Annotated in this window: 43 protein-coding genes, 1 other RNA gene, 1 pseudogene and 1 CRISPR repeat array (2 of these 46 only partly in view); of the genes and pseudogenes, 9 read left to right on the top strand and 36 right to left on the bottom strand. The window is 35.5% G+C overall.

Translation table 11 applies throughout. The features are described from left to right. Window positions 1–2,058 carry the 5' portion of a DNA polymerase III subunit alpha gene (locus tag A6J68_RS06225; RefSeq protein WP_000457951.1) on the bottom strand. 1,047 nt of this gene lie to the left of the window's left edge, so the window shows 2,058 of its 3,105 coding nt (coding positions 1–2,058); it begins with the start codon at window positions 2,056–2,058; its stop codon lies off the left edge, out of view. Window positions 2,059–2,202: 144 nt separating this feature from the next. Here A6J68_RS06225 and A6J68_RS06220 point away from each other — a divergent pair, with 144 nt between their 5' ends. From A6J68_RS06220 to A6J68_RS06210, 3 genes are read left to right on the top strand one after another with little or no spacing between them, the layout of a single operon-like run. Beyond that, the gene (locus A6J68_RS06220) at window positions 2,203–2,571 is read left to right on the top strand and encodes a GntR family transcriptional regulator (RefSeq protein ID WP_000312256.1); all 369 of its coding nucleotides are present in this window, start codon (window positions 2,203–2,205) and stop codon (window positions 2,569–2,571) included. After that, on the top strand, window positions 2,572–3,270 hold the full coding sequence (locus A6J68_RS06215; RefSeq protein ID WP_000192677.1) for an ABC transporter ATP-binding protein: 699 nt from the start codon (window positions 2,572–2,574) through the stop codon (window positions 3,268–3,270). It begins immediately after the preceding gene. Window positions 3,271–3,281: 11 nt separating this feature from the next. Continuing rightward, a complete protein-coding gene (locus tag A6J68_RS06210; RefSeq protein ID WP_000467138.1) occupies window positions 3,282–4,064 on the top strand; it encodes a hypothetical protein in 783 nt (260 codons plus the stop codon). 36 nt (window positions 4,065–4,100) lie between these two features. Here A6J68_RS06210 and A6J68_RS06205 read toward each other — a convergent pair whose 3' ends face one another. Next, window positions 4,101–4,712 (bottom strand): TVP38/TMEM64 family protein, encoded by a 612-nt coding sequence (locus tag A6J68_RS06205; RefSeq protein WP_001056394.1) that lies wholly within the window; start codon window positions 4,710–4,712, stop codon window positions 4,101–4,103. Window positions 4,713–4,804: 92 nt separating this feature from the next. Here A6J68_RS06205 and ssrA point away from each other — a divergent pair. Together ssrA and A6J68_RS06195 are read left to right on the top strand one after the other, a co-directional pair. After that, window positions 4,805–5,154: a transfer-messenger RNA gene (gene ssrA, locus A6J68_RS06200) on the top strand. 268 nt (window positions 5,155–5,422) lie between these two features. Continuing rightward, the gene (locus A6J68_RS06195) at window positions 5,423–6,061 is read left to right on the top strand and encodes a CatB-related O-acetyltransferase (RefSeq protein WP_000146567.1); all 639 of its coding nucleotides are present in this window, start codon (window positions 5,423–5,425) and stop codon (window positions 6,059–6,061) included. Between the two features lie 117 nt (window positions 6,062–6,178). Here the strand turns inward: A6J68_RS06195 and A6J68_RS06190 are convergent, their stop codons facing one another. The 23 genes from A6J68_RS06190 to cdaA form a co-directional block, all read right to left on the bottom strand. After that, on the bottom strand, window positions 6,179–7,282 hold the full coding sequence (locus A6J68_RS06190; protein WP_000065314.1) for a DUF2974 domain-containing protein: 1,104 nt from the start codon (window positions 7,280–7,282) through the stop codon (window positions 6,179–6,181). After that, on the bottom strand, window positions 7,282–10,074 hold the full coding sequence (locus tag A6J68_RS06185; protein ID WP_105253169.1) for a cation-translocating P-type ATPase: 2,793 nt from the start codon (window positions 10,072–10,074) through the stop codon (window positions 7,282–7,284). The genes A6J68_RS06190 and A6J68_RS06185 overlap by 1 nt, the downstream gene beginning before the upstream one ends. A gap of 148 nt (window positions 10,075–10,222) precedes the next feature. After that, window positions 10,223–10,660 carry a peptide-methionine (R)-S-oxide reductase MsrB gene (gene msrB / locus A6J68_RS06180; protein ID WP_000665411.1) on the bottom strand — a complete coding sequence of 146 codons (438 nt, stop codon included), beginning with the start codon at window positions 10,658–10,660 and terminating at the stop codon, window positions 10,223–10,225. Then, on the bottom strand, window positions 10,660–11,124 hold the full coding sequence (locus A6J68_RS06175; RefSeq protein WP_000621139.1) for a GNAT family N-acetyltransferase: 465 nt from the start codon (window positions 11,122–11,124) through the stop codon (window positions 10,660–10,662). The genes msrB and A6J68_RS06175 overlap by 1 nt, the downstream gene beginning before the upstream one ends. 8 nt (window positions 11,125–11,132) lie before the next feature. Next, a complete protein-coding gene (locus tag A6J68_RS06170; protein ID WP_000180008.1) occupies window positions 11,133–11,792 on the bottom strand; it encodes an HD domain-containing protein in 660 nt (219 codons plus the stop codon). A gap of 99 nt (window positions 11,793–11,891) precedes the next feature. Continuing rightward, complete coding sequence (locus A6J68_RS06165; RefSeq protein ID WP_000678305.1) at window positions 11,892–14,525, bottom strand: pneumococcal-type histidine triad protein; 2,634 nt, start codon at window positions 14,523–14,525, stop codon at window positions 11,892–11,894. A gap of 245 nt (window positions 14,526–14,770) precedes the next feature. Continuing rightward, window positions 14,771–16,603 carry a translation elongation factor 4 gene (gene lepA / locus A6J68_RS06160; RefSeq protein WP_001019130.1) on the bottom strand — a complete coding sequence of 611 codons (1,833 nt, stop codon included), beginning with the start codon at window positions 16,601–16,603 and terminating at the stop codon, window positions 14,771–14,773. Window positions 16,604–16,738: 135 nt separating this feature from the next. Further along, complete coding sequence (ndk, locus tag A6J68_RS06155; RefSeq protein WP_000438312.1) at window positions 16,739–17,155, bottom strand: nucleoside-diphosphate kinase; 417 nt, start codon at window positions 17,153–17,155, stop codon at window positions 16,739–16,741. A 140-nt stretch (window positions 17,156–17,295) separates the two neighbouring features. After that, on the bottom strand, window positions 17,296–17,433 hold the full coding sequence (locus A6J68_RS11505) for a hypothetical protein (protein ID WP_000238430.1): 138 nt from the start codon (window positions 17,431–17,433) through the stop codon (window positions 17,296–17,298). A gap of 31 nt (window positions 17,434–17,464) precedes the next feature. Further along, window positions 17,465–17,725: a hypothetical protein gene (locus A6J68_RS11755; protein WP_000900563.1), complete on the bottom strand. Its 261-nt coding sequence runs from the start codon at window positions 17,723–17,725 to the stop codon at window positions 17,465–17,467. Window positions 17,726–17,777: 52 nt separating this feature from the next. Beyond that, window positions 17,778–18,539: direct repeats of the CRISPR family, unit length 36 nt; unit sequence GTTTTGGAACCATTCGAAACAGCACAGCTCTAAAAC. Between the two features lie 100 nt (window positions 18,540–18,639). Further along, window positions 18,640–19,305, bottom strand: a complete 666-nt coding sequence (gene csn2 / locus A6J68_RS06150) for a type II-A CRISPR-associated protein Csn2 (protein ID WP_000590710.1) — start codon at window positions 19,303–19,305, stop codon at window positions 18,640–18,642. Continuing rightward, a complete protein-coding gene (gene cas2 / locus A6J68_RS06145) occupies window positions 19,292–19,633 on the bottom strand; it encodes a CRISPR-associated endonuclease Cas2 (protein ID WP_000122196.1) in 342 nt (113 codons plus the stop codon). The genes csn2 and cas2 overlap by 14 nt, the downstream gene beginning before the upstream one ends. Further along, window positions 19,630–20,499: a type II CRISPR-associated endonuclease Cas1 gene (gene cas1, locus A6J68_RS06140; RefSeq protein ID WP_000929494.1), complete on the bottom strand. Its 870-nt coding sequence runs from the start codon at window positions 20,497–20,499 to the stop codon at window positions 19,630–19,632. The genes cas2 and cas1 overlap by 4 nt, the downstream gene beginning before the upstream one ends. A gap of 1 nt (window position 20,500) precedes the next feature. After that, entirely contained in the window at window positions 20,501–24,613 is a 4,113-nt protein-coding gene (gene cas9 / locus A6J68_RS06135) for a type II CRISPR RNA-guided endonuclease Cas9 (RefSeq protein WP_001040107.1), read from the bottom strand. Between the two features lie 279 nt (window positions 24,614–24,892). Next, the gene (locus tag A6J68_RS06130; protein ID WP_000653357.1) at window positions 24,893–25,549 is read right to left on the bottom strand and encodes a TIGR01906 family membrane protein; all 657 of its coding nucleotides are present in this window, start codon (window positions 25,547–25,549) and stop codon (window positions 24,893–24,895) included. Further along, window positions 25,539–26,309: a TIGR01457 family HAD-type hydrolase gene (locus A6J68_RS06125; RefSeq protein WP_000323544.1), complete on the bottom strand. Its 771-nt coding sequence runs from the start codon at window positions 26,307–26,309 to the stop codon at window positions 25,539–25,541. The genes A6J68_RS06130 and A6J68_RS06125 overlap by 11 nt, the downstream gene beginning before the upstream one ends. Next, window positions 26,310–27,047: an acyl-ACP thioesterase domain-containing protein gene (locus A6J68_RS06120; RefSeq protein WP_000523795.1), complete on the bottom strand. Its 738-nt coding sequence runs from the start codon at window positions 27,045–27,047 to the stop codon at window positions 26,310–26,312. Between the two features lie 3 nt (window positions 27,048–27,050). Beyond that, window positions 27,051–28,181 (bottom strand): radical SAM family heme chaperone HemW, encoded by a 1,131-nt coding sequence (gene hemW / locus A6J68_RS06115; RefSeq protein ID WP_000914665.1) that lies wholly within the window; start codon window positions 28,179–28,181, stop codon window positions 27,051–27,053. Between the two features lie 92 nt (window positions 28,182–28,273). Beyond that, window positions 28,274–28,654 carry a TIGR02328 family protein gene (locus A6J68_RS06110; protein WP_001241816.1) on the bottom strand — a complete coding sequence of 127 codons (381 nt, stop codon included), beginning with the start codon at window positions 28,652–28,654 and terminating at the stop codon, window positions 28,274–28,276. A 24-nt stretch (window positions 28,655–28,678) separates the two neighbouring features. Beyond that, a complete protein-coding gene (locus A6J68_RS06105) occupies window positions 28,679–29,050 on the bottom strand; it encodes a YbgA family protein (protein ID WP_000159234.1) in 372 nt (123 codons plus the stop codon). A gap of 122 nt (window positions 29,051–29,172) precedes the next feature. Further along, a complete protein-coding gene (gene glmM, locus A6J68_RS06100) occupies window positions 29,173–30,525 on the bottom strand; it encodes a phosphoglucosamine mutase (RefSeq protein ID WP_000521432.1) in 1,353 nt (450 codons plus the stop codon). A gap of 53 nt (window positions 30,526–30,578) precedes the next feature. Beyond that, a complete protein-coding gene (locus A6J68_RS06095; protein WP_000713236.1) occupies window positions 30,579–31,538 on the bottom strand; it encodes a YbbR-like domain-containing protein in 960 nt (319 codons plus the stop codon). A 2-nt stretch (window positions 31,539–31,540) separates the two neighbouring features. After that, window positions 31,541–32,392, bottom strand: a complete 852-nt coding sequence (cdaA, locus tag A6J68_RS06090) for a diadenylate cyclase CdaA (protein WP_000350949.1) — start codon at window positions 32,390–32,392, stop codon at window positions 31,541–31,543. A gap of 139 nt (window positions 32,393–32,531) precedes the next feature. On the opposite strand from cdaA, the gene murT reads away from it, so the two are divergent. Both murT and gatD read left to right on the top strand, forming a co-directional pair. Beyond that, complete coding sequence (murT, locus tag A6J68_RS06085; protein WP_000700875.1) at window positions 32,532–33,875, top strand: lipid II isoglutaminyl synthase subunit MurT; 1,344 nt, start codon at window positions 32,532–32,534, stop codon at window positions 33,873–33,875. Continuing rightward, a complete protein-coding gene (gatD, locus tag A6J68_RS06080) occupies window positions 33,875–34,660 on the top strand; it encodes a lipid II isoglutaminyl synthase subunit GatD (protein WP_000222749.1) in 786 nt (261 codons plus the stop codon). Before murT ends, gatD begins: the two co-directional genes overlap by 1 nt. 65 nt (window positions 34,661–34,725) lie before the next feature. On the opposite strand, the pseudogene ltrA reads toward gatD, so the two are convergent. The 7 genes and pseudogenes from ltrA to A6J68_RS06040 form a co-directional block, all read right to left on the bottom strand. Beyond that, window positions 34,726–36,002: pseudogene (ltrA, locus tag A6J68_RS06075) on the bottom strand (group II intron reverse transcriptase/maturase). A 580-nt stretch (window positions 36,003–36,582) separates the two neighbouring features. After that, window positions 36,583–37,572, bottom strand: a complete 990-nt coding sequence (locus A6J68_RS06065; protein ID WP_000875298.1) for a lipoate--protein ligase — start codon at window positions 37,570–37,572, stop codon at window positions 36,583–36,585. Window positions 37,573–37,669: 97 nt separating this feature from the next. Then, on the bottom strand, window positions 37,670–39,427 hold the full coding sequence (gene lpdA, locus A6J68_RS06060) for a dihydrolipoyl dehydrogenase (RefSeq protein WP_000863368.1): 1,758 nt from the start codon (window positions 39,425–39,427) through the stop codon (window positions 37,670–37,672). Window positions 39,428–39,486: 59 nt separating this feature from the next. Continuing rightward, the gene (locus tag A6J68_RS06055; RefSeq protein WP_000257562.1) at window positions 39,487–40,875 is read right to left on the bottom strand and encodes a dihydrolipoamide acetyltransferase; all 1,389 of its coding nucleotides are present in this window, start codon (window positions 40,873–40,875) and stop codon (window positions 39,487–39,489) included. 126 nt (window positions 40,876–41,001) lie between these two features. Continuing rightward, window positions 41,002–42,000 carry an alpha-ketoacid dehydrogenase subunit beta gene (locus tag A6J68_RS06050; RefSeq protein ID WP_000005088.1) on the bottom strand — a complete coding sequence of 333 codons (999 nt, stop codon included), beginning with the start codon at window positions 41,998–42,000 and terminating at the stop codon, window positions 41,002–41,004. Window positions 42,001–42,074: 74 nt separating this feature from the next. Continuing rightward, window positions 42,075–43,043 (bottom strand): thiamine pyrophosphate-dependent dehydrogenase E1 component subunit alpha, encoded by a 969-nt coding sequence (locus A6J68_RS06045; protein WP_000258166.1) that lies wholly within the window; start codon window positions 43,041–43,043, stop codon window positions 42,075–42,077. A gap of 149 nt (window positions 43,044–43,192) precedes the next feature. Then, window positions 43,193–45,103, bottom strand: coding sequence for an ABC-F family ATP-binding cassette domain-containing protein (locus tag A6J68_RS06040; RefSeq protein WP_000584915.1), 1,911 nt, complete (start codon window positions 45,101–45,103; stop codon window positions 43,193–43,195). Window positions 45,104–45,230: 127 nt separating this feature from the next. Here A6J68_RS06040 and mnmE point away from each other — a divergent pair, with 127 nt between their 5' ends. Next, window positions 45,231–46,607, top strand: a complete 1,377-nt coding sequence (mnmE, locus tag A6J68_RS06035) for a tRNA uridine-5-carboxymethylaminomethyl(34) synthesis GTPase MnmE (protein WP_000028887.1) — start codon at window positions 45,231–45,233, stop codon at window positions 46,605–46,607. 31 nt (window positions 46,608–46,638) lie between these two features. Here mnmE and A6J68_RS06030 read toward each other — a convergent pair whose 3' ends face one another. Genes A6J68_RS06030 through rexB form a run of 3 tightly spaced genes read right to left on the bottom strand, consistent with a single transcriptional unit; the run spans window position 46,639 to window position 54,415 of the window. After that, on the bottom strand, window positions 46,639–47,556 hold the full coding sequence (locus A6J68_RS06030) for a magnesium transporter CorA family protein (RefSeq protein WP_000634649.1): 918 nt from the start codon (window positions 47,554–47,556) through the stop codon (window positions 46,639–46,641). 12 nt (window positions 47,557–47,568) lie between these two features. Continuing rightward, window positions 47,569–51,192, bottom strand: coding sequence for a helicase-exonuclease AddAB subunit AddA (gene addA / locus A6J68_RS06025; RefSeq protein ID WP_000143239.1), 3,624 nt, complete (start codon window positions 51,190–51,192; stop codon window positions 47,569–47,571). Further along, entirely contained in the window at window positions 51,182–54,415 is a 3,234-nt protein-coding gene (gene rexB / locus A6J68_RS06020) for an ATP-dependent nuclease subunit B (protein ID WP_000772305.1), read from the bottom strand. Before rexB ends, addA begins: the two co-directional genes overlap by 11 nt. A 177-nt stretch (window positions 54,416–54,592) precedes the next feature. On the opposite strand from rexB, the gene A6J68_RS06015 reads away from it, so the two are divergent. Beyond that, complete coding sequence (locus A6J68_RS06015; RefSeq protein ID WP_000686762.1) at window positions 54,593–55,495, top strand: neutral zinc metallopeptidase; 903 nt, start codon at window positions 54,593–54,595, stop codon at window positions 55,493–55,495. A gap of 68 nt (window positions 55,496–55,563) precedes the next feature. Here A6J68_RS06015 and pheT read toward each other — a convergent pair whose 3' ends face one another. After that, window positions 55,564–57,671, bottom strand: the 3' portion of a protein-coding gene (gene pheT / locus A6J68_RS06010) for a phenylalanine--tRNA ligase subunit beta (RefSeq protein ID WP_000961583.1). The gene runs 298 nt beyond the window's last position; only the last 2,108 of its 2,406 coding nucleotides appear in the window; its start codon lies off the right edge, out of view; the stop codon is at window positions 55,564–55,566.

The raw sequence follows: 57,671 nt of genomic DNA, 5'->3' as shown, positions 1-57,671 counted from the left end.
AAAGGCATGGCTGCGATTAAACCCATAACCTGCAAATTTAGCCATGCGTTCAAATATAAGTCGAGCATCTTCTTGACGATGTCCCTTAGATACTGCACCCTCTAAGAAGGATTGAGACATCTTTTGCATCTCCTTAGAATTTTTCTTAGACATAGCACGTCTGAGCAAATCAGACTTGCCTAGCGTAAAACCTGCGTAGGTCTGGGCAATCTGCATAACCTGTTCTTGATAGAGCATTATGCCATAGGTAGGTTGTAAAATTGGAGCTATGACAGGATCTACTAAATCGATTTTTTCTTTACCAAAACGACGGTTTATAAAATTCTCAGTATAATCACTTGCACCAGGCCTATTCAAGCTGGTAGTAGCTACCACATCTTCAAAACACTCTGGCCTAATACGTCGCAACAAATTAATAGCTCCACTTTGCTCAAATTGAAAAATCCCCTTTGTTTGACCAGCCGCAAATAGTTTTAGAGTCTCTTTATCTTCTAAATCAATAGCTTCTAATTGTATAGAGATACCGTAGTCCTTATCGACTTTCTCCTTCATTTTCTGAACAAATGTCAAATTTCGAAGACCTAGAAAGTCCATTTTTAGAAGACCATTAGCCTCAACAGAACTAGCATCATATTGCGTTATCATCATATCCTCACCGTTTTTTAAAGGAATATGATCTGTTAACAAATCGTCACTCATTACTACCCCAGCGGCATGAATAGAAGTCTGTCTAGGATTTCCTTCAATACGCTTAGCAATATCATAGGCTTTTTGGTATTCAATTTTACTATCTATTATTTGTCTGAAAGCTAAGTTGCGGTTATAAACACTGGTCAAATTATCTCTGAAATGAATTTTTTTAGTTATGTTTGTTAACTCATACTCTGATGCACCAAAGCGTTTAAAAACATCTCGAATAGCCTGTTTCGCACCAAAAGTTGAGAAGGTTACAATCTGTGCAGAATGCATTGAACCATATCGATTACGTACATAGCGCAAGAATTCTCCACGATAAATATCCGGAAGATCAATATCAATATCTGGCATCGAATAACGCTCTTCATTTAAAAAACGTTCAAAAATTAAATTATGTTTGACAGGATCGATACCGGTAATATTTAAAGCATATGAGACTAAACTTCCCGCTGCTGAACCACGTCCCATTCCCATATAGTAGCCCTTACTACGACCAAATCTTAATAAATCCCACACAATAAGGAAATAGTCATCAAAGCCCATTTTGTGAATGATTGTTAATTCTTTTTCGAGACGCTCTTGATAAGCATCGCTCCATAAACCTTTACTTTTTAAGTTATTTTGAGTTAAGGTTCTTAATTCTTCTCCAGCAGGAATTTCTCTATTAAAAATAGGTAACTTAAAGTCAGAATCAAAGTGATAAACAACATTCTCTACCAAAGATTCTAGGTTAGCTAAAGCTTCAGGAAAACGTTTCTTGAATGCTAGAGTCATTTCTTGACAAGGTTTTAATTCTTGATTTTTGCTCGCATATTGTGCATCTTTTAACAGGACATTATCTCTTATAGCATGAAGCATCTGTAATGTCTCAATATCATTTTTTTGAAAATATCGAACAGTATCTATGGCTATAATAGGTTTGGTATATGGAATCTGCGGAGAGGTCAAATTAACACCAATAACATAATCAAAGGGTAAATTGAGCTGATCAAGAGCATCTTGATAGGGAAGAATCAATTGCACCCCTTCAAGATGTTCTGTCAATAAATTTAGAGACATCTTCTCAGACATTTGAGCCGTTGACAACTTCAAGAGATTCTTATAACCAACTGTATTTATCGCAATACAGTAAACTTCTATTGATCTATTTTCAACCACTATATCAAAGCTAAATCCAACTATTGGTCTTAGGTTTGCCTTTTGCGCCTCTTGAATAAAATGATATGCTGCATAAAGATTACTGTGGTCCAAGATACCAATAGTTTGATATCCTAATGATTTCGATTTAGAGACATATGTCTTTAAATCAACCAAGCTATCCATAAAAGAATAAACGGTTCTTGTATCAAGTTGTGCAAACATAGTAGCCCCTTTTTACGATTTTTTACTATTATACTATGAAACAATAAACGATTAAAGTCTCAATGATAATTCCTTGACATTTCAAATATTTTTTTGTACTATTTTTATAGTACAAAAAGTACAAGATTATGAAAGGAGTTATCTATGGCTTGGGAATTCAATGAAAAATCACCTATTTATTCACAAATTGCTGAACATATAAAGATGCAAATTGTTAGTCAAGAAATAAAAAGTGGTGACCAATTGCCTACCGTGAGAGAGTTAGCTCAAGAAGCTGGTGTTAACCCAAATACCATGCAACGTGCCTTCACTGAATTGGAACGTGAAGGAATGGTATTCTCACAACGTACTTCCGGACGCTTTGTTACAGAAGACAACTTACTAATTGGTAAAATTCGTCAACAAGTTGCAAAAGCAGAGTTAGCAACTTTTGTCAACAACATGAAAAAAATAGGATATAAATTAGATGAAATTACGGTTGCTCTCGATCATTTTATAAAGGAGATTAATTAAATGACACAGTTATTACAACTTCATCATGTTACAAAGAAATATCACAAACATATTGCTGTTAATGATGTGACTGTAAGCATTCCAACAGGAAAGATTATAGGTTTATTAGGTCCAAATGGTAGCGGAAAAACAACAATCATCAAAATGATAAATGGATTACTTCAGCCAGATAAGGGAGATATTGTTATCGATGGTTACAGACCGTCTGTTGAAACCAAAAAAATTATTTCATATCTCCCTGATACTTCATATTTACAAGAAAATATGAAAATCAAAGACGTCGTTACATTATTTGAAGATTTCTATAACGATTTTAATTCAAAGGTAGCTTATCAACTATTTGAGGATCTTAACCTAAATCCTAAGGAACGTCTAAAAAACCTATCAAAAGGGAACAAGGAGAAAGTTCAACTAATACTTGTTATGAGTCGTAAAGCTAGGCTCTACATCCTTGATGAACCTATTGGTGGTGTAGACCCTGCAGCGCGTGACTACATTTTAAAAACAATCATTAGCAACTACTCTAATGATGCTTCTGTTTTAATTTCGACTCACTTAATTTCTGACATTGAACCTATCCTTGATGAAGTTATCTTCCTTAAAGAAGGAGAAATTGACCTACAAGGCAATGCTGATGACTTAAGAGAAGAGCACAACTGTTCGATTGATGCTCTCTTTCGTGAAAGATTCAAGAAATAAAGGAGATTGATATGTTTGGAAAATTATTAAAATATGAATTAAAATCAGTTGGTAAGTGGTATCTAACACTCAACGCTGCGGTTTTATTAGTATCTATTATTTTAGGACTGGTATTAAAGGCACTTGGCGGCAATTTTTCTACTGATACTAATAGTACTAGCGCCCAAATATTCACTATAATACTCGTTTTATTGTTAGCGATGGTTATTTCAGGATCTCTGTTATCCACCCTTGCTATTATTATCAAACGTTTTTATAGCAATATCTTCGGCCGTCAAGGATATCTAACCTTAACGCTCCCAGTAACTACGAATCAGATTATTTGTTCAAAGCTACTAGCTTCGCTTCTTTGGAGTATTTTTAATATTTTTATTGTCATTATTGGAATCATATTGGTCATATTACCTTTAGTAGGTATTGGTCAGTTCGTTGTCGCTTTTCCAGAAATCTATAAAATTATTTCATCTTCGAACGCTCCACTTTTTATCGCCTATTTCTTTCTATCGTACGTTGCAGGGACATTACTGATTTATCTCTCTATCGCTGTAGGGCAATTATTTACAAACAAACGTGTATTGATGGGAATTGTTTCTTATTTTGGAATATCACTCTTAATTACTTTCTTAACATTAATAATAGATAGTATTTTTCATATTGATTTATTCAACTCTCATGCAAATGCAACATTCTCTCAACCTGTATTGCTCTACAATATACTTGTTAGCATTGTTGAAATTGCTATATTCTATATGTTGACACACTCTATTATTAAGTACAAACTTAATATACAATAAAAAGATTGGAGATATATCTCCAACCTTTTTTTATTTTTAATTCAAAAAATTTTTCAAAATATCACCGCCATAAATCCACAAATAGCTATAACCGATGATAGAAATAGGTTTCGTTATCATAATGATTGTCACAAAGCGCTTAATAGACATATTAGATAGACCGGTAATCATCACCATGATGTCCGCTGGTGAAATGGGAGATGCCATACAAAAGATAAAAAACTTTTCATATCCGGATGTTTCTAGCTTAGACTCATATTTATCAAATGTCTTCTGATCCATAAATAGCAAAACGAATTTTCGTCCATAAAATTTGACTAACCAAAAAAGGATGACACTTCCGATGATAATCCCAATATAGTTATAAATAAAGCCTAAGGTAGGACCAAAAATTAAGAAACCTGCTACTGTTGTAACACCTCCAGGAATTACTGGAAAAACAATCTGTACAATTTGAGCCACAATAAAAATCATTGGACCCCAAAATTCATACTTGTGTACTAGGTCTTTTAATTCATTGCTATCATTCAAAATACCAAGTTTGTACAAATAAACAACTAAGACAAGGGTCGCTATTAACGCTAAGACACCCAAAGCCTTAATGACCTTCTGCCAAAAGCGGTAACGTTTTGATAATTTCATATTCATGCTTTAATCATAACACAACTGTTAAATTTTTGCTATTTTAAATAGTATTTGTTATACTATATTGGTAAGTTTTTATGCTTTATTCTACTTTTGGGGTCGTTACGGATTCGACAGGCATTATGAGGTATATTTTGCGACTCATCGGCAGATGTAAAATGCCAGTTAAATATAACTGCAAAAAATACAAATTCTTACGCATTAGCTGCCTAAAAAACAGCCTGCGTGATCTTCACAAGATTGTTTGCGTTTTGCTAGAAGGTCTTATTTATCAGCAAACTACGTTTGGCTACTGTCTAGTTAGTTAAAAAGAGATTTATAGACTCGCTATGTGAGGGCTTGAGTTATGTGTCATCACCTAGTTAAATCAATACATAACCTATAGTTGTAGACAAATATATTAGCAGATGTTTGGACGTGGGTTCGACTCCCACCGGCTCCATATCATTTTATCATAACTTACTATACATACTTAAAACCTTGTTATTACAAGGTTTTTATTTTGTTTCTTTGCTCATACATTGCCCCTATCTTAGGAAAAAAATACTTGGAACAGACTCTAACATTGAATTAGGCCACCTCATTAGCTCACTCTTTGTCAATATCCGAGAATAAGTTCTTTATCATTCTAATTTATAGAATTTATTAAAAAAGATAAGGTTTTTAGAGGAAAAAATGTTATAATCTATTTAGCCTACGATTGGAGGCTAGTTATGGCTAGTATTTTAAAAAAACATTTAGAGAAACGTTTAGAGCTTAAAAATGATCCTATGAGGACAGATATGAGTACTGGTGCCAGTTACCCTAAATATGGATTCTCGGTAGGAAAGTACACATATGGATATCAACAATTCTTTTACGAAGGCGTTAACTTAAAAGAAATTGGAGCATTTTGCTCAATAGCCCAGAACGTTACTATTACTGGTATGAATCATCCAACCGATCACATTACCACTAACCCTTTTATTTACTATAAGTCAAGGGGATTTATAAATGAGGATAGGGCGGACTTAATAGATGAAAAGAAAAATGGAAAAGTTATTATTGGCAACGATGTCTGGATAGGAACTAATGTCACTATACTTCCATCTGTTACAATAGGTAATGGAGCAATTATTGAAGCAGGTTCAGTTATTACCAAAGACATTCCTGACTATGCTGTTGTCGCTGGAACACCTGCTAAAATTATCAAATATCGCTTTTCAGAGGAAGAAATAACATTATTAAATGCATCTCAGTGGTGGAATTGGTCAGATGAAGCTATTAAGGAACATATTAGCGAATTTTCAGATAAGAGGGAATTCTTCAATACTCTAAAAAGTATTTCTGAAAACAAAAATCATAAACTCTAGAATGACTTCATCAAATAGCACACTAAAATACTACTCAGCATAATATGAGTAGTATTTTAGTATGCTATTTTGCTAGTTTATTTAGCACATGTTTAGACTAATGCAATTCTAGGAAAGCTACTTAGTCTCTCTGCTATTATCATGATAAGCTCCCCAAAATATGGTTACTAATAATTTTAAAGATTTGTTAAATAACCTTTTTTTATCATCATCTAGTTCTCTAAAGCTATGAAAAGCTTTCATCATTTTTGCTCTGGAAGCCAAGTTGAAGTCATCCAAACTAGATACGCCACTTGATAGGAAGCTATCAAATAATAAATCAAAAAATAATTTTCTTTCTTGACTTTTTAATTCAGCCATCCACTGTTGAAATGTCTTTTCAAAACAAATACTTTTTAGCGATAGTCCTGCTCCAGTCTTTAAAATAGCTGGTTCTTGAATTTCCCAAGTTGTAACATCGTGTTGCAGAATTCCACGCGCATTGCTACTAATAATTAGCGGCTCTATATCACTATAAAGCATCATACCAACAATAGATTCTTCTGGTAGTAAGCGAATGCACTTTTGTTTAGTAGTTTTATACTCTGTAGTAGGTAACAAAGTTTTTTGTAGTCCTGGGGAGTCAATAAGCCAAATCAAATCAATTTTTGCTTTTAAATCTGGCTTTGTAAACATTGCAGCGTACAAGGCTAAATTACCACCCTTAGAATGACCTGAGAGAACTACTTTATCAAAATAAGGCAGTATTGTATTTAAGTATTTAATCGCTGAACGATGAGCCGATATTTCTCTCATATACGTCAATTTAAAATCTTCTTTCCAACCAATAAGGTTGGCATCAGTACCACGAAATACAACCTGATGATAATCAATATTAGGAATAGTAAAAACCATAGCTGCAAATTGTTTTTCAAATTCTAAACTAATCTCAGCTTGATAATAAGATAAAGTTAAGTTTTTAAAACGTTTCGAGGTCATCATTAACTGACATAAATCATGTCGTTGTGACGTGAACATAAAGCTATATGATTTAGCCATAGTTTGAAGGTACTCATGATATAACTCACAGACTAAAACTGACTTCATTTCTGTAGTGTTTATAAGTTTTTCAAAAGAAATATAGCCAAATTCATTTAAACAAAGAATGTCAACATCGTTTAATGCTAATTCATCAAAAGTTAAGTTTGAATTATTTTTTAAATAAGTTATTATATTTGACATCACCGTTTATTCTTTCTACTGCTGAATAATTTCCGAACTTCATCTAAACCTATCATGATAAACGGGCAGCTTATTAAATAGAGCCAATGTGATAAACCTAGGCTTGCTGTGTTGAATAAGTTATGGAATAGTGGCACGTATACTAAGACTAAAAATGCTAAAATCTCCATTATTATACCAAAATTAATTAATTTATTACCAAAAATAGATAGTGTTTTAATAGATTGATAGCTCGTTCTGCTATTCATAACCATACCTATCTGGCTAAAGATAATAGCTCCAAGTGTCATAGTTGTCGCTTCTCTGTACGGTATGCCGTTTGCGACGAAAAAAGTAAAATTACCATAACGTAAGTAATGATCCCAGAAAAAACCACCCATAGCTAATACGGATTCAATAGTGCCGTACCAAAGGAAAGATTTTATAAGTAGCCCTTTGTCCAATAAGCGATCTGTTAGCCGTCTTGGAGGACGATTCATAACATCTGTTTCTGGTGGTTCCACGCCTAGACCTAAAGCGGGAAGCATATCGGTTCCCAAATCAACAGCAAGTATTTGCATTACAGTCAATGGTAAAGGAATAAAACCTTTAGAAAAAAGGAAGAATGCCGACGGAACCGCCTCAGGAGTATTACTATTAAAAATATACGTCAAGAATTTCTTAATGTTTTGATAAACAGCCCGCCCTTCTTCCACGGCATGTACAATAGAAGCAAAATGATCATCTGTCAGAATCATATCAGCTGATTCTTTAGCAACATCAGTACCGGTAACACCCATGGCTACACCAATATCGGATTTTTTTAGCGCAGGCGCATCATTGACCCCGTCTCCTGTAACTGCTACTACTTCACCCATCTCCTGTAATATCGTTACTACTCGATATTTTTGTTCTGGTGCTACACGAGCAAAAACGACTTCACCTGACAATTCTTTTTTCAATTGGCTATCCGTCATTTCTGATAACTCTAAACCTGAAATTACTTTAGCATCATCGTTACGAATAATACCAATATTTTTAGCGATACTCAGTGCCGTTAATCCGTAATCTCCAGTCACCATAATAATACGAATGCTTGCTGCATGACATTTATCAATAGCTTCACGAACGCCTTCACGAGGTGGATCACTCATTGCTATCAACCCTATAAACACCATGTGTTGTTCCAAATTTTCTTGCGTCCATTGTTCTTTTGAAAAGCCTTCAATATCGCAGTATGAAACAGCTAAGACGCGAAGTCCATCTTTAGCAAATGTATCATTAGCCAACTGTATTTTATTACGTTCTTCCTTATTTAAGGGGATAACTTTGCCATCAGATAAGACATAATCTGATAAATCAAGTATTTCTTTCGGCGCACCTTTTGTGATTGAAATTTTTTTATCCTTTTCATCGCCTCCTAAGCTATGAATAGTTGTCATGCGTTTTCTAACCGAATCAAAAGGTAACTCTTTCAAACGTGGTGCAAACTTACGATTTTCTTGTATGTTTATCCCTGATTTTTCCAATAAAACATTCAAACAAGCTTCTGTCGGATCTCCAAGTACAGTATAAGTTGAACGATCATCATTTGGTGGTAATACTTGAGCGTTGCTACAGAGATGAGCAAAACGAATAAGTTTTTCTAAGTCTCCTCTATCACTATTACCAAAGCAAATATTGTCACCTTCAAAAAGAATCTGTCCTTCTGGAGCATAACCCAGTCCTGTCACTTGGTAACTCTTTCCATTTTGCCACAAATGATTGACGGTCATTTCATTTTGCGTTAATGTACCAGTCTTATCAGAACAGATAACTGAGGTTGCTCCAAGAGTCTCAACTGAAGAAAGTTTTTTGACAAGTGCGTGTTCTTTAGCCATTCGTTGGACTGCCATAGCTAGAGAAAGTGTAACGGTAGGTAGTAAACCTTCTGGGATAAATGCAACGATCATCCCCAAGGCAAAGATAAATGATTTTGACACTGGCTCCTTAACAAAAAAAGTCGCTGCTAAGAAAAAGATAATTCCTACAGTAATTGAAATGATAGAAATCTGTTTGGTCAACCGATCAAGTTCTCTTTGAAGAGGGCTTTTTTCTGATTTCATCCCTTGTGTTAAATCAGCGATTTGACCAAATTGGGTTTGCATTCCAATTGCCGTAACAACCATTGTTGCGCTACCACTGGAGACTGTCGTTCCTGCGAAAACCATATTATCACATTCAATCAATGTTTTAGACTGGTAGTTTTCAACATTGTTATCTTTATAAATAGGATTTGATTCCCCTGTCAAAGCTGATTGGTTTACTTGCAAATCTGTTGTTTTAATCAAGCGACCATCTGCTGAAATACAATCTCCTTCTTCAATAAGAACAATATCTCCTGGGACTAGTTGCTCTGATAATACCTTTTCTTCTGAGCTTTTTCTAAGAACACGTGAATAAGATGGTAACATTTTCTTGAGAGCTTGTGTTGCTTGGCTTGCACGGTATTCCTGAATGAAACTAAAAATACCATTAATCACATTAACCATCCAAATGGCAAGACCTAGCTCTAAGCTATTAGAAACAATAGCCACAAATCCTCCAACCCATAATAGTATTGCCATAAGACTAGTAAAATTTTTCAGAAACAATAAAATAATTGATTCTTGCTTTACTTCAGATAACAGGTTTAAACCATATTTTTTCTGACGTACAGCAACCTCTTCATCTGATAAACCACCTTGAGTTGTCCCTAATTCTTCGAAAACCTCTTCTAATTCCTCTTTAGCAAAACGTGTGTTTGTATCTGAAACATTATTTGTAGAAGCCATATTCTAGTCTCCTTCTCTAAAACGTTTTCATTTTTGATACCTATATTATACTCTTTTTTCAGAAAATAAACTGATGAAGAATACACCTGCCACCAATTCTTTTTACCATACATAAAAAACGACTTAAGATATACCCTTAAGTCGTCTCTTATTCATCAAAAAGTGATAAGTAGTCCCCATAGCCTCTCTTTGCCATCTGGTCATAAGGAATAAAATCTAAGGCAGCTGAATTGATACAATAGCGTAAGCCACCTGCATCAACCGGTCCATCATTAAATACATGCCCTAAATGAGAGTCAGCTTGACGACTCCTAACCTCAATACGATGCATTCCATGAGAGTGATCTTGATGATTTGTCACCATTCGATTCTCAATTGGTTTTGAAAATGCTGGCCAACCACAACCAGATTGAAATTTATCTAAAGAAGAGAATAAAACCTCTCCACTGACGATATCTACATATATCCCCTCTTCAAAAAAATCATCATACTTCCCAGTAAAAGCATGTTCCGTAGCTGAATTTTGGGTTACTTGATAAGCTGTATGTCCGATACGCTGACGTAATTCTTCTTGTGTTTCTTTCATTATAGTATCTCCTCCATTTGAGTTTGTTGAGGTTTAAAACCTAATTTTTCATAAAAAGAGACCGCTCTCTGATTATCATTCCAAACATTTAAAGTTATATTATAACACCCATGTTTCTTAGCATATTGTCTTGCAAAATCCATCAACTTTTGTCCAATTTGCTGACCTCTTACTTCCTCATCAATGCACAAATCATCTATATAGAGAGTTTTAAAGGACTTTCGAGGTAAGTCACGTTTTTCTTGTAATTGAAGAAACAAGTGGGCAACAACTTTACCCTCGTCTGATTCATAAACAAAGATAGGCCTTGATTCGTCCATCAGCATTTCTTTCAATTGTTCTTTAGAAAACTTACTTCCTCTTGTATGAAAAATATCTGGGCGAACCCCATGATGTAACACTAAAATTTGTTTCAATAGCTCTGCAATAGCAGGCAAATCTTTTTCTTTCGCTCTACGAATCATATCTACTCCTAACCTTTACCATTCCATTCAGCATAAAATTCGGCTAAATATAGTTCTAAAAAATCATGACGTTTTTGAGCAAGCATTTTCCCTTGTTTTGTATTCATAAGGTCTTTTAACTTTAATAATTTTTCGTAAAAATGCATGATAGCTGTATCCTGACCATTACGATACTCTTCTAAAGTGAGGTTTTCTCGTGGTTTTAAGTTAGGGTCATGAATTAAACGTCCTTTACTCCCTGAATAAGCCATCGTTCTTGCAATACCAATAGCCCCCATAGCATCTAGGCGATCTGCATCTTGAACAATTTGACCTTCCAATGTTTTCATAGTCAATCCAGTTCCTGCTTTGAATGAAATATTTTCAAGAATATCAAGGATATGTTCTACTTCTGCTATGGCAAGATCTTGACTATATAACCATTGAGTCAATTCATACGACGCTTGCTTACTATCTTGGCAGATTTTGTCATCAATAATATCATGCAAAAGTGCAGCCATTTGACAAATAAAGGTATTAGCACCTTCTTTGTGTGCTAATTCTACTGCAAGATTTCTTACTCTAACAATATGAAACCAGTCATGGCCACTTGGATCATTTTTTAATTTATGGTAAACCATATTTTCAGTTGCATTTAAAATCACATCTTCTCTTTTAACCATAGTCATATTATAGCTAATTTTCTAAAAAAATAAATGATTTAGCATATAAATGCAAAATCCTCCAAGAAATTCTTGAAGGATTTTATATATTAGCTCCGTAAAAGATTAATGGTGATGATGACCTACATGTGCATGATCTGTTTCTTCATGGTCATGATGTTCATCATGTGTTTTAGGGTTTTCTTTTTTACTATCAGCATTCGCTTGAGCAGATTTTTCAGTGTTTTTTTGGTGATTAGTATTATCTGAAACTTGTTTGTCCTCTTTAGAAGCCATAGCTGCTTTTTCAGCAAGACTACCATTTCCAACCATTGAACCTTCTACAACTGCTGGAAAATTCTTAGCTACTGCTTCAGGAATATTTTTTTCATTCAATTTCAATTGTGATGTTGGAACATTGTTATGGCTAAAATCAAGATTTGTAACTGTTTTGTTAGGTGTTTTAATATCTAAAGATTTAAGTTTATTTCTAGAAACACTTAAGGTCTCAAGTGAAGTATAATTATTAACACCTTCAAGTGATGTTAACTGATTATTAGTCACATTCAAGAATTTTAACGAACCTTGTTTATTTTTCAATACTAGTGACTTAATTTGGTTCCCTTCAGCTTCTACTTTAACAATTTCATCGCTCTCTTCAATACCATCTAATGATGATAATTTCGCATTATTAATTGTTAAATTAGATACCTTAGGATTTTGCTTTAAGAAACTTAGATTGCTTGTATTCGTCTCATTTAAAAGAAGCGTCTCAAGACTAGTTGTTTTTAGAGTCGATAAGTCTGCGGATTTATTGTTTGATAAATCTAGAACTTTCAAATCTTTTTTACCAGAAAGTGCACTTAAATTCTTCACATTATTATGATCAAGGTGCAATTCTTGGAGTTTTGTCAAGTTTGATAACGGTGTCAAGTCAGAGATATTGTTATGACTCAAAACTAAGAATTGAAGGTTTGGTAATTCAGCCAATGGTTTTAGCGAAGTAATGCCATTATTAGCTGCAGCAATAAGACTTAATTGTTTATATTTTGTAAGGAAAGATAAATCCTTAATACCGTTTTGTGAAATATCCAATCCTTCTAATAGTGGCATCTTATCAAGGAAAGAATAATCTGTAATACCAGTATTTGTCATCCAAAGCTGTTTAAGTTTTTTGAATTGCAAAACTGGCGTCATATCATTAATCGGAGTAAACCCAATTCCTAGAACTTCAATATTAGGCATCAATGATAGACCAAAACGCTGGAATGGATTGGTTCTTTGTCCAATGTTAATCTTAGTAACAGTTGCAAGCCACTGACGCATTTTTTCAGGATTAGTTTCATTTGATGGGAATGGTGTTGGAGCATCTGCATGCAGAATATCCTGAATAATCTCATCATCAAAACCAATTTGTTTTAGAGTTGCCATACCAACTTTATCTTTTGCATGAGAGTGATCGTGGTGTCCATCTGGGATAGGCTTCCCAATTTCGATATCCTTACTTGCTATAGTGTGTGAGTGGTCATCATGTGGATACTTAAAGATGATACTTCCATCCTCTGACGTTAATACTTCAATTTGATTAGGATTTAAACCAAGCTTCTCTGCTAAATAAATTAATTTCTTTTGATTTTCATCAGATAATTTATTTGATTTAGTGTGCTCGTGTTCTTCATGCTTATGGTCGGACTCATCATGGTGATGACCTTTGTGATGATCTTCGTCATCATGATGTGGATTTGGAATTGGCTTACTTAGATCAATATCTTTGGCCATAATAACATGTGTATGATCATCATGTGGGTATTCAAATCCAATTTCACCATTTAGTGTTTTAAGGACTCTGATACGTGAAATATCTAAATGTAATTCACGAGCAAGGTAAGCTAGCTTATCTTTGATGTCCTTAGGTAAAGTATTTTCATTTCTTGGCTTTTTACTTGATGGTGACTGTTTTTTAGAATCAGCTTTCTTTTGTGGTTGGTAACGGTCAGCAATTGATCCCCACCCCCCTTTTCTTAAATCAGCAAAACTAATAAAATGCAGATGATTATGATGTTCTACTAAAATACCTGTTGGGGTAGTGCCTTTTATTCCTCGTCCATTAAATAAGAAACCATCACTTGTTGGGTAGTGAAGCCCTGCAATTTTAGAACTATTAACCCTGTAATGGCTATTACTTTGATTTCCTAAACGTGAAACAGCTCTACTTGCTTGTACTTGCTTTTGCTGAGATAAACTTGCTTTTGGAATATAGTGGAAATGGTCACCATGTCTGACCACGTAGCCATTAGCATCTTCTGAAACAATATCTGCGGGATTAAAAACATAGCCATCATTTAATGTATTAACAGCTACCGCCCCTGCTTTAAAGTTTCTTACCGCTTGATTTTTATTAGTTTTTGCATTAGCATTAGGGATTAAATAGCTAAATTTTGAACCTTTTAAATCAGAGTAAAAAATAAAATGAGAATGATTTCCATGTGCTACAACGATTCCAGAATCTGTATGAGATAAAATCTTCGAATCTTTAGTCAGTAAAAAGCCATCATCAGTTGGAAAGTCAACCCCTGCAACACCCTTGCGTTTTTTATGACTTTCCTTAACAGAGACTTTCTTTTTATTAGCTTTTTTCTTAGCAACCTGCTTTGTTTTAATATGATAAGAATTTTTGTGTTCTTGAGTATGACATGCCGTAAGAGCAAAATGGCATGACAGGACAAGACCAGCTAGAGCAATAATTTTTTGACCTTTCATGAGTCCTCCATAAATGTTTTTTCGTTTTAGTTAACTAGTTAATTATATCAGATGTTTTTCTTTTTGCAATACTATTTGCCATCTTTTTATTATTTATTTGCTAACAAAAACTCATTTATAGCTCATTTATATTTAAATAAAGATATTATAAAGCCATATTATTTGATAATTGCAGACAAAGAAAAAGTAACTTAAGCACGAAGCTAAGTTACTTTAAAATAGATAAATGATATCATCTTTCTGAATTATTTTTTGTCATCATCGTCCATTGATAAAACACTTAAGAAAGCTTCCTGAGGAACTTCGACGGAACCAATTGCTTTCATACGCTTTTTACCAGCTTTTTGTTTTTCAAGCAACTTACGTTTACGTGAAACGTCACCACCATAACATTTTGCTAAGACATTTTTGCGTAGTGCTTTTATATCAGAACGAGCCACAATTTTTTGTCCAATAGCTGCTTGGATAGGAACTTCAAACTGCTGACGAGGAATGATTTTTTTCAACTTATCAACGATCAATTTACCACGTTCATAGGCAAATTCTTTGTGAACAATAAAGCTTAAAGCATCCACTTTATCACCATTTAAAAGAATATCCATTTTAACTAACTGTGAGCGACGATATTCGGAAATTTCATAATCAAAACTAGCATAGCCACGTGTTGATGATTTAAGCTTATCAAAGAAGTCAAACACAATTTCAGCTAAAGGAATTTGGTAAATAACATTAACACGATTATCATCAATATAATCCATTGTTACAAAGTCACCACGTTTACGTTGTGCTAACTCCATTACAGCACCGACAAATTCTTGAGGAACCATAATTTGCGCCTTAACATATGGTTCTTCAATGCTGTCAACACGAGTAGGATCAGGAAATTCAGATGGATTCGAAACTTCAAGCATTTCACCATCAGTTGTATTAACATGATAAACTACTGATGGTGCAGTCATAATAAGATCAATATTGAACTCTCGTTCCAAGCGCTCTTGGATAACGTCCATATGTAAAAGCCCTAAGAAACCACAACGGAAACCAAACCCTAATGCTTGTGATGTTTCCGGTTCAAACTGTAGACTAGCATCATTCAATTGTAATTTTTCAAGGGCTTCACGCAGATCGTTATACTTATTTGATTCAATTGGATAAAGACCGGCAAAAACCATTGGGTTCATTTGCTTATAGCCATGCAAGGGGTCTATAGCTGGGTTATTAGCAAGGGTAATGGTATCACCAACACGTGTATCAGCAACTGTTTTAATTGAGGCAGCAATATACCCTACATCTCCAGTTGCTAAAAAATCACGTCCAACTGCTTTGGGAGTGAAAATACCAACCTCAGTAACGTCGAAGGTTTTACCATTAGACATCATTTGAATCTTATCTCCTGGCTTAACCATACCATTTACAATCCTTACTTGCAGAATTACTCCACGATAAGCATCGTAAACAGAATCAAAAATTAGAGCTTGAAGAGGAGCATCTACTTCCCCAGTCGGAGCAGGAACTTTTTCAACGATCTGCTCTAAAATTTCTTCAATACCAATCCCTGCCTTAGCTGAGGCAAGTACAGCTTCTGAAGCATCTAGACCAATAACATCCTCTACTTCTGCACGTACACGTTCTGGATCTGCTGCTGGTAAATCAATTTTATTAATAACTGGTAGTATCTCTAAATCATTGTCTAGAGCCAAATAAACATTTGCCAGAGTTTGAGCTTCAATTCCTTGGGCTGCATCAACAACCAGTATAGCACCCTCACAAGCTGCCAATGAACGTGATACTTCATATGTAAAGTCAACATGCCCTGGCGTGTCAATCAAGTGAAAAATGTAAGTTTCACCATCTTTAGCAGTATAATTAAGCTCAATAGCATTTAACTTTATAGTAATCCCACGCTCACGTTCTAGGTCCATAGAGTCCAACAGTTGCGCCTGCATTTCACGACTAGAAACCGTTTCTGTTTTCTCTAAAATACGGTCTGCTAAGGTTGATTTTCCATGGTCAATATGAGCGATAATCGAAAAGTTTCTAATCTTTTCTTGACGTTTCTTCAAATCTTCAATATTCATTCTATTTCCTATACAATTTGATATGTTTAACTTCTAAAATATTAAAACAGTCCTATAGACTCTAGAATATTATATCAAAAAGAAGACCGATGTAAAAGAGAATTAACACTTGAACATCAATCTTCATTAAGTCTATTAGTTATTGAACCAAATGGCTATCTCGCGAGCTGCAGATTCAGGTGAGTCTGACCCATGAACAATATTACATGTCGCTTGGTTTGGAGAGGGAGCTTGTGCAAAATCTCCTCGAATAGTTCCTGGAAGGGCATCTTTGGGGTTAGTACTCCCCATCATGGTGCGCCAAGTTGAAATGACCTCTTCTCCCGAAATAACTCCAATGATTACTGGACCACTAGTCATATAATCTACTAATGTTGGAAAGAATGGTCTATCCGTCAGTTCTGCATAATGTCTTTTCAAAATATCTGCATCTGCATGTCTAACCTCTAAGCGATCAATAGAGAAGCCTCGACGCTCAATACGACTAATAACTTCTCCAATAAAACCACGTTTTACACCATCAGGTTTTATCATAAAAAAGGTTTGTTCCATAATATTAGCACCTCATTTCTTTCTCCACTATTATAACATGAAAATATGTTTTCTGTAACTTCCAACTGTATTTCAAAAAAGGAGTGTCGGACACTCCTTAACTATATTAATAGGTGAGATCCATCATAGCTGTTAGTTGATTATGGATAGGTTCTCCACTGCTTTCCTTGTAAGCTTGCAAGTATTAGTGACAAAGAAACACCAGCAATCACTAAAAGAACCAACGCTGTCAAACTAATAATTAAGTAAAGCGTAGAACAATCTAGCCCTTTAACCATAAGGTTGGAATTATAGTCTTTCGTATCTCTTCTATCGACACATTCTCTTTGAATCCGAAAAATAATTCGAATTTTCTACTAATAGACACACCTCTAAATGACGTTCATATTTTTTAGTCGCCAATATATAAGTTTCCCAATCAAACTGATAAACTGGGGTGATTTCGTTAGCTTGGCCAACTAAGTTCTGAATTACGTCTTGAATTAATCTAATTACCGCCTTCCCCCACATTCTCTGAAAATTTATTTCAGTATAACAAAAAACTAGAACACCACAACGGTGCCCTAGCATAATAACCGCACAGCTCTAAAACACATATCAGGAATATAAAAATCGTTCAAATGTTTTGGAACCATTCGAAACAGCACAGCTCTAAAACTGCCTTTTAATTCAGCTCCCACTTTTTATCGTTTTGGAACCATTCGAAACAGCACAGCTCTAAAACTTGTATATGACCCGTTACCGCTATCAAATAGTTTTGGAACCATTCGAAACAGCACAGCTCTAAAACTTCTTCCTGTAAAAAAATTCTAACCAATAGGTTTTGGAACCATTCGAAACAGCACAGCTCTAAAACAAACAGTAACTCTGGTCTTGGACACACTCTGTTTTGGAACCATTCGAAACAGCACAGCTCTAAAACACAAAAAGGTGGTATAAATACCTTAATTAAGTTTTGGAACCATTCGAAACAGCACAGCTCTAAAACATAATTGATGTTAAATCATCAATATCGATAGTTTTGGAACCATTCGAAACAGCACAGCTCTAAAACCGGCGACTGATTAGGTAACCGTTAGCTCGTGTTTTGGAACCATTCGAAACAGCACAGCTCTAAAACTTTACCAGTTGTACTTCATTTGCTTGATAAGTTTTGGAACCATTCGAAACAGCACAGCTCTAAAACGAGGACAAATTATATTTGTCATTGTTAAAAGTTTTGGAACCATTCGAAACAGCACAGCTCTAAAACTAATCTGCTTTTCATACGACACAGAGCGGTGTTTTGGAACCATTCGAAACAGCACAGCTCTAAAACTATAAGCGATAAATACAACAGGTTATATAAGTTTTGGAACCATTCGAAACAGCACAGCTCTAAAACCTCGTAGAAAATTTTCTTTTGAGCTTTCGTAATCGCGCCATTCGTCTCAGCAGGACTTCAGTTTCGATGATTCCTTGTTATTACTGTGCTTTTACTAATATTATACCATATTTTCGCCTATCAAGAAATAATCCTTATCAATAACATATTGCGGTAAATCATAGAGTCTTCTAGGTTCTAGAAAGAGTACTGACTTTTGCATTAAATTGATGTATTCACATAATTTTATAACTTCATCTTTGGTAAGATAAGCTCCGCTATTAACAAAAACCAAGAGATTCTTTTTCGTTAAATAATGGTAAACTTGTATAATTTCAAAACATTTTTCAAAGATAGTGTCGCTCTGTGTCTCAATTTTGACTCCTAGTGCCTTAATGAGTTCTAAAATCGTGATTTCATCGTATTCTAAATCAAGCTCATTCTCTAGACACTCAAATGCGATAAGTTCTGTAATAGTAGCTGCTAATTTTTCTACCATTGATTTCACTTCTGGCTTTTCGTTGAATTGATTTTCTAAGTCACCATGTATCAACTTTAGAATAGGTGCTGAGTTGACATCGTATCCTAAGATATCTGTAACCATCATTAACTCTGTTGCCTTCAGACTTTTCTGCTTATCATCAAATAATTTCAAATGTTCATCTACGTCATATTGATAAAAATGTTTCACCAATGAAGAATAAACTGAAACATCTTCTATCGTTAAAATCGTAGCATTACTTAACACTAATGGTTCATCTAAAATTGGAAAATTAATCTTGATCATAAGAATCTCCTAGGAAAACCAAGCGACTATCAAAGTTGGCAACACTTGTGTTGCGTTCTCCATGGAGGTAAACCATTCTCGCAAATTGTTTTTCCGTAACTGTTAAGAGTGTGATATTACCCTTCTTAGGATTATTCACTTTAAGCCGACCTATCATAGCATTATTAGCTGTATTATTGAGTAATAATTTACTATAAACAGAGAACTGATGCATAATAAAACCTTCGCTCAAAAGAAACTTTCTAAACTTACGATACGCCTTACGTTCTTCTACTGTTTCAGTAGGCATATCAAACATTAAAATCATTCTCATATACCGATAACTCATATCCTAAACTCCGGAATCCCATTCCCATCACTATTTAGCGACTTAATAACTTTTTTGGTGTAATCGCTGACAATATTTGAAAGATACATTTCTTTACCGTCGTAACTGTATGTCTCTGAAAACATAGAAAAGAGTTCTCTTTTCATTTTGACAAAATCACTCTGCCTATTTTCATAAATAATCCTATCAACGATTGGGCGAAATGGTTCCATAATATCGCTTGCTAGGTTGAACTGATTAAATTGATTAGCATGCTTTAACCCAAATTGTGTCATGCAACCACACTTAACGACTTCACGCGCAAACATACTCAAAAGCAATGAATATCCGTAGTCTAAACCAGCATTTATTGGATTATCATGTTCTCTTGAAAAATCATTTCCAAAAAGTGTATTGAAATAAATCCTAGCTGCATGCCCTTCACGATTGGAAGTATCAAAAGATTCTAAATCATGATAGAGATTCATAATAGACTGGGATTTTTCAAAGAAAGAACACTCACCAAGATAAAAAGACTGATTCAAAATTTTTTGTGCAATGATTGACGTCCAAACATCCGCTTTGACATCTTCAATCCATGACATCTGCCTAGATAATTGTAAACTCGAATCATATCTGGCATAGTACGGCATTAACATAGCTGTTGGCAAGCGTTTGTCATCACAAAATATAACTAAAATATTTTCATCAACCAAACGTTTAATCAGCATGGTCGACAAAACGATATCTGTTGTTTCCATGATTAGAATGTCAATCTCTGATAGATGAATCATTTCCGTCTGATAAGAATCTTTAAAAACCAGATGATTATTTTTATAAGAGAGCTTAGAATGTGTATTTACAACAACGGTTCGCCAACCTGCCATATCAATCTTCTCCTAACTTACCCAAATCAATACGTGTTTCATAAAGTCCAGTAATAGATTGATGAATTAGGGTAGAATTAAGTACTTCTTTAGTTGATGTATAGCGTTTTCTATCAACTATTTTATCAAAAAATTTAAAAGCTGCTGGAGCTCCTAGACTGGTAAAAGTAAATAGATTGATAATATTATTAGCAAGTTCATCTACTGATATATTTTCCTTATTATCTTGGTAAAGCTTATTGATTTTCTCTAAATTAGCATCTGCTAGAATAACTCGATTTGAAAAATCGTTGATTATTTGAAGAATATCGTCGAAATAAGAAACATGTTGAACTACAAATTCCTGTTTTTGTTCAATTTCTTCTGGTTTTCCTTTTAGCTCATTGTAACGACTTGCAAGGTATAAGAACTTCATATATTGTGTTGGTAAGGCTAGCTCGTTACCTTTTTGTAATTCACCAGCACTAGCAAGTAATCGACGACGCCCATTTTCTAATTCGAACAGACTATACTTCGGTAAAATCATTAATTTATCGTCCCTAATATTTAAATAACCTTTTGATTCAAGGAAAGCTGATGGATTTTTCTCAAATCTGAATCTCTCCATGATGGTAATTCCTAAAAGTTCCGTAACTGTTTTTAGTTTTTGTGCTTTACCTTTTTTGATATCAGCTACAACTAAAACAGAGTAAGCTACTATCGGACTATCAAAACCTCCATATTTCTTAGGATCTAAATAAATATCCTTCGTTTTTCTTGGAATCAACTTATCTGAGTTACCATGCGCCAAGATTGATTCCTTAGAGAAACCACCTGTCTGAATCTCTGTCTTCTTCACGATATTGACCTGAGGGTATGACAAGACTTTTCTAACTGTCGCAAAGTGTTTCTTCTTATCCCAAACAATTTCACCCGTATCATTATTAACTTCAATATCATCTTTTACAACAACGGTTCCATCCGCCAAAGTTACCTTAGTTTTAAAGAAGTTCATAATATTTGAATAGAAAAATAGCTTTTCTGTAGCGGATTTACGCGTTTTGTAACTGTTATATTTTGGATAGTCACCGTAGACAAATTCTGGCTCTAACTGAGGATATTTGGTTAGAATAGCTTTAGCAACTACTGCATTAAGATAGGCATCATGTGCATGGTGATAATCATTAACTTCACGAATTTTATAGAATCCAAATTCTTTTCGGAAATTTGAAACCAAATTTGACTTCAAGGTTACAATTTTAACTTTGCGAATCCTTCTACCTTTACTATCAAGCTCATTATTAAAGCGTTCATCCAAGATACGGGCAACATGCTTGGTAATTTGTCGTGTCTCAACCAACTGACGTTGGATAAATCTTGCCTTATCATCGGAAGTTAGGCCTCCGCGCTCTGCCTTAGTCAAATTATCATACTTACGCTGACTCATTAACTTAGCATCAAGTAATTTTTTCCAGAATGCTTTGCGTGCTTTTACAATATCAATGCTAGGAACATTATCTGATTTTCCACGGTTTTTAGCAGATGATACCAAAACACGATTATCAATAGAATCATCTTTTATGAAAGCTTGAGGAACAATGTGATCAATATCATATTGACTTAAATTGTCAATATCTAGTGCTTCCCCTGTGTACATATCTCTTCCATTTTGTAAGTAATAAAGGAAAAGTCTTTCATTTTGCAACGCTTGATTATCCGTAGGATATTCTTTCAAAATATTGCCATTCAAGTCACTAGCTAGATTCTTAACGCCTTCCTCAAGAAGTTTATAGCGTTGTCGAGTGTTACGACGACCTTGATTTGTTGTTTGATTCTCACGCGCCATCTCAACCACAACTTGTTCAGGTTCGTATCCCATGACTTTAACAAGCTCATCAACAATTTTCAAACTTTGTAGAATCCCCTTTTTAATAGCAGGGCTACCTGCAAGCTCACCTACAACTTCTTTTAGATTATCTGAATGACTACCAGCCTGTGCCTTGTCAATAATTGGTTTAAATGATAGACCATCATCATGTATCAACTGCATAAAGTTGCGATTTGCTCTTCCATCAGAAATCAGATAGTCCAAGATTGTTTTTTGACTCTCTTTATCTCTAATGCCATTAATTAACTTAGCAGACAATCGTCCCCAGCCAGTATAGTGACGGCGATAGAGTTTTTTTAGTTGTGACTCTGTAAAAAGATCTTTATAGTTTTCAAGACGCTTCTTAATCATTTCTCTATCTTCAAATAAGGTTAGAGTTTGGACGATATCTTCCAAAATAGACTCATTATCTGGATTATCAAGAAAATCTTTGTCTAGTATTTTTTTGAGATCGTGGTAAGTTCCCAATGAGGCGTTGAAAGCTTTATTTTCTTTATCTAGACCAATAACATCTACTATCCTAAACTCCTCATATTCTTTAGCCAGAAAATCTAGCAACTTCTTCTTGGATACCTTACGATGTTCCTTGAATACTCCATCAAAGATTTCTTGTTTAATATTGCTATCAAAAAAATAAGTCTCACCTTGCTCATTTTTATATCTAACCTTAGTCAACTCATTATAGACCGTAAATTTTTCATAAATAAGACTATGTTTTGGTAGGACTTTTTCTTCAGGAAGATAGAGGTCATTGTTGGTCATACGATGGATAAAAGCTTCCGCAGATGCTTCCTTATCAACCAATTCTTCAAAATTCCAAGGTCGAATACTGTCATCTGTTTTGCGAGTCATCCATGCAAAATCACTCTTCTCACGTGCTAGTGGCCCGACATAATAAGGAATTCTAAAGGTAAGGATTTTTTCAATCCTATCTAGATTCTCTTTCAAGAATGGATAGTATTCTGATTGACGTCGAATAATAGCCTTCAATTCTGTCAAATGGACTTGGTGTGGAATTGAGCCATTATCAAAGGTCCTTTGTTTTCTCAAAAAATCTTCATTCTTGATTTTTTCAAGAAAATACTCGCTACCTTCTTGCTTGGTCAACAATTTTGACAAGTATTTATAAAATGCTCCTTGATTAGTTTTGCCTTCAATATAACCAGCGTAGCCATCTTTTGATGAATCAGTAAATATTTCTTGATATTTCTCAGGCAATGAAGCTTTTACGAATTGTTTTAACTGTTTCAAGTCCTCTCTATGTTCATCGTAACGCTGAATCATAGAGGCAGAAAGTGGCGCCTTGGTACTGAGATCAGTTACTGTAAGAATGCCAGATAAAAGAACACTATCATATAGCTTTTTCGCTACTGAGAATAAGTCAGCAAATTCATCACCAATCTGCCCAAGAAGATTTTCTAAATCTTCATCGTAGCTATCCTTAGCAAATTGAAGCGGCGTTTTATCTTCCAAATTGAAATGTTTCTTGAAGTCAGCTTGATTTCCGACAATCAATTTCAAAAATTCTGCAAAAATGCCAGTAGATTTTTGGTTAGGATACTGCGCTAAAATGCGATCTTTCTTCGCAGACTTGCTAATCTTATCTGTTAGAATTCCCTCTACATCTATGTTTTGAGATAACAAATGGTTATTTTCGAAGGTAGTATCAAAGATTTCTAAAAAAGCTTGATATTGTCTTTGAATATCAGTATTCCTCACATCAAAGCTATCATCCTCAATTAGGAAATGTCCTCTGAATTTAATGATATGAGCTAGAGCCAGATAAACAAGACGAAGGTCTGCTTTTTCTTTCTTGTCAGCTAATTCTTTTCTCAAGTGATAAATCGTTGGGAACTTTTCATGATAATCTTTCTCCTCCTGCATTGTTGCAAAGATAGGATACTTGCTCCCTCTCTTGTCGTCCTCAACTAGAAAAGAATCCTCTAATCGATGAAAGAAACTATCATCAACTTTACTCATTTCCTCTGCAAAAATTTCTTGTAAATATAGAATACGATTTCTACGACGTGTATAACGACGGCGAGCAGTTCGCTTCAAGCGTCTATCTGAAGCAGTATTTCCACCATCAAAAAGCAGAGCACCTATAAGATTCTTCTTTATGTATTCTTTATCTGTATTCCCTAAGACCCTCATCTTCTTAGCAGGTACCTTATAATCATCTGTAACCACAGAATATCCGACGGAATTAGTTCCGATGTCGAGACCTATTGAATATGGTTTGTTCATAATTTATCTCCTTTTATTTAAAATATCACTTTAAAAACGCAAACTTTAAAGTTTTGCTAATTTTTACTTGATTATTACATTAAAATAACATATAATAATTTTGTTGGAATTATTCGAAACAGCACAGCACGTTAAAATAAGGCAGTGATTTTTTAATCCAGTCCGTATTTAGCTTGAAAAAGTGAGCACCGATTCGGTGCTTTTTTTATGTCATTGTTATAATTCCGACATTTCTCATATTTGTATTATAAAAAAATAGCAAACAAAATGCAAGCGCTATTATAAGGCTTGCATTTTGTTTTTATATTTTCTTAATTTTAAATGTTTTCTACCTATTATCAAAAGAATTATAGTTATTGTTTCATAGATTAACAAAAAAATGATGAAACAATGGAGGAAAAAAGTTTCAGGAAGTATCCAAATTACTGGATCCGTTAGAGGATTAAATTGCCAAGTAGAATCTCCTGGAAAAAGCACCTCATGAAATAGAGTGAAAAACTGATCAAAACCCAACAGAAAAGCACATACTACAATAAAAATAGGCAACATAATAGCTATCTTGAAGAAGCCTTCATATAGAAAGATACTTTTTTGCTTCCATCCACGTCTTAAAAAATAAATAACTGGAAAAGTTAGTATAACAAAAAGCCCATGCGCTAGAGTAAAAAGATATTTTACATCCGCAAAATGCTTTAAACCATCCTCTGAAGAAGGAAAGCTAGGCATATTTAAATCAGAGATAAAAGGATGAGTCAGATATATCATCAACTTATTAAAATTATAATAAATTGTTTCAGCCTTTAAATACACAACCTTTTCTAATTTTAAAAACTGAATTTCTATAGGATAGATCAACCAAGCAATATAAATTGTAGCTAGAGTTGCTAACGATATAATCCAAATCCAAGTTAAAACTACTAATAACTTATCCTTCATTAAATGTCCATTCATCTAAACTTGCTAAAACATAACTTGGTTGAATTGGTAAATCTGGTACTTCTTCAACTGTTGTAAAACCCGTTGTTACTAACAAAGTATCAATATCATTATTAATACCAGCCATGATATCTGTCAAATAATTATCACCGACCATGACTGCTTGATTTCTAGGAATATTTAAAATTTCAAGTGCCTTATTCATAATGATGGCATTTGGCTTTCCAATAAAGACTGGTTTTATACGCGTTGCGGCTTCTAATAAAGCATTTAAGGAGCCAGCACCGGGTAATAAACCACGTTCAGTAGGAATATTCAAATCTGGATTGGTTCCAATAAATAAAGCACCATTTTGAATTGCTAACGTAGCAGTTGCCAATTTATCATAAGTAACATTCCAATCTAAACCAACAACCACATAGGCTGGATTTTTTGTATCCTCCACATAACCTGCATCTGCAATAGCTTTTTTAAGCCCTTCTTCACCAATAACGTAAGCTGTTTTTCCACGGTTCATATCATTCATATAGTCAACCGTAGCCATAGTTGCGGTATAGATTGTTTCAAGTGGTGTTTCAACATTGAAGCCTCGAAGCATTTCCTGAACGCTTTCTGGTGTGCGAGTCGTATTATTAGTTACTAACATATAAGGAATGCCTTTTTCTTGCAAACGTTCGATAAAACGCTCTCCTGCTGGGATACGACTTTTCCCTTTGTAAATAGTACCATCTAAATCAATAAGATATCCTTTATAAGCCATTTAATCCTCCTTTTTTTCCTGCCATTCAATCCTAGCTTGAGCATGAATAGCATCGCCACCAATAATATCATGACGTGTCACAAGACCATCTTGATACCAATGAGACTTAATATCCGTTCCATATTGAATTTCCTTAATATATTTTAAATCAATTTTTTTAGGAATGTGGCTACTTAGAAAATCTAAGTCCAACACATCATACATCCATTCTAGATACTTACTATTATTAACATGTCCATTCATATCTAAATCAAAATAACGAACATGGTATTGTTTAACTTTACTATCTCCAATGGGATGATATTTCGGCCCTCGAATAACTTTTTTGATTCTTTGGGATTGGTAAATTGAAGTAATATCATCAAGAACAGGATGAATCTTCCGTGTTTTAAAATCCATTAAGACAAAAGCAGATGAAATCGTTATTATTTTTTGCCCGTCTTCACCATAAATATAAAAATAGCGGTAACACAATAATTTATTATGAGCTTTGGCTTCAGTCTCAATGACTATCTTTTCAGCATGCTTGGGTAAACGCTCAATATCAATAATATAATCTGTAACGACCCAAACCAATCCGTATCTTTTAAAAACGATGTCATCGCCTATTCCTAATTTTAAAGATTGTTTGGCTGAAATTTGTAACGCTAAAGCCAACAACTGCGGTAATTTCATATAATGATTAGTGTCTGATTCATAAAAAGGCACTTCGTAAGTTTCTCGATATAATAAACCCATTTTTTACTCCACAATAAATTTCTCGGCAACCGTATCTCCTAAGAAGAGACCTTTTTTAGTCATCTGGATAAAACCATTATTTTCTTTCAAAAGCCCATCACTTTGGAGTTCTTGAACAATCTGACCGTAACGTTTCTCAAAGGACGTTCCAAATTTTTGTTCAAATTTTCCGATGGAAACACCCTTTTTTTTACGAAGACCGAGGAAAAGCTCCTCTTCCATCATTTCATTTTTTGATAATACTTCTTCAGATAACCTTGCATTACCTTCTGAAACACCCTTTAGATAATGTTGTATTGGCCCTCTATTACGATAACGAATACCATCAAGATAACCAGAAGCACCTGCACCAACACCATAATATTCTACATTATCCCAGTACATCAAATTATGACGACTTTCAAAACCCGGCTTTGTAAAATTAGAAATTTCATAATGCTCAAAACCATTTCTCTCCATTTCAGAAATGATATATTCAAACATCTCGGCTTCTAAATCTTCTGTTGGCAAATGTAATTTCCCACGACGCATTTTATTCATAAATACAGTATGGTGTTCTAAAATTAAACTATATAGACTCAAATGAGGAATATTTAGAGAGAGAGCTTTGGCTACATTACTTCTAACATCATCCATCGTTTGTCCAGGTAAGGCATAAATTAGGTCAATAGAGATATTTTGAAAACCAGCTGTTTTAAGAGCATCAATTGTAGAATAAATTTGTACCTCATTGTGACTGCGTCCAATACGCTTTAAATGTTTATCATTAAAGGTCTGAACTCCTAGAGAAACTCTATTGACAGCTGACTTTTGAAGCACCTCTATTTTATCAACGGTTAAATCTCCTGGATTAGCTTCGATAGTGAACTCCTCTAAAGTATTTAAGTTTAAATCTCTACTTAACTCCGTCAATAAATAGTCCAGTTGCACAGCGCTTATAGATGTAGGTGTCCCTCCTCCAATATATAAGGTGCGCAATTCTGTAATATCATAAGACCGAAATTCACGGATAAGAGCCTGAAGATAAGCGTCTACAGGCTGATTTTTAATAAAAACTTTTGAAAAATCACAATAATAACATATTTGGGTACAAAATGGAATGTGTACATATGCTGAGGTTGGTTTCTTTAACATGTTTCTATTTTACCACTTTGCCCTTAAAAAAACACTCCTCTAAAACTTGATAATATAGCTTTTTATTCCAAAATAAAAATAGAGATAAATCTCTATTTTATCTTATTTATAGGAAGGTCAATTCCTTTTGCTTTTAAATTCCATAGACATTCTTGTAGATAGTCTTGATTGTGCTCAGGATAGATAGGTGTCTCCAAGTCAACAGGATTAAGTGTATCATATCTTGGGCACTTCATTCCCCTATATTCTGCAATTAGCCATTCTTTAGATACACGATACCCACGCTCCATCATTTCTTCCATAACTAATTGATGATATGCAAATAACCTATAAGGTGAATATCGAAAAACATAATCAACAGTCTCATGTTTTCTCCCCCACCCATTCCCTCTCAATGCACAACACTCTCTATGCTGTCCTAAAAGTTGCTGCCTAGGCAATAACTCAATAATATCTTGATGCCATAATCTCATTTATATACCTCAACTATCAATCTTTTACTCTTCTTCGAAAATAGAAGAGTTTTGTAAATAAGAATTTGGGTATTTAGCTAATAGCTGTTTTAGAAAAGCTAACAGTTTTCTTCGTTGATAACCTGTTTTCCTGTATTTTTCCAGCAAGGTTAAAAATTCTTCTTTTTCTTGACGCTCTGCCTTATTTTTAAAATAGCCCCATATATGCATATAAGCATTAGTCACTTGTGATGGTGATTCTTCTAAAAGCACTGCTTGGTCAATGAGTGACTGAACGTCTAAAACGGTACAATTTGGTGATTTCAAAGTTTGTCTAATATCCAAATAAATTTTCTGAGATTTACTTAAGACTAAATACTTGTGTTTAGCCCATAATAATTCTGCTTCTTTAGTCATTTTCTCTAAACTCCCTTCTCAAATCAAAAAGAGAGAGAAAGGCGTATGCTTGATGCTCCACTCCAATTCCCTCTCTTTATTATTTTATAACATTGACGACTTTATAGCAGAATAACGCCGTTTTAATCTAAACCAATTTCTGTACGAACGACATCTGCGATAGTATCAACATAATAATCAACCGCTTCATTTGTTGGCGCTTCTGCCATAACTCTAAGAAGAGGCTCAGTACCACTAGGACGTACTAGAATACGACCATTGCCATCCATCTCTTCTTCCATTTTAGCAATAATTTCCGCAATTGCAGGAACTTCCATCGCTTTATCTTTCATGTTATTTTCAACACGAATATTTACTAATTTTTGAGGATAAATCGTCACTTCACTAGCTAACTCTGATAATTTCTTACCAGTTTCTTTCATGACCTTAGTCAATTGGATGGCTGTTAATTGTCCATCCCCTGTAGTATTGTAATCCATGATAATAACGTGGCCTGATTGCTCTCCGCCAAGATTATATCCTGATTTACGCATTTCTTCAACCACGTAGCGGTCTCCTACAGCGGTAATCGCTTTATGAATTCCTTCACGGTCGAGCGCTTTATGAAAGCCGAGATTTGACATAACCGTTGTTACGATTGTATTCTGAGCAAGCTGCCCTTTATCAGAGAGATATTTCCCAATGATAAACATAATTTTATCACCATCTACAATCTCTCCATTTTCATCAACAGCGATCAAACGATCACTATCACCATCAAAAGCTAGACCGATGTCGGAACCATTTTCTCTAACTAAACTTTGTAATTGCTCAGGATGTGTCGAACCAACACCATCATTGATATTCAAACCATCTGGTTGATCACCAATAACACTTATATCAGCATTCAAGTCTAAAAAGATATTCCGAGCTGAGGCTGTTGCTGCACCATTTGCTGTATCCAACGCAACATTCATACCTTCTAAATCAATACCAGTTGATTCCATAAACTTCTCATATTTCCGAAGTCCTTCAGGATAATCTACTAAAGTACCTAAACCTTGTGCTGATGGACGTGGTAAAGTGTCTTCCTTCGCATCAAGTAAAGCTTCAATTTCTAATTCACGATCATCATCAAGTTTAAAACCATCACTACCAAAGAACTTAATACCATTATCAAGTGCTGGATTGTGGCTTGCTGAAATCATAACCCCTGCACTAGCTTTTTCTGTACGAACAAGGTAAGACACTCCAGGAGTGGCTAAAACACCAAGTTTATAAACCTCAATACCTACTGAAAGTAGACCAGCAATCAAAGCAGATTCCAGCATTTCACCAGAAATACGAGTATCACGAGCTACAAAAACTCTCGGACGATCAGTTTCGTGTTGACTTAGAACATATCCTCCAAAACGTCCTAATTTAAAAGCCAATTCTGGCGTCAGTTCAACATTAGCTTCACCGCGAACACCATCTGTACCAAAATATTTTCCCATAATTTTTTTCTAGCGAAAAACGCTACCTCCATTTTTTTCGTTTTTATTATCTATTATTTTTTAGTAGTTGTCAATTGAACTGTTACTTGAGCAGGATCAACTGAAACATTGTTTGCAGAAAGATTAATTTTCTTTTCTGTATTTTTAGTTACGTCTGAAATATCTACCTCAGCATTAATAACAGAAATAGCTTCTAAAGCCTCTTTTGTTCCTGAAATTACTGCTTTTTCTTGACTCAACTTGTAGTTAATTTTTGAAATACTATCGCTGAATTGTCCTACTGGTATCAAATTAATCGGTACTGTCTTGGTCAATTTTTTTACCTTGACAGATAAAGTTGCTTTAGAAGGGTGAATAATACTTGCTAATACTGTACCATCTGCTGTTACAGCTTGTAAAGTAACTGTCTTGTTAAAATCATCATCAAGAACTTTATCATCAGGGATATTGGCAGCGACATGGTCAATACGATCTATAATAGATTCATCACTAGTAACTTTAACTTTTGACACATCAACTGACATCTTATCGACTGCATAACCAGCTTTAATTTGCTTATCATTAACATGTCCATAAACCGGAAACTCTTTTGTTTTCTTTTTACCCATAGTTACTGTAATTGTTGTTGGAGAAACCGTAGCATTTACACCAGATGGCAAATTTACTACCTTTAGTGGGACTTTGTGAGTCCCTGGTTTCATATTTGTCAAATCAGCGACTACTTTAAATTTTCGTGTATCCTCATTTATTTCAGAATCTAGCTTAACACGATTAACCGATGACATATAGACATCTGCCCCATAAGAATAGCCACTAATAAAGTAATCATCACTATCGTATTTGATGTCTATTGGCACATCTGTTAGGGTATGTGTATATGTCTCAGACGCTCCTGCAATCTTACTATTGTCTTGATGGTTCATACTTGTTGCAGTTGCCGTTAAAAATAATAAAATAGCCAGAAAGAGTGAGACAACGCCTAACCAAAATTTATTTGTAAAAAATTTTTTCATGTCTACTTCCTCCTCAATAGTTGATTATACCAAGCTAATTTTGAGTTTTCCTCTTGATTTTGAATCAACTGAGTTCTCAGAATTGCTTCAAAGCTATCTTTAGAAAGATCATGTAAAAATTCACCTTTCAAAGCAACAGAAATACCACCAGTCTCTTCAGAAACAATAACCGTTAGTGCATCTGAATTCTCTGATAGACCAATCGCTGCTCTGTGGCGTGTTCCAAATTCTTTTGAAATCGAAGATGATTCTGATAGAGGTAAGTACGAACATGCTGTAGCAATTTTTTTATCTTTTACAATAACAGCACCATCGTGCAGTGGTGTATTAGGAATGAAAATATTAATTAACAATTCACTGGAAATATCTGCATCTAATGGGATACCTGTAGCTATATACTCTTGCAAAGTTTGGGTACGTTCAATTGAAATCAAGGCTCCTATTTTACGCGGACTCATATAAGCAACTGCCTTAACAAGGGCATCTACTAGCTTTTCATCACTGCTTAATTGAGAACGTTGCGTAAATAGTTGTGGTGTTCGCCCAAATTTTTCGAGACCTGTTCTAATCTCTGGAGCAAAGATGACAACACCTGCAATTACACCATAAGTAACAATCTGATTCATCAAAAATGTAATCGTTGTTAGCCCTATCCATTCTGACACAAATCTAATGATGATAAACAAAATAACGCCCTGAATTAAGGACATAATTTTTGTGCCTGCTAGCGCTTTGATAAATTTATAAATCAGAACAGCTACTATGATAATATCCATGAGATGAATAAGGATCATCCATGGATTTTCCATAATGCTCGCCCAAAACTTTGAATCAATAGCTGAAAAAATATCCATATCTTCCTCTCTACTGGTAGCCTGTCGAAGAGTTTCTTGCTTAACTCCTTGATTTCTTATTTTCCATCGTCTACATTATACCATGTTTTCATAATATTTTCTTTAGCAAGAAAGCATCTTTTTATGATAAAATATCTTTATGAAAATAAATACAGCACTAGGAGTGGCTGCCGGTAAGTCTGCTCATTACCTTTTAAGTAAAATGGGACGTGGTTCTACTTATCCGGGTAGTTTAGCACTCAAATTCGATAAAGATATACTAGATACAATTGCCAAAGATTATGAAATTGTAGTTGTGACTGGTACTAACGGTAAAACCTTAACAACAGCTTTAACAGTTGGTATTTTAAAGGAAGCCTTCGGTCAGGTGGTAACCAACCCAAGTGGAGCAAATATGATTACAGGTATTGTTTCAACCTTCCTAACAGCTAAGAAAAGTAAATCTGGTAAAAAAATAGCTGTCCTTGAAATAGACGAAGCGAGTTTACCCCGTATTACACAGTATATAAAGCCTAGTTTGTTCGTCTTTACCAATATTTTCCGTGATCAAATGGACCGTTATGGCGAAATCTACACAACTTATCAAATGATTTTAGATGGAGCTGCTAACGCTCCGCAAGCTACTATCTTAGCTAACGGTGACAGTCCACTTTTTAATTCTAAAAGCGTGACTAACCCTGTGCAATTCTATGGATTTGATACCGACAAACATGAGCCACGATTAGCACACTATAATACTGAGGGTATTCTCTGTCCAAAGTGTCAAGCAATTTTAACTTATCGATTGAACACATATGCCAACCTTGGTGACTACACTTGTCCTAATTGTGATTTTGAACGTCCAAACCTTGATTATGCCTTAACAAGGCTAATACATCTGACAAATACTTCATCAGGTTTCGTTATTGATGGCCAACAATATAATATCAACGTGGGTGGCCTTTATAATATTTACAATGCTTTGGCGGCAGTATCTGTTGCTGAATATTTTGGTGTAGAAGCAAGTCAAATTAAAGATGGATTTGATAAAAGCCGTGCCGTTTTTGGTCGTCAAGAAACCTTTACAATTGGAAATAAAAAATGTACCTTAGTTCTGATTAAAAATCCAGTAGGAGCTAGTCAAGCTCTTGATATGATTAAACTTGCTCCATACCCGTTCTCTCTTTCAGTACTATTAAATGCCAATTATGCTGACGGTATTGATACTTCTTGGATTTGGGACGCTAATTTTGAAACTATTCTCACGATGAATATCCCAGAAATATTTGCTGGTGGTGTTCGCCACTCTGAAATTGCTCGTCGCTTACGTGTAACTGGTTATGATGAGAAACGCATAAAACAAGCTGATAAACTGCAAGATATTATGGCAATGATTGAGCAGCAAGAGACTGAGCATGCTTATATTTTAGCAACATATACAGCTATGCTGGAGTTTCGTGAAATTCTTGCTAACCACAACGCTATCAGAAAGGAGATGAATTAATGACTTATACCTCACTAAAATCTCCTACTACCAAAGATTATAAATACACTCTTAATGTAGCTCATCTTTATGGTAACCTATTAAATACTTATGGCGATAATGGGAATATCTTAATGATGAAATATGTGGGAGAAAAACTAGGATGTCAAATGACATTTGATATCGTTTCATTAGAAGATAGATTTGATCCCAACTATTATCAGATGGCATTTTTTGGTGGTGGACAAGACTACGAACAAGCTATTGTTGCACGCGATCTTCCCAGTAAGAAAGAAGACATTAACAAATTCATTCAAAATAATGGTGTAGTACTTGCTATTTGTGGAGGTTTCCAACTTTTAGGACAATACTATATTCAAGCTAATGGAGAACGAATAGAGGGCATTGGCGTTATGGGACACTATACGCTAAACCAAAATAATAATCGCTATATTGGTGATATCAAGATTCACAACGATGAATTCAATGAAACATATTATGGCTTTGAGAATCATCAAGGACGTACCTTTTTATCAGAAGACGAAAAACCTTTAGGAACTGTCATTTATGGAAATGGGAATAACAAAGAAGATGGTACTGAAGGGGTTCATTATAAGAATGTTTTTGGGTCATACTTTCACGGTCCAATCCTTTCACGTAATGCTAATCTAGCTTACCGTCTTGTGGCAACTGCCCTCCGTAACAAATATGGTAAAGAGATTGTCCTCCCTAGTTATGAAGAAATTTTATCTTTAGAGATTCCTGAGGAATACGGAGACGTTAAATCAAAAGCAGATTTTGAATAAATCGAGTAGAGGCTAATCTCTAGCCCCTCTCACACCACCGTACGTGCCGTTCGGCATACGGCGGTTCAACTAACTTTTAACGCATGTCGTTCAAGATAGTAATCTAAGCAACTGACCAGTCCTCGCTTTGCGAGGGCTGGTTTTGATATAGCACGTTTGAGTACCGACTTCTGAGCTACCAACTGATAGTGGTCACCCCATCCAGAAACTTTATCGGCTATCCATCTAGCAACTCCTAGTTTTAAGAGTCCCCATAGGCGCTTTGCTTTCTTCTTCCATTGCTTCCAGATAATCACTCGAATACGGGTTCGCAGACGCTCATCTATTTGTGTCATGATACTCTTCATATTGCCAAGCGAGAAATAGTTTATCCATCCTCGAATGACCCAGTTCAATCGTTCAATGCGAGTTATCAGGTCAATGCTCCATTTCCTCATCGTCAGTTGCTTCAGTTTTCGCTTAAAGCCTGAACGCTGTCTTGGTGAGGACGACACTTCCAACCTTTTGGAGATTTCCAGAAACCAAATCCGAGGTATTTGAGTTTGTTCGGTCTGACAATCTTGGTCTTAGTCATGTTGACTTTCAACCCTAATCGCTTCTCAATATAGCTACTGACCGAATGCATGACCCGCTTAGCAGCTGCTTCGCTTCCGACAGTGATGACACAGTCATCGGCGTAACGGACAAAGCGAAGACCTCGCTTTTCCAACCCTTTGTCTAACTCATTAAGCATAATATTAGATAGGAGGGGTGATAGATTCCCGCCTTGAGGTGTCCCGACTAAAGTCTTATGTCGCTGTCCGTTAATAACAACTCCCGAATGGAAGTACTTACGAATCAGTGACTCCGTATCGCCATCTTGAATGATATTATGAACCAGGGACATCAATCTGTCTTGCGGAACAGTATCGAAGAACTTTTCCAAGTCAATGTCCACAATCCACTCGTAGCCATCGTTTAAATACTCAAGTAGCTGAACAATGGCTGTTTCGCAGGAGCGATTGGGTCTGAACCCATAGCTATACTCTGAAAAATGTTTTTCGCAGAGTGGACTCAAAACTTGAACGATGGCCTGCTGAATCATTCTATCCATAGCCGTCGGGATACCTAGGTTACGAACTCCTCCGTTTGGTTTTGGGATTTCAACCCTGAGAACCGGTTGAGGTTTATAGCTCCTCTCTTTGATGAGTTTCTTGGTTTCTCGCCAATTTTGGTGAAGATAGTCATCCATCTGCTCGATAGTGACCCCATCGATACCAGCAGAACCTTTGTTTGATTTCACTTGCTTGTAAGCTTCGAGCATATTGTTCCGAGATGATATCTTATCTAGCAATTCTGACATGTGCGTATTCCTTTCTTTTTTCGTTGTCTGCATGATATCTTACATTGGTGAACCTTCCTCTAGTCAATACGTAACCGCATCTAGTTCTATCAGACCGTTTGTTTTACAGACACAAGTGAAGTAGGATTACTTCGATTAGTTGTTCACCCCTTCGTTCCATTTCCATTACAGAAACTTCATCACTACTATGGGTTCGGCTGACTTCTTGTCGTTCGTTGTTACTAGGTTTTACCCTTGACAGGACCTCACGGGATAAGTCGGACATCTTTCCTCGTTTACTCTCGTGATTTACGTATATAGGTTACGACTACCTATTTGGACTTTAGAGTTTATAGCCCCCTCATCCGCTATATACGCCTTCATATCACGTTTCTGTTCGTAGAGCCACGATTTCGCTATCCCTTCCTCTCCCCGCTACCTCACGATAGTCAAGCTTGGGAGTCGCTATTGGGTTCACCGGTAGCGGGTGCCCACAGAGGACTTGCACCTCAGATGTACGACATGCCCGTCGTACTATAAGGCCACTTAACCATACAAAAAACCTAGCCAAAGGCAAAGACTTTGACTAGGTTTTTTGATTTTAGTCTACAATAGCTTTTGTAATCTCTTCGGGTGTCATACGTGAGAAGTATTGACTTGTATCAACTGTTTTAAGCGCTGCTAAAACATCTTTGTAATCGTAGCGGACACCTTCCAACATTTTTTCAATATCATCTACAGGTTTCACTCCAAAGAAGTCACCAAAGATTTTGACAGATTTTATCGTTGAATTTTCAACATTAGCATAAGTCGTAATTTTTCCAGCTGGATAGCGGACACCACGTTCAATGGTGTATTCAGGTGCTTTACCATACGTCCAATCCCATGTAGCAAATTGATTATCGCGCATAGCTTGGATTTCTGATAACTCGGCATCACTCAAAACATATTCATCCATCTCTGGATATTCTTCCTTCACTTGAGCTAAAATGGCATCGCTAAATTCTTGTACTGTAATTTTATCTGAAAGATGGTCAACAATATTTGTAACACGTGCGCGTACAGATTTTATCCCTTTAGATTCAATTTTGTCTTTAGATACTTTGAGTGCTTGCCCTAAGACTGACATATCAACATCAAATAAAAGACAACCATGATGCATCATACGACCTTTGTAATAAGCTTGAGCATTTCCTGCAAATTTTTGTCCATTGATTTCTAAATCATTACGACCAGTAAATTCTGCTTTAACACCTAATTTAGCAAGAGTATCAATAACTGGTTTTGAAAAAGTTTGGAAATCAAAAGCACCTTCTTGTGTATTATTAGAAATAATAGTGTAGTTTAAATTATTCAAGTCATGATAAACTGCTCCGCCTCCTGACAAACGACGGACAACATGGATGCCATTTTTATCAATGAACTCTTTGTTAATTTCTTGAATTGTATTTTGATGGCGTCCAATAATGATAGCCGGTTCATTAATCCAAAGAATAAAGATTTCATCGATATCTGTCAACTTTTGAAAGGCGTAAGCTTCTAAAGCAACATTGTAAGCCGGATCATTAGACGTGTTAACGATATATTTCATTTTAAATTCCTAACTAATATTTTATAATATTCAGACAATACATACGTGAAAAGAGATTGAAGCTATAAAAGCTCAATCTCAAATATATTAAACAAAATTATTTGCGTTTTGGAGGGTTGTGAATAGCTTCACCGAGAACATCTAAGAAAGCTTCGTACATAACTTCAGAGAATGTTGGGTGACCATGGATAGATTGTGCTACATCATAGACAGTCAACTCATTTTCCATAATCGTAGAAGCTTCATTAATCAATTCCGCTGCAGCTGGACCAATAATGTGAACACCAAGAATCTCTTTATACTTAGGTTCAGCAATTACTTTTACAAAACCATGTGCTTCATTTGAAGCGATAGCACGACCATTGCCTGTAAAGCTATTTTTACCAACTAATATGTCACCATATTGTTCACGTGCTTGCTCTTCTGTCATCCCCACCATTGCTACTTCAGGATGAGTATAAACAGCTGCTGGAGTGAAATCTAGATGTGCTTTACGCTTATTACCGCCGAGTGCGTTTTCAGCAGCTACTTCACCCATACGGTATGCAGCATGAGCTAACATACGAGTTCCATTAACATCACCTGGTGCATAGATACCTGGAATTGAAGTTTCTTGATAAGCATTAACTTTAATACGTCCACGTTCCATCTCAAGTTCAGGCTCAAGATTTTCAAGACCATTCATTTGTGGAACACGTCCAATTGAAAGAAGAGCTTTATCAGCAACAACTTCTTCGCCGTTGTTTAATTTAAGCGTTAATTGATTATTGGCTTCAACAATTTCAGAAACACCAACTGATGTTTTAATCTTCATTCCCTTCTTAGCAAGGATTTTTTGAAGTTCTAGCGATACTTCTTTATCCATTGCTGGAATGATGCGATCAGCCATTTCAATAACAGTTACGTCAACACCATATGAAGCCCATACAAGACCAAGCTCAATACCTACGACACCACCACCCATAACAGCAAGTGACTTAGGAATTTCACGTAAATCAAGAATATCATCTGATGTTAATACTAATGGTGATTCAATACCTGGAATATTAATACGAGATACCTTAGAACCAGTCGCAAGGACGACGTTACGACCTTTGATAACTTTATCGCCAATAACAACAGATTTATCAGGGTTTACTTGTCCAAGTCCATTGAAAATTTCAACTTTGTTCGCTTTCAAGAGACCACGTACACCACCAGTCAATGTCTTAACTACAGAATTTTTAAAGGCAACAGTCTTATCCATATCAATTGCATAGTTAGTTGAAGCAAGGTTGATACCACGTCCAGCTGCTACTTTCAAACCATCTAGGATTTCAGCATTTTTAAGATATGTTTTTGTAGGGATACAACCAACATTCAAACACGTACCGCCAAATTCAGTTTTCTCAACAATGGCAATTTTTCCTCCAAGTTGAGCACCGCGGATTGCTGCGTAATAACCTGCAGGGCCACCACCTACGACTACGATATCGTACTCATCAGCTGCAAGTTCTTCTTTAGGAGTTGCTGCTGCAACTGTCTCTTGTGAAGGAGCAGCAGGTCCAGAAACTGATTGACCATCTTCAGCTGTGATAGTTGCATCAGCCGAAGGTGATGACGTACCTACTTCTTCACCTTCTTCTCCGATATAGGCAATCACTTCAGTGACAGGAACAACATCTCCTGCCTGATGTACAATTTTTAAAAGTACACCAGTGTCTTCTGCTTCAATTTCCATATTGGTTTTATCAGACATGATTTCAAGAAGGACATCACCTTCATTAACGGTGTCACCTTCATTTTTTTTCCACTCAAGGATTTCGCCTTCTTGCATGTCAACCCCAAGTTTTGGCATAATTACATCAAAAGCCATTTTTTATTTCCTCTTTCGTTTTTCGAATAACTTATTATATCAAATTAAGACCTACGGAATCAAATAAGTAAACCAAATGGGTTTTCCATTAAGTTCTTAAGATCAACCATAAACTTAGCACCATTCATTCCATCAACAATACGGTGGTCAATTGTTAAACACATTGCCATGATTGGTCGAGCTACAATTTCACCATCAACCACTGTTGGAGTCGGAATAGTAGCACCTACTCCAAGGATTGCTGAGTTCGGTTGATTGATAATTGGGTTAAACGTCTTAGTACCAAACATACCTAAGTTAGTAATTGAGAATGTTGAACCTGACATTTCAGCTGATTTTAATTTACCTTCTTGAGTTTTCTTAATAACATCTTTAGATGCTATAACAAAGTCAGAAAGTGACATTTGATCAGCATTGTGAACAACAGGAACAATCAAACCATCATCAAGACCAACTGCGATTCCAATATTAACAAAATTATGAAGCTCAATTTCTTGTGCATCGTTAATTAATGAAGCATTTAGGTATCGATGCTCTGGTTTCATCAATGTCTTAACAACGGCCATTCCAATCAAATCAGTAAAGCTGACTTTCAAGCCTGTTTTAGCCATGATTGGATCAATTAATTTCTTGCGAAGAGCCATCATTTCAGTCATATCAATATCATAGTTAAGTGTAAAGCTTGGAGCAGTGAGGTAAGAGTTAGTCATACCTTTAGAAATAGCCTTACGCATTGCAGACATCTTAATGACTTCAACACCTTCTGGTAATTGTTTTTCTTCTGTTGTTGGTGTAGCTTTCGTTTTTACAGGAGCCTCTGCTGCTTGCGGTGACATAGCAGCCAAAACATCATTTTTAACAATTTTACCACGAATACCACTGCCAGTGATTTCTGCTATATCAACTCCTTGATCTTCAGCAATTCGACGTGCCAATGGTGTAATACGTGGTTGAGCACCCTTGAAGCTTTCAACATCTTCTCTGTGAACGCGACCATTTGCCCCTGTTCCAGATACTAGTGCAAGGTCAATAGACATCTCTCTTGCTAATTTACGAGCTGCAGGAGTGGCACGTACTTTTTCACCACTTGTAGCTGCTGGCACACTTGGTTCTGATGTTTCTTCAACTTTTTCTGGTTCTGAAGTTACTTGTGTCGCGTTTTCTTCAACTGATGTATTTTCAGAAGAAGATGCTTCTGTTACTTCTTCACCTTCAGCACCGATACAGCCAATTGTCTCAGTTACAGGAACAACATCTCCATTCCCATGTGTGATTTTTAGTAAAACACCTGAGTCTTCTGCTTCAATCTCCATATTTGTTTTATCTGACATAATTTCAAGTAGGACGTCACCTTCATTAACAACATCACCTACCTGTTTTTTCCACTCAAGGATTTCGCCTTCTTGCATGTCAACCCCGAGTTTAGGCATAATAATTTCGACAGCCATAGTTTTCCTTTCACACTAAACTATATCGTCAAATATATGTTTCATCTAACGATATAAATTAAAACCTATAAACAAGGAAAGAGGCTAAGTTTTCACTCATTCCTCAGTCCCTCTTTGTTTTATGAATTATTTACCTTTGTTAACTACTTTGTAGATAGCATCTTTAATTTTTGCTACATCAGGTAAGATTCCTTGTTCAAGTACACGTGAATACGGTACTGGAACATCTTCACTTGCAAGACGCACGATAGGATGATCAAGGTAATCAAATGCTTCACTTTCAGCAACCATAGTTGCAATTTCACCAGTGAAACCACCAGTTTTATAAGCATCGTTAACCAAGATCAATTTACCAGTTTTCTTAACAGAATCGATAATTAATTCTTTATCAAGCGGAATAAGTGTACGTGGATCAACAACCTCAACGTTAATACCTTCCTCAGCAACTTCTTCAGCAGCTTGCATAACACGCTCAAGCATACGGCCATAAGAAACAATTGTTAAGTCAGTACCTTCACGCTTAATATCCCCTTTACCAAGTGGAATATAGAAATCAGGATCCATATTAACTTCTTCTTTCTTACCATAGAGAGCTTTTGGCTCTAAGAAGATAACTGGGTTATTGTCAAGAATAGAAGATTTCAAAAGTGCTTTTGACTCATTAACAGTACCAGGTGCAACAACTTTTAGACCTGGAATGTGTGTTAACCAAGCTTCTAATGATTGTGAGTGTTGTGCAGCCGAACCAATACCTGACCCTGATGCCACACGGAAAGTAACTGGAGTTGATAGACCTCCACCAAACATATAATTCGTTTTAGCACCTTGGTTAACGATAGCATCCATTGCGATTGTTACGAAATCCATGAATGTCAAATCAACGATAGGACGCAAACCTGTTTGTGCAGCACCGATAGCTGAACCTGCAATCGCAGCCTCTGAGATTGGTGTGTCGCGAACGCGCTTAGCACCAAACTCTTCTAACATACCAACAGATGTACCGAAGTCTCCTCCATATACACCTACATCTTCACCCATTAAAAATACTTTTTCATCTTTGCGCATTTCTTCGCTCATAGCGACATTAATCGCTTCGCGCAAAGCCATAACTTTAGTTTCGCTCATTATTTCCTCCGAATATCCGTTTTTTAATCAATTGAATAATAGAACGAGATAAATCTCATCTACTTTAGGTTATTTTAGTCCACAAAAACGTCTTCAAATGCAACAGACATATCAGGGAATGGACTTTCTTCAGCGAATTTAACCCCTTCTTCAACTTCTTTAATCACTTGTGCTTCAATAGCTGCAAGCTCTTCTTCAGTAGCGATTTCATTTTCAATTAAGTATGCACGGTAGCGTTTTACTGGATCTTTAGCTTTCCATGAATCAACTTCTTCTTTAGTACGGTATACCCCAGCATCAGCAGTTGAATGACCAAACCAACGGTATGATTCAACCTCTACAATAGCTGGTCCATTTCCTGAACGCACGTAATTGATAACTTCATGCATTTTCTCGTAAACAGCCATAAGATCATTACCATCTTCAACATAATGCCCTGGAATACCGTACGCATCAGCACGCATGTAAAGGTGAGGAATTTTAGTTGAGTATGTGATGTCTGTTGAGATACCATAACGGTTGTTGATGATAAAGAAGATAACTGGTAAGTTCCAAACAGCAGCTAAGTTAACTGACTCATGGAATGAGCCTTCGTTAGTCGCTGAGTCACCCGAAAAGGCGATAACAATGTTATCAGTTCCTTCATATTGCTGTGTAAGGGCAGCACCTACCGCAAGCGCATATCCTCCACCGACGATACCGTTTGTTCCATAGTTACCTTTTTCAAGGTTTGCTAAGTGCATTGAGCCTCCACGACCTTTTGATGTTCCTGTTGCTTTACCAGCAAGTTCAGCAAACATTCCACCAATATCAATACCTTTTGCAATAGTTTGTCCGTGTCCACGGTGGTTTGAGAAAATGATATCTGAATCTGTTAAATCTTGGATAGCACCTACTGAAGCAGCTTCTTCACCAACAGAGAAGTGAGTCATCCCTTGGACGAAACCACGACGAACCAATTTGTTAAATTTCATATCAACATCACGAATACGTTGCATTTTTAGAAACATATCCAAGTGTTGTTCTTTAGATAGAGTTACCATTCTAACCTCCAAAAAAATCTTTATTACTTAATCATTGTATAAGTTTTTTTCACAAGATGCAAGAATTTGAACCGCTTTCTTTGTTTTCGTAAAAGGCATCTCAATTTAAAATGTACTTTTTTTCACAAACTATTGTTTTTGAAATTTTCTCACAAATCTAGTCTCATATTTAGATTTTCCCATTCTTCCATTAATAGCAATTGTTCTTCTTGGATTGATTCCAGCTCTTTTTGTAAATCAGAGAGTTTTCCGATGTCATTGGTTTCTAACATTAAACCATTGATATTGTTTTCATCATTTTCAAGAACTTCCAAACGTGCCTCAATTTCTGCAACGCGACGGGTAATTTTCCTAAATTCCTTTTGATTTGCTTTTTGTGTCTCATAATCTGATGTAACGTCGATTTCTGTTTTTGAAGCACTCACTTCTTCTTCATTTAAACGGGCTAATTCCTCTAGTTCGGCTTTCTTAGTGAGGTAATAATCATAATCTCCTAGATAGAGAGTACTTCCCTTATCAGAAATTTCGAGAACCTTAGTTGCCACACGATTAATAAAATAGCGATCATGACTAACAAAAAGTAATGTGCCATCAAATTCGATGAGTGCATTTTCTAAGACTTCTTTACTATCAATATCCAAGTGGTTTGTTGGCTCATCTAATATGAGGAAATTATTATTTTCCATAGATAATTTTGCCAATAGCAAACGCGCTCGTTCACCACCGGATAGCATTGAAACTGATTTTTTAACATCATCACCTGAAAAAAGAAAAGCTCCTAAACGGTTTCTAATTTCAACTTCTGGAGTTGTTGAAAAAGCATTCCATAACTCATCTAAAACAGTATTCGTTTTTGTTAAATTACTTTGACTTTGATCGTAATACCCAGTTTCGACATTTGCTCCTAATTTTGCTTCTCCTTTGATAAAAGGAATTTGCCCAACAAGCGATTTGATTAAAGTTGATTTCCCGATACCATTTGGACCTACAATTGCAATAGCATCAAATTTCTTCACGTCCAAATCGATTGGCTCCGATAAAGAAACACCTTCATAACCAATAGCTGCATTCTCAAGTGTTAAAACAACATTCCCTGAGACTTTCCCAGCATGAAAAGTCATATTAGCTGATTTTTGCTCTACATTCGGTTTGTCGAGTCGTTCCATCTTTTCTAATTGTTTACGACGAGCTTGTGCTCGTTTAGTGGTTGAAGCCCTAACAATGTTACGTTGTACAAAATCTTCTAACTTAGCAATTTCTTTTTGTTGCTTTTCAAAATTCTTTTCTTCAGTCGCTATTTTCTCTGCCTTAAGATCCATAAATTTCGAATAATTGCCTACATAGCGGTCTAGAGAATGTGTCGTTAAATCATAAGTTACTGTAGCTACCTTGTCTAAAAAATAGCGGTCATGGCTGACAATAATAAGGGCTCCTTGATAATTTACAAGATAATTTTCTAACCAAGCAATCGTATCAATGTCTAAATGGTTCGTTGGTTCATCTAAAACAAGTAATTCTGGCTTTTCAAGTAGCATTTTTGCAAGCGCTAATCGTGTATTTTGCCCACCAGACAATTCACTAATAGGCATTTCCCACATATCACTGTTAAACTTAAAGCCATTTAAAATAGCCTTTATATCTGATTCATAGGTAAAGCCACCTTTTTCACGAAACTCTTCTGACAAAATATCGTATGTTTTCATCAATTGTTCCAGGTCACTTCCTGAAACTTGTCCCATTTGTAATTCCAATTCACGTAAGCGCTTCTCTACTTCTCTTAATGAATCAAAAACTTGTAACATTTCTTGGAAAATTGTATTTTCAGATTGAAAACGACTATCTTGTGCCAAGTAGGACAAACTCAAATCACGCTTTTTATTTATTTCTCCTTTTGTCGGAGCCTCTTCACCAACTAAAATTTTAAGAAGCGTTGATTTGCCAGCACCATTACGTCCAACAAGAGCAATACGATCACGTTGATCAACTTGAATATTAATATTATCAAAAAGCACATCACCTGAAAATGAGCGCTCAATTTTGTTTCCTTGTAGTATAATCATAGTTTTATTATAGCATACCTTCAAATAAAACCATTATGGAAATCTTCTCTTTTAATCAAATGATTGCACCTTTTAGGGCTTTAGGTTACAATGAATGTTAGTAATTCCCAAGAAAGAGAGAGACTTTATGTCTATTACAAAAGAATTTGATACCATCGCAGCTATTTCAACTCCTCTCGGTGAGGGAGCTATTGGTATTGTCCGTATATCTGGTACAGATGCCTTAAAGATAGCATCAAAAATTTATCGTGGAAAAGATCTATCCGCTATCCAATCCCATACCTTAAACTATGGTCATATTGTGGACCCAGATAAAAATGAAATCTTGGATGAAGTTATGTTAGGCGTTATGCTTGCTCCAAAAACATTCACAAGAGAAGATGTTATTGAAATTAATACGCATGGAGGAATTGCAGTTACTAACGAAATTCTTCAGTTAATTTTACGACATGGAGCACGAATGGCTGAACCAGGAGAATTTACTAAACGTGCTTTTTTAAACGGTCGAGTTGACTTGACTCAGGCTGAAGCTGTTATGGATCTTATTAGAGCTAAAACAGATAAAGCAATGGATATTGCCGTTAAGCAATTAGATGGTTCTTTAAAGACACTAATCAATAACACTCGACAAGAAATTCTAAATACTCTAGCCCAAGTTGAAGTTAATATCGATTACCCTGAATATGATGACGTTGAAGAGATGACTACAACACTGATGCGTGAAAAAACACAAGAGTTTCAAGCACTTATGGAAAATTTACTTCGAACTGCCCGACATGGAAAAATTCTTCGAGAAGGACTTTCAACAGCAATCATTGGTCGTCCAAATGTCGGTAAATCCAGCTTACTAAATAACCTCTTACGTGAAGAAAAGGCGATTGTGACAGATATTGAAGGAACAACTCGTGATGTTATTGAAGAATACGTCAATATTAAAGGAGTTCCTTTAAAACTAGTTGACACTGCTGGTATCCGTGATACAGATGATATCGTTGAAAAAATTGGTGTTGAACGTTCAAAGAAGGCTTTAGAAGAAGCCGACCTTGTGTTGTTGGTTCTCAATAGTTCCGAACCACTAACATTACAAGACCGCTCCCTTCTAGAACTAAGTAAAGAAAGTAATCGTATCGTATTACTCAATAAAACGGATCTTCCTCAAAAAATAGAAGTTAACGAATTACCTGAAAATGTTATTCCAATTTCGGTTTTAGAAAATGAAAACATCGATAAAATCGAAGAACGTATTAACGATATTTTCTTTGACAATGCTGGTATGGTAGAACATGACGCTACTTATCTATCGAATGCTCGCCATATCTCACTAATTGAAAAAGCCGTTGATAGTTTAAAAGCTGTCAATGAGGGCTTGGAATTAGGAATGCCTGTTGATCTCTTACAAGTCGATATGACTAGAACTTGGGAAATACTTGGAGAAATCACTGGGGATGCAGCTCCAGATGAGCTAATAACTCAGCTCTTCAGCCAATTCTGCTTAGGTAAATAAAAAATGTTCGGTGCTTACGCACTGAACATTTTTATTTTCTTAAGTTAAAAACTCGTTTTAAAATTTGAGCAATAATAACCCAAAGTAAGACCGAAGTAGCAATAACAATTAACCATGAACTCCGTGATTCTGTAAGAGGTAATGGAATATTCATCCCAAAAAAGCCAGTAATTGCTGCAATAATCGCTAAATTAATCGAAATGATATTCAAACCTGTTAAGTTTTCGTTCAAGTTATTATTTAAGACATTATTAAAAGTAGATGATAATTGTGAAAGTACCTGACTGTTTAATTGTGTCATACTGACTAACTGATGCGCTTCAATGAGAGCATCTGATAACTGTTCTTTTTCCACTTCAGAATTAAATCGCTGACTAGGATGAACATCTAATTGCTCTAATACCAATGCATTTTGATTGGCAGCTGTCAAAAGATAAACGGAGCCTGTCTCTAGGTCACTCATGGCTAATAAGCGCTTATTGGTTGTTTGTTCTCTCAATTGACGGTTGAGAATATCCTTTTCTCTATCAATTTTCGATACAACATTAAAATATTGTTTTGTAATCAAAGTTAAAGCTGCAAATAAAAATTTTTTAGGAGAGACATCTGGATTACGGTCTAGATATTTTTGCAATAGTTCTAGCATATAACTATTTCGAGACCGTGTCACCGTTATCAAACGGTCGTGTGATAAGCAAAAGGTCATCGGAACGGTCTCATAATAACTTTCTTTCTGCTTTAGATCAATAGTATTAAAAATAATCGTCAAGACTTCTTTTCCTTTAATATGAGAACATTCCATAAAGGCTCGTTCATAATCATCCAGAGCATATGTAATAATCTCACTATCCAAATATTTTGCTTGAATTTCCGATGTTTCTGTTCGCAATTGCTCTGCTTCAATGTTAATCCAAGTAAAACCATTTCCAAATTTTTGTTCGACTATCATTTTTTCCTTTCTTTAATCCATTTTTACCACTTCTAGCTGTTTACCACCTAAAAGAATTAAGTATTTGTCTATCCTTTCTATCTCGTAAGATTTTTTTAAAGCTTCTGCATATAAAGCCATTTGCCCCTGATAGCGTTCTTTTAATTCCAGAGGATTGACAAATTTATCAGTCTTATAATCAAATAGAATTATCCGATTTTCTAATAGTAGATACCCATCAATAATACCACGTACAACGAATTTCTCACCACTCTCCGGATCTTCTTTTAACATGGCAAAAGGTGCCTCTCGATGTAGATGTTCTACTTCTTCTTGTATATATTTACCGAGTGAGTTTTCTTGGAAAAAATAGTTGATTTTTTCAATCTGAATAGCCGCTTTGATACTTGTTTCAGCATTCACTTCTGTCAAGGCTTTTTGAATATCTTCCATTTTGACATGAGATGACATCTCTATGCGTTGCATTAATTCATGTACAGCAGATCCTAAAGCTGCTGGGTCTTGCTTTTTACTTGTAGAAAAATCAGGTAACTTAAAATCTACTGATGTTTTAGTAATAGTTTCCATCACATCAACGCCTTCTATATCTAGAATAGGCTCATAGAATTTTTTGACTTGACTTGGTGTTCTTACTGTCGGTAACTCAATAGCCGCTTTATAAGTTTGATTAATCTGTTCAACAGATTCTAACACGCTAATCGCGTGCACGATATCTTCAGACTGACGATTCTCTGCCTTATTATCGGGATTGAAAGGTAGACTAGGATTAACCATCCCTATGTGGTGATCTGTTAATTCCTCTAATGATACGAAGTTGATGTCATAAAACAACTCTTGTTTCTTATAGGTTTCATGAACAGCCAGTAACCAATCTTGAAAGGTCACAAAAGTCTCACGACTAGCTAATGGGAGATAATTATTTTCAGATACTAAGTCATAATGATCAGCCCATTTGGTTTGACTAGCCTTACCAACCAGATATAATTTTTTCTCTGCACGTGTCATAGCTACGTAAAGTAAACGCATTTGCTCTGATAAAGTAGCTAAGCGTAACTCTCTTTTATTAAGTTGGTAAGGAAGTGTTTCCATGCTAACCTTTACTGCAGGCAGTATCTCTTCTTCGAGTTCATGTCGCATATCAGCAACATATTTAATACCAATTCCTTGATTTCGGCTTAAAATAAGAGGGGAAGTTATGTCTACCATTGAAAATTTCTTATCAATATTTAAAATAAATACATACTTAAACTCAAGACCCTTTGATTTGTGTATAGTCATTAGGTTAACAGCATTTTGCGGTAATGCCACCTCAACATCTGCCAAATCATTTTCATTTTCTAAAACTTTATCAATCATTCGAATAAAACGTGATAAACCCTTGAAACCTGTTTTTTCAAACTGATTTGCTCGAAGTGCCAAGGCATATAGATTGGCTTGACGTTGCTCAGCTTTAGGCAGAGCTCCTACATAATCATAATAAAAACGGTCATTATATATTTTCCATATTAAATCATAAAGCGAATGCCATTTAGCAAAATCACGCCAAGTCTGGAATGTCTTCATAAAGTAATCTATTTTAGAAGATAATTCTGGAGTAATTAAATCACTATGATGACCTTCTTTATGATAAGACAATTTCACTTTATGATAAAAAGCCATTTTGACATCATGAATAGCAATTCTTGTTAAATCATCTTCATTAAAGCCAAACATGGGAGATCTCAAAAGAGCAACTAGAGCATAATCATTTAAGGGATTATCAATTGATCGCAAAGTATCAAGCATTACCATCACTTCGACTGATTTTAAGTAATTTTGCTCCCCACCGTCAGTTACCAAAGGAATACCATAACGGTCAAAAGTTTGTAAGATACCATCATTCCTTGTCCTTGAAGAAACTAAGAGGGTGATATCTTGAAAGGGAACATTCTCTTCTTTATGCAATCGAATAATTTCTTTTGCGACTAACTTTGCTTCAGCTGGGCTAATATCATATTGTTGACTATCACTGTCATCTATATCATCTTCATCAGTATCTAATAGTAAAACTTGTGTTTTATTATTCGGATGTCTTTCTTGCTGTCTTGGACTACCAGCTTTTAATTGGTGACTTTCATCATAAAGAATGTCTCCTACTTCTTCATCCATAAGATGTGTAAACACACTATTTGTACTGTCTAAAACCTCTGATTGACTCCGAAAATTCTCTTTCAGAATAATTAATTTCCCTTGACTTGGATTGTCTTGGTAAGCTTTGTATTTATCATTAAAAATTTGTGGATCAGCCTGACGAAAACGGTAAATTGATTGTTTTATGTCTCCAACCATGAAACGATTATGTCCATTAGACAATAATTCTAATATTCTCTCTTGGGTATGGTTATTGTCCTGATACTCATCAACCATTACTTCATGATACTTATCTTGATAAATTTGCCTAATATCATGATTTTCTTCCAATATTTGAATTGCAAAATGGGCAATATCAGAAAATTCAAAAGCATTTTCTTGAATCTTCTCCTGTAAATATTGTTCTGAGAAATCTAAAACAAAGGATTGCAATAATTCTAACAAGAAAAGAGATTCTCCTTGATACTTAAAAATAACTTCTAAGTGCTTAAGTCCAACGATACGATTATGCAATTGTTTAAAGATAGGATATTTAACGCCAGCAACTGTAACATCATTGCCTGAAGGAATCACATTAGTGATATCACGTGCCAAATTAGCCAATCCTTTTTTTCCATACAGCAAATTAAAGTCTTGAGACCAATGGACTAAATTTTCAATTATTTTAAGGTGTTTTTTGTAATTTGCTGTCGGAACCCCTTTAGCAGTTAATTGCTTATAATCTTCTTGATCCGTTAAATCACGTAATTGATTAGCAGTTGTTTGCATTACATTTAAAAGGCTTGAAACTTCTTGATCTGGAATAGCTTCAAAATCAGTGTAAGTTTGTGCACCTTTTAGAAAAACTGTTTGCATCCAGCGCTTGGGGTTATCGATGGACTGGCTAAAAGCATAAACTTTATAAACCATTTCTCGAAAAGCTTTGCTATCTTTACGATTACCTGAGAAATTTTTGACTAATTTTATGAATGAAGCTGCATTCTTCCCAGTCATGTAGTCAGAAAATAAATCAGCATAGACCTCATTCTTTATGACGTCTTGCTCATTTTTATCTTGTAAAATCCTAAATATAGGTGATATGCCCAAAGTATAACCATATTGGTTAACTATTTTTTGCGTAAAAGCATCCATAGTACCAATATCAGCTGTTTGAATGCCGACAAGTTGCTGGGTGAGAAACTGTTTTAAATCATCTGATTCTGCGGATTTCAAAGACTCGTTTATTTTCTTTTCTAAACGTTCTTTGAGCTCACCTGCCGCTTTTACTGTAAATGTTGAGATAAACAAAGACTCAATCGGAACCCCTCTTAAAAGTTTATCTAAAATCCGCTCAACCATTACAAAAGTCTTTCCAGAACCAGCCGAAGCTGATACCAGGACATTGTTACCAAAAGTATAAATTGCTTCAATTTGTTCAGGCGTTCGCTTTTGTTTTTTATCAGAATTTTTTTCTTCTGTCTGAATAACAGCAATATCTTCTGGATTTAAGAAAGGCTTAAAGGTCATCATTTTCCTCCTCTTGCTGCATTAATGTTAAGAAACCTTGACGTTTTTCCTTAGCAGGTAATTTATAAAGCGCTCTGGCACGTGCCATATGCCTATCCGCCTCGAACCCCGTAATACTCTTAAACTGATCACCGTCAACTGTTTTAGCATCTTCTGTATATGGATTGATCAAAAACTTACCTGACTTAATAGTCTCAGATGCTTTTTTGTAAAGCGATTGATTATGTGCTTGTAAAATAGCAATTTCAGCCTCTGAATAAAGGGAATCTTTGAGATGGTATTTCCCATTTGCTAAGAATTCTTTTTCGGCTTCTGAAAATAATCCTTTATAAGTTAAAGCTTGATGATTTTTTGTTACTAAATCATCTAAATTTTTAATTTTAGACAAGTCTTGTCTAGGTTCTTGCATATGTAAGTACATAGCTCCAAAAATCGGTGGTTTTTGTTCAACTTCCTTGTCACGACTGATAGCATCAATGTAGGTGACTAATTGTGGACTTAGACCGTTATAAAATTTTTGGATATCGAATTTTTGAGCGCTTGATTTATAGTCCACGACACCCAAAGAACCATCAGATAAACGATCGATACGGTCAATAATACCGTTAATTTTTATAGTATTATCAATCATTAGTTCAAATCGTTCTTCTTCACTTTCAACAGTCATCTGACTATCTTGTCGTAATATGGTTGCAGTTGCACGCGCGATATCTTCTAAAATTTCTAAAGAATAACGACTTTCTGCATCTTCTGAATACAAGGATTTGAAAACATCTTCTTGATTGGTTTTATTAATTGCAGAGTTGAGTTTCTCTTCAAAAGATTCTATCCCTTGGTTTTTCATCAGAATTTCAAAAACACGATGAAGATACGTTCCGTGGTGCCGCATATCTGGATGAATTGAGTCTTGTTCTTCCAAACCTAACACATATTGTAAAAAATACTTATATTGATTATTATAAAAAGTTGTCAAAGCAGATGAGGATAATTTAAGTGGGTGATCTTCTGGGAAGCGTCTGGTCATCACATCTGATGAAACTGTCACAGTATCAAGACTATCTGTAATTATTGGTATCTCGATCCCTTTAGAAGTTAATTGACGACGCAAATAACGAACAGCAACTGACCAAAAAGTTTGTTCTTCTTTAGTCATCTCTTTGTCAATAGCAGAGCGATACAAGTCAACAACACGCGATAATAAAGCTTTGTAATTCCCAATATTATCAGCTTCTTCTTTTAACGATTGGCGTCCTTTATGATTAAAAGGAACACCTATATCTCTTAGTTCGACAAGATATGGTGACATCTGATCTTCAGACTCATTCAATAATTGTGGTATAGTCAACACTAATGCTTGTTTAGCAGCATTAAAAAGAGAGAGAGCAGCAAAATGGTTTTTCTTCAAATTTTCTCGCGTCATAATGTCAAAATGACCATCAGTGTCATTGGCATCATTTATAAGCTGACGTTCAATATCAGATATTAAAGATTTGTTTTGAGCAATCTTTGGAAAATGTGATTGTGTCATGCCTAGGGCATAGACAAATTGATTACTATGTGGTTCTACCAAGTCGTAAGACTTAACAGTAACCACATCAACAGTAGCAGGGACCATACGATACTCGGCTTGCATCATACCTGAATTTAATAACGATAAAAATTCGTCTAAATTTAATTTTTCTTGACCAAATATTGTTTGAAACTGCTCTAAAATATCTGTAAATGTTTTCCAAACTTCTTGATGTTTTTCTTGTTCATTTTCAGACATTTGACCAACTAATCGCGATAAATTGTCACTCAAACCTACCTGAGTAAGGAAAAACATGAATTGGTTGAGTGTTTTTATACCGTCTTGTTTTTTCGTTTTAACAAAACTTTCCAGTGGAGTAAGGAGGGACTGACGAATAGTGTTAAGACGCCCTAAATCAAATTTTTTAGCCCCCACAACAAAATCTGTAAAGAACTTCTTAGGACCTTTAATATCTGCATATGAGATATAAGCTTCAAAATAATCTAAATCATCTTGACCAATCTCTCCATAAATACCTGTCTTAAAAAGATTTAAAACATCTTCAGCTCTAAATCGATAACGTTTTATTCGCGACAAGGAATCCATAAAATGAACTAAAGGGTGCGCAGCCATTGTTTCAGCTTTACCGAAATAATAAGGAATATCATACTGTTCAAAAATCTTACTTAATTGTAGTTTATAACTATCTACATCTCCTAGTAAAACTAAAATATCTTTGTAGCGATATCCCTGATAAAGTTTCTGACGTATAGCTCTAGCCACATGTTCCACTTCATCTTTTTGATTAATGCACTCCCAAATTGTTATACAATCTTTAGCAGTGTCGTCTAAAATGTGACTACTATTTGTAAAATCATGTTTACCTTCGATATTTTTCGAAATCATTTCAAAACCAGACTTACTTTCCCACTTAGACAAGATAAATTCTGGTTTTGTTTGAAATGTCGTTGCTAGATATCTTAAAAAATCAACCCCTGCAGAATAAATATTTCCATTGGTAAAGTTAGTCTTATACGCTTTTTGGCTAGCATAAGCTCCGATGATAATCTCTTGACAACGTGAACTCAGACTTTTAATTAAAGCTTCTTCTTCAGCTGAGAAACGGGTAAAACCATCGACTATAAGGATAGTGTTCTTTAAATCCACATCTAGCTGTCCTGACCTTACTTGTTCTGTAAAAAAGGCAATTTTAGATTGATTGTCGTATTCTCCTTCTCTTAAAAGATCTGAAACCACTAGAAAAATAGCTAATAGATCTTCAAATTTTTCAGGAGAATGTAAATATTTTAAATCTAAAATACTCAGATTTGCTGTCTGCAATTCTTTGTATAGGTCTACCAATTGACTGATAAAGGAAGCATCTTGCTTCAATCGTCCAAAAACTTTTAATTGTCCATCTTCAAAACTTGCTAAAGCACGATAAAAGATCATTGCTAATCCAATATCGTTTAAACTTTCTTTTTGATTAGGCTGGTTTAAAGTAAAATAACGTGCCAATTGAGCAAAGCGAGTAATTGTAATAGCAAAAGAGGCTTCTTGAGGAAGGGTCTCTAATACTGCACGCTCCTTTTCAAAAGATAAAGAGTTTGGAGCAATATAAAAAATACGCCATCCAGCTTCAGCAGCATGCGCGGCCTGATTGACTAAGATTTCTGTCATATCATGATTAATATCAGTATAAAGTAATTTCATGAATCTCCTATCTTATAAGTCAACTGAGAAATAAACCTTCTTCAACTTATTCTTTACAGTTTATTAATATTATACCAAAAATAGCTTCAAATCTAGGGGAAGATATTTAGTTAAAAATTCAAGCATTTCTTATTAAAATAGTTTATAATGAGCCTATAAAACACTTTGGAGATACTTATGAAAATAGATGACCTAAGAAAAAGCGACAATGTTGAAGATCGTCGCTCCAGTAGCGGAGGTTCATTCTCTAGCGGAGGAAGTGGATTACCGATTCTTCAACTTTTATTGATGCGAGGGAGTTGGAAAACCAAGCTTGTGGTTTTAATCATCTTACTGCTACTTGGCGGAGGGGGACTAACCAGCATTTTTAATGACTCATCCTCACCTTCTAGTTACCAATCTCAGAATGTCTCACGTTCTGTTGATAATAGCGCAACGAGAGAACAAATCGATTTCGTTAATAAAGTCCTTGGATCAACTGAGGATTTCTGGTCACAAGAATTCCAAACCCAAGGTTTTGGAAATTATAAGGAACCAAAACTTGTTCTTTACACCAATTCGATTCAAACAGGTTGTGGTATAGGTGAATCTGCTTCAGAACCATTTTATTGTTCAGCAGATAAAAAAATCTATCTTGATATTTCTTTTTACAATGAATTATCACATAAATATGGTGCTACTGGTGATTTTGCTATGGCCTACGTCATCGCCCATGAAGTTGGTCACCACATTCAAACAGAGTTAGGCATTATGGATAAGTATAATAGAATGCGACACGGACTTACTAAGAAAGAAGCAAATGCTTTAAATGTTCGGCTAGAACTTCAAGCAGATTATTATGCAGGGGTATGGGCTCACTACATCAGGGGAAAAAATCTCTTAGAACAAGGAGACTTTGAAGAGGCCATGAATGCTGCCCACGCCGTCGGAGACGATACCCTTCAGAAAGAAACCTACGGAAAATTAGTGCCTGATAGCTTTACCCATGGAACAGCTCAACAACGCCAACGCTGGTTTAACAAAGGCTTTCAATATGGTGACATCCAACACGGTGATACTTTCTCCGCAGAACATCTATAAATTTTAAATAAAAAAACAGCATCTTAATTGATGCTGTTTTTTATTTATTTTTCAACGTAAGATATAAATTATCTTATTTCTGCATTAACTTTCTCAACGAGTGATTTAGTGATTTTTTCCATATATTTAGCCACTTCTTCGTCCGTTAGATTGTCATTAGGGTTTTGGAAAGTTAAGCTATAAGCCATTGATTTATACCCTTCTGCAATATTATTTCCAGCGTAGACATCAAACAGTTTAATCGCTGTTAGACGTTTTACCCCTGATGACTCAATTGCTAACACAATATCATGATGACTAACAGATTCTGCAAGTAATAATGCAATATCGCGAGATACAGACGGATACTTCGTAATATCTTCAAAAATCAACGCTTGGTTCATTTGACTTTCAATAGTTGATAGATTGATTTCAGCAACATAAGTTTCAGGAATATCATATTGTTTTGCAGTTTGTGGGTGTACTTGACCAACAAAACCAATCTCTTTCCCATCTAATAAGATAGTTGCTGTACGACCTGGGTGCATACTTGCTAAACCTTTTTGTGCTACAAAAGTAACATCTAATTTTAATTTAATAAAGAGCGCCTCTACAATACCTTTGGCGTAGAAGAAATCAACTGGCTTGGCTTTTGTTTGGAAATCTTTTTCCTCTACTAGACCTGTTAAGGCAAAAGTAAACGTCTCTACTTCAGTTGGTAAATCTTCTTTTGGATTACCAGTTTGTTCAAAAACTTTTCCTATCTCATAAACTGCAAGGTTACTGTTTTTGCGAGCAACGTTATAAGCAATTGTATCAAGCATTCCTGAAACAACATTTTGGCGAAGTGCTGAGCGATCAACAGTCATCGGCCACATAAGTTCAGTTATATTAGTTGCTTGAGTTGAGAACTGCACTGCTTTTTCTGGAGTCGTTAAAGCATAGGTGATAATTTCAGATAATCCTACTCCTTCAGCAACCGTACGGACTCTACGACGTAAGCGTTGCATACTCGTTAATTCTCCTGCAGTCGCTCCGGCTTCTGGCAATGTTGTTGGTAATTTTTCGTAACCATAAATACGGGCAATCTCTTCAACTAAGTCAGCTTGAATGGCAATATCCCATCTACGACGCGGTACCAACACAGTAAATTTCACTTCTGAACCAGAAATAGCAAAGCCGAGTTTTTCAAATACTTCTTCAATATCAGTATAGGTAAGTTCTGTTCCCAAACGAGTATTAACGTAACCAAGAGTCGTTGATACCTCTACCGGCTCAGTTGGAAGAACTCCTTCTGTAACTTGCCCAGAAAGAACTTGACTGCCTGCCAATTCTTGTAACATTGCAGCCGCAAAATCCATAGCCTCTGAAACCGTATCATAATTGATACCTTTTTCAAAGCGAGAAGATGACTCTGAACGAAGGTTGAGTCTTCCACTTGTTTTGCGGATACTTGTTCCATTAAATACTGCCGCTTCAAGGACCACTGTCTTAGAAGAACTATCAATTTCAGTTGATTGTCCTCCCATAACGCCTGCCAAAGCAACTGGTTGATCATTTACCGCAATGACCAAGTCATCAGCTATTAAGTCACGCTCTTCACCATCAAGAGTAATTAACTTTTCACCATTCTCAGCATTACGTGCTACTATAGTTGTCCCATCAAATTTATCAAAATCAAAAGCATGCATTGGTTGACCATAAGTCAAAAGAACATAGTTTGTCACATCAACAACATTATTAATTGGACGTATACCAGCATTCATCAGTTTATTTTGAAGCCATTGTGGACTTGGTGCAACTGTTACATTCTTAACAATACGAGCCGAGTAAGATAAAACTTTATCTGATTCAATGACAACAGAAATCTTATCAGCTGCTCTTTCTGCTTCTTCAATGAGATTTTTTTCTTCAAAATGAACTTTTTTCCCATAAATTGCTGCTACCTCATGGGCAACACCACGCATTGAAAGAGCATCTGCACGGTTTGGTGTAATTGATAATTCAATAATTTCATCATCTAAGTCAAGATAAGAGAAAATACTATCACCAGGTATAGCTCCCTCAGGTAAAATTTGGATACCATCAGAAAACTCTTTTGGAATGATACTTTCCGATAAGCCCAACTCTTGAAGTGAACAAATCATTCCAAGTGACTCCATACCACGGATTTTACCTTTTTTAATCTTATAGTTAT

The organism is Streptococcus sp. 'group B' (assembly GCF_002073795.1).
Classification (GTDB): domain Bacteria; phylum Bacillota; class Bacilli; order Lactobacillales; family Streptococcaceae; genus Streptococcus; species Streptococcus agalactiae.
This window is presented reverse-complemented; position numbering and strand designations above follow the sequence as displayed.

What these genes read in the sequence shown, in the direction of transcription:
- A6J68_RS06220 (WP_000312256.1), top strand. Translation starts at nt 2,203, where the DNA reads ATGGCTTGGGAATTCAATGAAAAATCACCTATTTATTCACAAATTGCT.
- A6J68_RS06215 (WP_000192677.1), top strand. Translation starts at nt 2,572, where the DNA reads ATGACACAGTTATTACAACTTCATCATGTTACAAAGAAATATCACAAA.
- A6J68_RS06210 (WP_000467138.1), top strand. Translation starts at nt 3,282, where the DNA reads ATGTTTGGAAAATTATTAAAATATGAATTAAAATCAGTTGGTAAGTGG.
- A6J68_RS06205 (WP_001056394.1), bottom strand. Translation starts at nt 4,712, where the DNA reads ATGAATATGAAATTATCAAAACGTTACCGCTTTTGGCAGAAGGTCATT.
- A6J68_RS06195 (WP_000146567.1), top strand. Translation starts at nt 5,423, where the DNA reads ATGGCTAGTATTTTAAAAAAACATTTAGAGAAACGTTTAGAGCTTAAA.
- A6J68_RS06190 (WP_000065314.1), bottom strand. Translation starts at nt 7,282, where the DNA reads ATGTCAAATATAATAACTTATTTAAAAAATAATTCAAACTTAACTTTT.
- A6J68_RS06185 (WP_105253169.1), bottom strand. Translation starts at nt 10,074, where the DNA reads ATGGCTTCTACAAATAATGTTTCAGATACAAACACACGTTTTGCTAAA.
- msrB (WP_000665411.1), bottom strand. Translation starts at nt 10,660, where the DNA reads ATGAAAGAAACACAAGAAGAATTACGTCAGCGTATCGGACATACAGCT.
- A6J68_RS06175 (WP_000621139.1), bottom strand. Translation starts at nt 11,124, where the DNA reads ATGATTCGTAGAGCGAAAGAAAAAGATTTGCCTGCTATTGCAGAGCTA.
- A6J68_RS06170 (WP_000180008.1), bottom strand. Translation starts at nt 11,792, where the DNA reads ATGACTATGGTTAAAAGAGAAGATGTGATTTTAAATGCAACTGAAAAT.
- A6J68_RS06165 (WP_000678305.1), bottom strand. Translation starts at nt 14,525, where the DNA reads ATGAAAGGTCAAAAAATTATTGCTCTAGCTGGTCTTGTCCTGTCATGC.
- lepA (WP_001019130.1), bottom strand. Translation starts at nt 16,603, where the DNA reads ATGAATATTGAAGATTTGAAGAAACGTCAAGAAAAGATTAGAAACTTT.
- ndk (WP_000438312.1), bottom strand. Translation starts at nt 17,155, where the DNA reads ATGGAACAAACCTTTTTTATGATAAAACCTGATGGTGTAAAACGTGGT.
- A6J68_RS11505 (WP_000238430.1), bottom strand. Translation starts at nt 17,433, where the DNA reads ATGGTTAAAGGGCTAGATTGTTCTACGCTTTACTTAATTATTAGTTTG.
- A6J68_RS11755 (WP_000900563.1), bottom strand. Translation starts at nt 17,725, where the DNA reads ATGCTAGGGCACCGTTGTGGTGTTCTAGTTTTTTGTTATACTGAAATA.
- csn2 (WP_000590710.1), bottom strand. Translation starts at nt 19,305, where the DNA reads ATGATCAAGATTAATTTTCCAATTTTAGATGAACCATTAGTGTTAAGT.
- cas2 (WP_000122196.1), bottom strand. Translation starts at nt 19,633, where the DNA reads ATGAGTTATCGGTATATGAGAATGATTTTAATGTTTGATATGCCTACT.
- cas1 (WP_000929494.1), bottom strand. Translation starts at nt 20,499, where the DNA reads ATGGCAGGTTGGCGAACCGTTGTTGTAAATACACATTCTAAGCTCTCT.
- cas9 (WP_001040107.1), bottom strand. Translation starts at nt 24,613, where the DNA reads ATGAACAAACCATATTCAATAGGTCTCGACATCGGAACTAATTCCGTC.
- A6J68_RS06130 (WP_000653357.1), bottom strand. Translation starts at nt 25,549, where the DNA reads ATGAAGGATAAGTTATTAGTAGTTTTAACTTGGATTTGGATTATATCG.
- A6J68_RS06125 (WP_000323544.1), bottom strand. Translation starts at nt 26,309, where the DNA reads ATGGCTTATAAAGGATATCTTATTGATTTAGATGGTACTATTTACAAA.
- A6J68_RS06120 (WP_000523795.1), bottom strand. Translation starts at nt 27,047, where the DNA reads ATGGGTTTATTATATCGAGAAACTTACGAAGTGCCTTTTTATGAATCA.
- hemW (WP_000914665.1), bottom strand. Translation starts at nt 28,181, where the DNA reads ATGTTAAAGAAACCAACCTCAGCATATGTACACATTCCATTTTGTACC.
- A6J68_RS06110 (WP_001241816.1), bottom strand. Translation starts at nt 28,654, where the DNA reads ATGAGATTATGGCATCAAGATATTATTGAGTTATTGCCTAGGCAGCAA.
- A6J68_RS06105 (WP_000159234.1), bottom strand. Translation starts at nt 29,050, where the DNA reads ATGACTAAAGAAGCAGAATTATTATGGGCTAAACACAAGTATTTAGTC.
- glmM (WP_000521432.1), bottom strand. Translation starts at nt 30,525, where the DNA reads ATGGGAAAATATTTTGGTACAGATGGTGTTCGCGGTGAAGCTAATGTT.
- A6J68_RS06095 (WP_000713236.1), bottom strand. Translation starts at nt 31,538, where the DNA reads ATGAAAAAATTTTTTACAAATAAATTTTGGTTAGGCGTTGTCTCACTC.
- cdaA (WP_000350949.1), bottom strand. Translation starts at nt 32,392, where the DNA reads ATGGATATTTTTTCAGCTATTGATTCAAAGTTTTGGGCGAGCATTATG.
- murT (WP_000700875.1), top strand. Translation starts at nt 32,532, where the DNA reads ATGAAAATAAATACAGCACTAGGAGTGGCTGCCGGTAAGTCTGCTCAT.
- gatD (WP_000222749.1), top strand. Translation starts at nt 33,875, where the DNA reads ATGACTTATACCTCACTAAAATCTCCTACTACCAAAGATTATAAATAC.
- A6J68_RS06065 (WP_000875298.1), bottom strand. Translation starts at nt 37,572, where the DNA reads ATGAAATATATCGTTAACACGTCTAATGATCCGGCTTACAATGTTGCT.
- lpdA (WP_000863368.1), bottom strand. Translation starts at nt 39,427, where the DNA reads ATGGCTTTTGATGTAATTATGCCAAAACTTGGGGTTGACATGCAAGAA.
- A6J68_RS06055 (WP_000257562.1), bottom strand. Translation starts at nt 40,875, where the DNA reads ATGGCTGTCGAAATTATTATGCCTAAACTCGGGGTTGACATGCAAGAA.
- A6J68_RS06050 (WP_000005088.1), bottom strand. Translation starts at nt 42,000, where the DNA reads ATGAGCGAAACTAAAGTTATGGCTTTGCGCGAAGCGATTAATGTCGCT.
- A6J68_RS06045 (WP_000258166.1), bottom strand. Translation starts at nt 43,043, where the DNA reads ATGGTAACTCTATCTAAAGAACAACACTTGGATATGTTTCTAAAAATG.
- A6J68_RS06040 (WP_000584915.1), bottom strand. Translation starts at nt 45,103, where the DNA reads ATGATTATACTACAAGGAAACAAAATTGAGCGCTCATTTTCAGGTGAT.
- mnmE (WP_000028887.1), top strand. Translation starts at nt 45,231, where the DNA reads ATGTCTATTACAAAAGAATTTGATACCATCGCAGCTATTTCAACTCCT.
- A6J68_RS06030 (WP_000634649.1), bottom strand. Translation starts at nt 47,556, where the DNA reads ATGATAGTCGAACAAAAATTTGGAAATGGTTTTACTTGGATTAACATT.
- addA (WP_000143239.1), bottom strand. Translation starts at nt 51,192, where the DNA reads ATGACCTTTAAGCCTTTCTTAAATCCAGAAGATATTGCTGTTATTCAG.
- rexB (WP_000772305.1), bottom strand. Translation starts at nt 54,415, where the DNA reads ATGAAATTACTTTATACTGATATTAATCATGATATGACAGAAATCTTA.
- A6J68_RS06015 (WP_000686762.1), top strand. Translation starts at nt 54,593, where the DNA reads ATGAAAATAGATGACCTAAGAAAAAGCGACAATGTTGAAGATCGTCGC.